This window comes from Desulfosalsimonas propionicica, from assembly GCF_013761005.1.
Lineage (GTDB): Bacteria > Desulfobacterota > Desulfobacteria > Desulfobacterales > Desulfosalsimonadaceae > Desulfosalsimonas > Desulfosalsimonas propionicica.
Map to the genome: position 1 here is coordinate 1 of NZ_JACDUS010000017.1, position 49,051 is coordinate 49,051.

The window sequence follows — 49,051 nt, forward strand, 5'->3', positions numbered from 1 at the left end:
CGTCAGGCATATGGATTCAGGGATAATTGGTACTTCAAGCTCCGATTATATTTTATTCACGAATCCATCCCGGCATTTCCCGGATGAATCTTTTTTCTCCCGTCAAAAGCCTCTATTTCCAGCAATTCGTCCGAAATGGTAGATCCGTTACAAACGGTGCGGGCCAGGGCCCAGGTGTCCGGCGTTATTTCTTCTCCGGAAGGATATCTCCGGGCCTTGAAAACCCCGTATTCAGATGGATCAACCAGGGGCTCGGTGCCCCATATGGCCACTCCTGCAGGATTGCCCCGCAGCAGTCTGCCATTTTTGTCCGCAAACCAGAGTCCGATCGGCAGAATATCAAAAATTCTCTGCAGCAGGCTCTCCCGCTTTCGCAGATCCTGCTCCGCCTGTTTCCGGTTTGTTATGTCCCTGACCCATTCCACAAAAAGCGCCGCAGCGCCGCTTTCATCCAACAGGGGAATGACACGCACATCAAACCACCGGCCCTTAAAAAGCTCTACTTCCTTTTGGAATGACTCCCGGGTCTCCAGGACCGTTTTGGCCTGACATTCAGGGCATATATCATCAAATCCCCTGTAAGTTTTGTAGCACTTGGTTTGCAAAATCCGCTTTTCATCGGAAACAGCCCCAAGACCGTTCCAGTTGCTGTACACAATATTCATATTCCGGTCATTGATGGAGATCATGTCCGGAATAAGAGAAAGCATTTTCTGGAAGCGCTGTTCACTGAAGCGCAGCGCATCTTCCGCCAGCTTGCGCCCGGTTACATTTCTTGAACTGAAAACAATTTTCTGGGGGTGGCCCTCTTTATCTTCCAGCATTTTGCCCACTGTTTCCAGCCACAAGTAAGTGCCATCTCTGCACCGGTTTCTATATTCAACTGTCCGGGGGTGACGCGATGAAACAAATTCACCGAATTCCTCCCGTATGTGCGGGAGGTCTTCGGGATGCACAAAATCCATCACATTTTTCCCGATCAGGCACCCGGGCTCGTATCCCAGGATCTCATGGGATTTTCCGGCAAAAGTAAAGTTGCCTTCCATATCCGTGAGCGCGACCATATCCAGCATATTTCCGGTGACAATACCAAATAGCGCATCGATCTCATCCCTTTCTTCAAGCCGGCTTTGCAACTGCTGGTTTTGCATTTCAACTTCAATCCGCTGTACATGCAACTCATAAAACCGCTGCTGGATTTCTTCACGGGTCATGGCGTCCGGATTGGGAAGATGGATGGCTTTGGCCTTTTGTTCGGTTTGCTCGCGGAGCTGTTTTGGGTCGAAAAATGGGGTCGTGCTGGATCCACAACCGGGCCTGTCTTTGTTATCATCTGTGTTTCTCATATTTTCTCCCACCTCAATACAGGAAAGCCAGAGACTCTTGGCGCTTGCTGGCCAGTCACCCCCTTTTTATAATGGCATAAATTTGATGGCACCGTAAAAAGTCTGATTTCAGATGGTGACGTAAACAGTTCAAGATCAAGGTTTGCGCAATTTCGAAGAATGCAGCGTAGTTAGCTGTACGTGAAATTCTAAGAAATTGCGTGTAACGCAGATATTGGACTTTTTACGGCGCCATCAAATTTCTTTTCGGACGTTTTTATAATTCAATAAGTGCATAATGCCACTATGAAAAATTCATTGCCACTCTGTTGCGTCCGAGGCGCTTGGACTCGTAAAGAGCATCATCGAGGCGTTTGAGCAGGGAATCCTTTGTATCCGCAGAAAGGATACCGGTTGCCCCCAGGCTGATTGTAACCTTGCCCACATGGAAAAAAGGTTCGGCCTCAATGTGCCGGCGCAGCCTTTCGGCCACCTCCCCTGCAGCCCCTGCATCTGTTTCCGGCAAAATGATGATGAATTCCTCTCCGCCCCAGCGCGCCAAAATGTCTGATTCCCTTAGACTGGCTTCACTGCGCCTGGACAGTTCCACCAGCACCTGGTCTCCGACATTATGGCCATGGTTATCGTTTATCGCTTTAAAATGGTCCAGATCAAACATAATCAAGGCCGTATGCCTGCCATAGCGCCGGGCATGGGCCAGCGCCTGCGTGAGTTCGGTTTCAAAGCGCTGACGGTTAAAAAGCCCGGTCAGACTATCTGTAGTGGCCATCCTTTGCAGGCGTTCTTCGGCAAGCTTCTTATCCGTTATATCTCTAAAGGTCCATAAAATCCCATTGAGCCTTCCCTCATTGATAATGGGGCATGATAACAGCTCAAATATCCTGCCGTCTTTTAACATTATTGTGTCCCAATCTTCCCGGGGCGAAGCATATAAGGCATTTACCTTGCTGTAAAAGGCTTCCGGATACTGAACCTGATCCAAAATGTATTGAATACGATGCTCTTCTTCTAAGGTGGCAAAAAAACCACCAGGGAGCTGCCACATCTCCTTAAAACGAGAATTGATATAAACGACTCTTCTGTTGTTATCCACGACCAGAATACCATCCCTTGAAGATTCTATAATGGTCTTGAGTTCGTTGGCTCTTCTCTGCAGTGCCCGCTCCGTCAGTTCTTCTATATTATTGGCAATGGCGGCGATTTCATAATTGGAGTTGTTATACCTTACCCCGGTTTTGGGTTTGCTTTCCACGATTTCCTTAACCCGTTTTCCCAATGTGATAAGCGGAGCTGCTATGCGTTTGCCAAAATACCAACTTTGCAGCATTGCCAATGACATGGCGAACAGAGCGATGCAAATCGCATAAACAGAAGTTCGCAGCAGAATCGGGTTTATCACTTCACTGCGCTTTACAGTAGTGACAATACTCCAGTTCACCTGGTCCACGATAGTGTAGAATGCCCACCTTTTTCCGTTTTCTCCCTGGTAAGAAAACCAGCCCTGCTTCCCGGCAAGTCTTTCATCTATATGGGTTATGGCATGGCCAATCATATCACTCTCGGGATGAATAATCGCTTTGCCTTCCTGGTCAAGAACGAAGCTTTGCTGGGACCGATATTCCTTTTCTTTTTCCAGCAAGGCATTGGTCCGATCCAGGAAAACATCAATGGCCAGAACACCATTGACCTTACCTTGTGCGTCAACCAGGGCCTTGGATTGGGAGATAAGCCATTCATGGGTTTTGGCATCCCGGTAGGGAAGGCCAAAGGACTGGCCGGGTTTTTCTTCCAGGGCACGGGTATACCACGGCCTTTCTGTGGCGTTATACCCGTCCGGAGGAATGTAGTCATAAATCAAGAGACTTCCATCCGGATGGCCGGAGTAAATATATCCAATATCCTCATTGGTTGCGGAGGCCTGTTTATAAATCCGTAAAGCGGTGTCCGCACCCGACCCGTCTGCGGCGGTCAACGCTGCAATCTCGGGAACGCCGGCCAGTATTTCAACGATGTTGGAAACTTCCTTGAATATTCCGGAGGTTATAAGGCTGGCCTTGGTATTTGTTTCCCGGATGGAGTCTTTGGCTCTTTCAATACTGGTTATGCCAAAACTGGCAAAAAAGAGCGCCCCGAAAACAATCAGGGCGATTCCTGCAAAAACAAGTCCTGAGTATAAGACTTCTTTTGTTATGCTCAGATGTTTTTTAAAAACCATACATGCTCCAGGTTTGATGCATTCTGTAACTGCTCAATAGAAAATAGCATTTTGCCATCACGGATGCTCAGGTATCGACAGCATGTAGCGGGAATGACTTATGGGACTGTTTGATTGCCCGGCCAAAGATTTGTTGGCCATTATTGTCTGGAAATCCAAGATAAGCAGGACGTTAACGACGGTCTTGGGCACCAAGTTCCCCGGAACGACTCAGAGCCAGTTTGGCCATGACCGGTCCGATCAGCTCATGGAGCACGGCGGCACCGATAACGATTCCGATGAAGCTATCTGCCAGTGGGGCAAACTCGGGTTTGCCGCGGATCATCAGTGCCAGTCCGATGACGATGCCCCCTTGCGGAAGCAGCCCAAAGGCCGTGTAACGCCGGACTTTTTGGGGCGCACCGGAAATGGCTGCCCCCACAATTGTACCGGCAAATTTCCCGGCTGCCCTGAAAATGACAAATAAAACCACAAAGCCGGCAACCCCTGCTGAAAAGGCGGCGAAATTCAGATGCATGGCGCTGATGGTAAAAAACAGCACAAAAATCAGTTCTTCAGTGTAGCGCTCAAGCATATGAAAAATCTGTTCCTGGTATCTGCAAAAATTGGCCACCACCACACCCATGGCCATTGTGGCCAGCAATTCGTCCAAACCCAGCATGCCGGCCACTCCAAAGCATGTCGCGAGCATGCCGAAAACCAGCACGATCATTGCGCTTTCGGTTTCGCGCCGAAACAGGACAACACCGCTTTTTAATAGCCAGCCAAAAATTGCCCCGAGCATGATTCCGCCTGCCACAGACAGGAAAGGCGCAATCACGGCCGATCTTACAGAAAGGCTGTCACCCATGAAAATACCTGCTGCCGCAATGGCAATGCTGTAGTTGATAATACCAAGGGCATCATCAAGAGCGGCAATCCCCATAATGCTTGCGCTCACATCACCTTTGGCCCTGTATTCATGAGCTACGGCCAAAGCAGCGGTGGGATCTGTGGGCGATGCTGTGGCTCCCAAAAGTATGCATAATGGCAGCAATATGGCGTATTCATGTCCGGAAAAGGTAAATCCCAGCAAATAGGCAACTGCAAAAACTCCGAATATCACGGCAAAAAATGCCAACTCCGCTTCGAACAGGGCAATGGAAATGATCTCCTTCCCCAGCCGCTTTAACCTGGAGATCACTAGGGTGCCGCCCACGGAAAAGGTGATAAATGCCAGAGCGATATCCGTGATACCGCCGGTATGATGCACAAAATCCACTGGAATCCAGCCGGTCAGGCGGGGATTTAACACAATGCCGGCCACAATATATCCCGTAATCTTTGGCAGTCTTGCCAACCGGGCTGTCTCGCCCATTGCCAAACCGACCATGATGATCAGGCCCACGACCAGCGCACTCTCCATTGGTTTCCTCCGGCTAAGAATGCTTTAAAACTGCAAAGTCCCTAAAAAACCCCCGATTGACGGGCGGGCCGGAAAACATCAGACGGATCGCGCGTTTCTGATTTCCCTGAAAAACACCCGCATATACCGGATACTTGAGAGCACCAGCGCCAGGCCGATTGCAATGTAGCAGACCGCCAGATAGGGCCTGGGAATGGCTGAATAGCGAAGCAGCAGACCCAGAATTACCATGAAGACAATGATCAGGTAACTTTTCCAGGGGACAAAGGAAAACAGGCACTTTTTCCCGCCTGCCGGAAGGATTCTTCTCAGGTTGCCATCCACGATGCGCAAAAATCCAAAGTGGTGAACCAGCAATGCCAGTGCAATGCCGACAGCGGCAAACGCATAGGGGGACGTCTCGGGCGAAGCGGCATAAAGCCACATCCCGGCTGAAGACAACAGCATGAGCCCCACGCATACCCAGGCCGTCCCGGCCATCAGAACCAGGACTTTTCCGGGCACGGCTGGTTTGTATTTTTCGATGTTTGTTTTCATCAATTACGCCGCATCATCGGGCCGGGTCAGCTCACGGCTCAGTTCCCGGAGCTTCTGCCGCGCCTGTGTGTCATAGGCCTGGGCCATGGGTTCGGCCCGCATTTTTCCGTTGAAATACGCACCGGTCACGCCTTCGAGTTCCGGGGATGCGGCCAGATACTGCACCGCCTCCGCCCCTTGGTCCACCGCGTCCATGGAGCCGCTGAAGTAATCGGTCTCCAATACCATATTGGTGGGCATCAGGGTTGCCGGATGCAGGCAGTTGACCGAAATTGCGCTGTCCTTTAACTGTTCGGCAAGATCAAAGGTAAAAAGGATCATGGCAAGCTTGCTTTGCCGGTACGCCCTTAAGCCGTCATATCCATTTTCGAGCATCACATCGTCAAAGTCAATGGCTTGCTGGCCGGCCGAGGCCACGTTCACGATGCGCGAAGGCACCGATTCCCGCAGCAGGGGCAGAAGCCGGTGGGTCAGCAGAAAGGTCGCCAGATAGTTGACGGCAAAGCGCAGCTCATGGCCGTCCCTGCTTTCCTGCCGGCGTGATTTGGCCTCACCCGGACCGATACCGGCGTTGTTGATCAGCACATCCAGACGTTTCTGATCGGCCCGGATCTGCCCGGCAAGTGTGCGGACTTCATCCAGGCTTGAAAAATCCGCGGTGTAGTAACTGATCTCCGGATTGCCCGAAGTGTCCCGGATCTCTTCGACCACGGTTTTGCCTTTCTCCCGGCTGCGGCCGTGAAGGATCACGCGGGCCTTTTGGCAAGCCAGATCCAGCGCGGCTTTCTTTCCCAGACCGTCTGTTGCCCCGGTAATGAGTATCGTCTTGCTCCCAACCCCCTGCGTCATAAAGCACCTCCTGTGGTAAAAATACGAGGAGGGCCTGAAAATGTCAACAAGGCAGGATGATCCGGGCCGCGGGCAGGGTGCCGCGGGGCAATTTACGAAATTTAATTTGCTATATTTATATTTTTTTAGCAAAAGCAATTAAAAAGTTATTTTTCATTTTTATCTAATTGTTTTTTCAATATTTTCAATAAAAATTAAAAAATCAGTCAAATTAAAATTAGGCCTTTACAAACAGATTAAATTGAGATATGTACATATCCTTTAAAAACAACTATCTAATATTATAATATTATTTATACCTACCAATTCAAAATACTGATGAAATAAACCCTTGAAAATGAAAAAGTTTTTTGGCTTTCAACAGTCGGATAAAGCATCAATTCCCGATTGCCAATGAATTTCATTCAATATATAAGAAATTTCTAATAAAAAAGGAGAGATAAAAATGAACAAAGATGCAGAAGAAAACAAAGATTTTCCTAAACCCAGTCTGTTTATGGCAATTCTGCCGGTTGCCCTGACATTGGGCTTGATGGCTGTACAACTGCTTGTCTTTGATGCATTTATTCCCCATGTGCCGCTGGCCATTGGTATTGCCATTGTTGCGCTTCTGGCCTGGTCACAGGGATATAAATGGAAAAATATGGAGGAAGGCCTTTTCCACGTTGTTTATCTGGGACTGCAATCCATTGCCATTCTCACGATCGTGGGCATGATTATCGGCACCTGGATGCTCAGCGGGACAGTGCCGGTCATGATTTACTACGGGCTGCAGGTGATCAACCCCACTTTTTTTCTGCTGGCGGCCATGATCATCTGTGCCATTGTTTCTGTTTCCCTGGGCACTTCCTGGGGTACAATGGGAACAGTGGGCATTGCCCTGGTGGGCATCGGCCAGGGGCTTGGCGTGCCCATGCCCCTTACCGGCGGCGCCATTGTTTCCGGTGCTTTTTTCGGCGACAAAATGTCTCCGCTTTCCGATACAACCAATCTGGCCCCGGCTGTTACCGGAACCAATCTTTTTAAACATATCAAAAACATGATGCCCACAGCAGTGCCGGCCATGCTGATTGCCGGCGTGATTTACATACTTCTGGGACTGCGGTTTGCCGGAGAGCCCATGGTCGCGGAAAATATCACTCAGATCACCGGCACCCTGGCTGATACCTTCACGCTGCACCCCCTGCTGCTGCTGCCGGCTGTTTTGGTCATCACCCTGGCGATCCTGCAATTCCCGGCCATTCCGGTTCTTTTTGTGGGTGTTGTGGCCGGCGGACTGGTGGCCGTCATTGGCCAGGGCGCAAGTGTCAAGGAAATCTTTGCCGTGATGCAAAGCGGCTTTCAAAGCAGTACAGGAGTGGAGACAGTGGATGCCCTGCTGAGCAAGGGCGGGATTCAATCCATGATGTGGGTGATTTCCCTGTTGATTATTGCCCTGGGTTTTGGGGGGATTCTGGAGCGCACCCGCTGCCTGGAAGTGATCCTGCACAGCATTGTCGGGTTTGTGAAGAGCCGTTTCGGCCTGGTGACGTCAAGCACATTAAGCGCATTTGGCACCAACATCATCACCGGCGATCCCTATTTGTCCATTGCCCTGCCCGGGCGCATGTTCGGCCCTGCTTACCGGGGCAAAAACCTGTCTGCACTAAACCTCTCCCGCTCCCTGGAAGAAGGCGGAACCCTGATGAACCCCCTGGTTCCCTGGAGCGCAGGCGGCGCCTTTGCCACAGGCGCCCTGGGCATAGAAACCCTGGCTTACGCACCGTTTGCTTTTGCCTGCTGGCTTTCCCCGATCATCGGCATCATCTACGCGGCGTTTAACAAGTTTATGCCCGCGGCCACCCAGGAAGAACAGGTGCAATGGGTTGAAGATGAAGAATACATTATGATCGGCGGCCAAATGATACCCGGCAGCGAGTTTGACGCCAAAAACTTTGAAAAAGAGCTGGACAAAAAACGAAAAAAGATCAAGGCGCGTAAAAAGCCCAGCTATGCCTACGCAGCCGCCTCCGGCAACTAGCCGGCAAGACCAGGCCAGCCTTTGTGTGGCTTAAAACAGACAGACCGCAATAGCGCCCCGTTGAGAGCCATGGCTTTCAATGGGGCGCTATTTTTCGGCAACCTCTCCGTTCAGCATCACTGTGGAAATTTTCAATATTTAATGGCAGCACGCCTGCGCCATGTTTATATTATCGATTGAAACGGCAAAATGCTGAATAAACGACAAAAAAATGGAGGGGTACTCATGGATCCAAAAGATTATTGCAATTCAATGGCAGCAGAACTGACCGCATGGAAGGCCAAGCTATTTGACGTAATCGCCAGGACAGACAAAATGAGCACTGAACAAAAGGGCAAGGTCTGGGAATATTTCGGAGAAATGAAGATTATCATCCAGGACCTTGAGGACAAAATCGAATCACTTCGCACAGAATGTCCGTCTGACTGGAGCCCGCAAAAAAAAGAAATTGAGAATGCCCATGTGGACGTGCGCTCCAAGTACGAAGAAACCCTTGATTATATCGGGAAAGCATCACCGATGTCGGTTCCCGGCTAACGGCTTGACCAGAAGTTCTATTCCCGGACCCACGCCCGGTTTCATGCTTCGGGTGTGGGTTTTTCATTGCAAGCGCCCCGCTGCCTGAGCCTTATGGAAAAGGCGCTTCCCCCATCCATTTACAACTGCGACTCAACCGATGCCATTTTTCCGGAAAGGCCATTGGAGCGGTCTTTGCGGTAGTCGGCCTTTATGGTCAGATAAATGCGGTCGCAGTCATTTTGCAAATCTTTAAAGCATTGATCCACAACCTTGACCACCTCCGGCCACTGGCCTTCGATGCAGGTGCCCATGGGGTTTGATTCATAAGGCAAACCGCTGCCCTGAATGATTTTGACGGCCCGGGCGACATAGGGGCTGACACTGACACCCTTGCCCATGGGAAAAATCGACAATTCCACAATAACACTCATAAAATCCTCCTGTTGATTGATTTTCCACCAAGGTAACTTTAACCGAATTTTCATGCAAGAAACATGATGGCACCGTAAAAATCCAATATCTGCGTTATGCGCGATTCCTCAGAATTTCACGTACGGATAAGTACGCTGCATTCTTCGGCAATCACGCATGCCTTGATCTTGAACTTTTACGGCGCCATCTGAAAACTTCCAAGGAAGTCCAAGGGCGGGGTCGCTTTGTAAGCGACATTGAGCGTTTACGGAAACCTCCGTAAACGCTCAGGAGCGAAAAAACTGACCCCGGCCGCAGGGCTTTCTTCCTGACAAACAGCGGACGCGGTAAAAAGCATTTTACTAAACCGTCAAACATGGTGGCAAAAATCACATCATCCTTGACAGAAAGCTTTTTTGCCATTAGAATGAATATTCGTTCTAATGACAGAAAAATCATTTATGAAGGAAGGTCATGATGGCTCAAGCATGTCCCATCTCTTTTGAGACGATCAATGAAAAAGTGGCAAGGGTCAATGCCGCACTCACAGTGCTGTGCATGCTGGTATTTGTGTTAACCCCTTTTAAGGCCGTTATCCTGATCCTTGGCGCGGATCTTTTCATCCGGGCATTTTTAAAGCCGGGCTATAGTTTTTTCAGCCTGCTAAGCCGGCGCATACTCCGGATGCTCAATGCAGAACCAACAATGACAAATGCCGGCCCCAAAATCTTTGCTGCAAAAACCGGGTTTGTCTTTACCTTTGTGATCGGCCTGCTGTATTGGCTTGGGATTCCGGCAGCAAGCTATATCTTTGCGACAATTCTGGCGCTTTTTGCGTTTCTGGAAGCTGCCGCGGGTTTTTGCGTGGCCTGCCGGCTTTATCCATTCATGCCCGACTTTGTCAAATAGACGGATTGCAGCCTTGTGAAGACCCTGACCACCAAAGACAGGCAGCGGCAGGTCCTGGACACTGCACTGGTGCTGTTTTACAACAGCGGCTATTTCAACACCTCTGTGCATGACATCCAGCGCGCCGCAGACGTGAGCATCGGATCAATTTATCACCATTTCGGAAACAAACAGGGCGTTGCCCGGGCTCTTTACCACGACCTGGCGGGCCGGATGACAGACGCGGTCTTCCGGATCATGGAGGAAAACGCAGGGCTTTACCAAAGGGGCCGGGCGTTTGTGGACCACCTTTTTGCCATGGCCGAAACCGCGCCTGCGGCCATGCATTATATTCTATACGCCAGGCACCGGGAGTTCATGCCAGGTGAAAAATCCATCTGCTCATCAAAACCCTTTGAAGGGGTACAGCAAATGGTCGGCCAGGCCATGGACCAGGGCGAGATCCGGAAACTGAATCCCGTCATCGCCTCAGCCGCCCTCTTTGGCGGGGCCATCCGCCTCATTCACCTTCGCCTGGATGGTGTCTTTGAAAGCCCCCTGCCCGGTTACGCGGCCGAAACCTGGCAGTGCGCCTGGCGCTGCGTTGCCCTGCCCTAAAACCTGTCTTAAAGCCTTTCATTCAAAAAGGCCTCCATTTTGGTTTTGTCCAGGGCCACTTTAAGGGGTACCCATTCATTTTCAAATAAAACATGAGTGGGACTTTTAAACGTATACTGCTTTGCCTCTTCAGAATCCAGGGTGTGAATCCTGGTTTCCAGTTTGTCGCCAAATTTCTCCTGCATTTCTTTGGCTATACCTACAGCCTTTTTACAGGAGAGTCACCTGGAGTTTCCGCTGTGAAACACGATCAGTTCAGCCATTGCAAAAGTCTCCTTTCATTTGCCCGTGTTGGCAGAAATATATTCATATTGTTTTATATTACTCATGTCAACGACCTGCTGCTGCCTTGGTTCGTTATTGTTCAATTTCGTCTAACAATCCGCGGGCAGATTTGCTTCTTGACTTTGCGGAATTGAGCCGGGAATATGGGTAAACACGGAAGGGGCCGATCCCGGCTTTCTCCTGCTGCCGGGATTTGAGACCAGAAAACACCAGGGAGTCAAACACAGTGAACAACGCATCTCTTCGCCCGCCGCCGCTTCGCCTGTCATGGCTCATATGGGCCATGGCTGCGCTGTTTTACCTGATGGCATTTTTCCACCGGGTCGCCCCGGCCGTGATGACAAATGAGCTCATGCGGGATTTTGACATCAGCGCGGCCGCCCTGGGCCAGCTTTCGGCATTTTATTTCTACAGTTACGTGGCCATGCAGATTCCCACGGGCATCCTGGCAGACACCCTGGGGCCCCGGCGGCTGCTTGCCGCGGGCGCTCTGATCGCAAGCCTGGGTACGGTCCTGTTTGCAGCCGCTCCGGGGTTTTTATGGGCCGGTCTGGGCCGACTGCTGATCGGCGGATCCGTGGCCGTGGCATTTGTGGGCCTGCTCAAGCTGGCAGCCAACTGGTTTGCTCCCCGGCTTTTTGCCGCTGTTACCGGAATGACGCTTTTTTTCGGCATCATCGGGGCGGTATCCGCCGGCCCGCCGCTGCGCATGTTAATCAACATCTACTCCTGGCAAAGCATTATGCTTGGCATTGCCGGGGGCACAGTCGCCATTGGCGCCATGATCTGGTTATTTGTCCGGGATGATCCCCGAAGCAAAGGCTACGCCAACCCGGCTGCCCCGCAGCAGGGTCCCGGCGGAAACACTGCGTCAAGAAACATCAGAAAAGACGTGGCCGAAGTGTTTGCCGCCCGCAACACCGTCCTGCTTTTTTTTATCCCCGCCGGCATCGTGGGCGCAACCCTTACATTTACCGGGCTTTGGGGCGTGCCCTACCTTGCCACCCATTACCGCATATCAACCGCTGATGCTTCAATGCTGACCTCAGCCCTGCTGGTGGCATGGGCTGTTGGCGGACCGGTGTTTGGCTGGATGTCAGACCGGCTTGGCCGGAGAAAACGGCTTTATCTCATCGGATGCAGCCTGTGCCTGGCCGGATGGGCGATTCTGTTTTTTTTGCCCGGCATGCCGGTTTATGCCCTGATTGCCATTCTGCTGGCAACCGGGTTCTGCTCGGGATGTATGGTGGTCAGTTTTGCCTTTGTCAAAGAATCGGTTCCCCTGCGGCTTGCCGGCACGGTATCGGGAGTGATCAACATGGGCGTGATGGCCGGCCCCATGCTGCTGCAGCCCGCTGTGGGCTGGGTGCTGGACAAATGCTGGCAGGGCGGCATGTCAGAAGGGGTGAAAATATATTCCCTGGCCGCCTATCAAAAAGGCTTCAGCCTGATGCTGGCATGGGTGGCGATTTCTCTTGTGCTTCTGTTTTTCACACAGGAGACCTGGTGCCGGCAGCAGGCCTGAAACCTTAGGGGAATCAATAAACTTGTATTTTCTGCAATGATTGCGTAATCCTGAAAAATATCTGGATATAATCTGAAAATCAAAAGAGCAATGAAATGGCAATACCATCAAAACAACTATACAGCCGTTCGAAGATATGGCTTGAGGATGCAGACGGAAAAGTGGTGTTTGCCTCCGGAAGGCTGCGCATTTTAAAAGCCATTGAAAAAACCGGCTCTATCCATGCCGCGGCCAAGGAGCTGAAAATGGGCTACAGGGCGGTATGGGCAAGGATCCATGCCACCGAAGAGCGCCTGGGCGCCCAGCTGCTGGAAAAACGAATCGGAGGGGCCGCCGGAGGGGGCTCCTGCCTGACCCCGCTGGCCGAAGAGCTCGTCCATGCCTTTACACGACTGCAGCAGGATATTGAACACGAGACCGACGACCAGTTTAAGCAGCTTGAAAACATATTGAATATCAAAATCGCAGGCGCGAGTCCTCCGGAATCAGAACCGGAATAAATGCAGTCTGCATCCAACGACAAACAAACCATCAGGCAGCAACCACTCCTTTTACTGCACAGCCGTGCAGAACGCAGGAATCAAAGCCGGCAAAAAATTTTTCATTCGCAGCTCTGTTTTACCCCCCCCCCTTGTCGTCCGCAGATTTGGGAATCCAAAAAAGGCTTCGCCAATCCCATGGATTTCTGGTTGACAGAAGTAAACACGTCGTTTATGAATCGTTATGCTAAATTTAGCATAACGATTCATTCGGCCTCCGCATTTACTGTCAACCGTTTTCAGGGAGAATGGCATGCACGAAAAAACCGGAGCACTTTTAACCGGATTTTTATGTATTCTGCTGGCCCCCGGCTGGATTCTGGCACAGCCCGGCAGTGAGCCTGTATTTGAACTGGGTGAAATTGTGGTGAAGGGTCAAAAAACCGGAGTCGAGGATATCGCCATCAACCATGAAATGGAGCAGGAAGAAATTGCGGCAACCGGGAGCAAAACCCTTGCCCAGGCCTTGGGTTTTGCCCCCGGCATCACAGTGACCCGCGGCAGTAAAAATGAGCCGGAAATCTCCATACACGGGTTTGGCACTGAGAAATCATTGTTTTTAATCGACGGCATTCCCTTTTATGAAACCTACTACGGCAAGCTGAACCTGGATCAGATTCCGGCGGAAATGATCTCCAAAATTGAAATTACCAAAAACGCCCCTTCAGTGCTCTACGGCGCCAACACCCAGATCGCCGTCATCAATGTGGTCACCATAAAAGGCACCGAGGACCCAACATTCAGCTTTACCCAGGAAATCGGTGAAAACGGCACCTACCGAACGGCATTGTCCCACGGAAACCAGGTCAGAAAAGTCAACTACTGGCTCAGCTACAGCCGGCGTGAAACCGATGGCTTCCGGATGTCAGACGATTTTGATCCTGAACCGGCCACACCGGCCCGCCCATTTATGGGAGATCCGGTGGTCACGGAGGACGGCGGTTTCAGAAACAACGCGGATTCAGAGCAGGACGCTTTCTGGGGCCGGGTTGGCATCACCCCTTCTCAACATTCTGAATATTTTGTCAGTATGCACATGATGCAGGCCGAAAGGGGCAATCCCTTTCAAACAGATGAGTACAAGGTATTTCCCTCCAAGGGAGATGATGCGGGGTTTTCAAACTTCCGCCGATTTAAAAACTATGACGACTGGGGCATTGATTTCAGCGGCAGGCAGAATATTGTTTCCTGGCTCACCCTGAGGGGCAAACTGTTTTACCATGAACACGAGGATGATTACGTCTTTTATGCGGGTCCCGGTTTAACCGAAAAAATTGCCACAAGTACATACGATGACAGGTACGTGGGCGGCTCCATGATTGCCGATATTGACCCGGCCGCCTGGTACACGGGCCATATTTCGGTTCACTATAAGCAAGACATTCACAAAGACCGGGCCGGTGCGAATCTGCCGTTTAATGAGCTCGAATCCTATATCGGTTCGGTGGGCACGGAGCATGAGTTTTTCTCTGACAACGGCCTGACGGCCGTGATCGGAGCCAGTTATGACTGGTTTGAAGTCAATGATGCCGAAGAAACCGTTTTTGACGAAAATGACCTGTTTGCCGGGCAAATGGATCTGGACGACACGGACACCAGCGCGGAATTCAATCCCATGGCCGGACTGAACTGGCAATTTACCGATACCACCCGGGTATATGGTTCGGTGGCGAAAAAAACCCGTTTTCCAACCCTGAACCAACTATACTCCGGAAACTCCGGCAACCCGAATCTGGATTCCGAGCAGAGCATCAATTATACACTGGGTGTCCAGCGAACCTTTGCCGGGGTTTTTCATCTGCGGGTTGAAGGATTTTATCATGATATTTCCGACTGGATCTCCAGGGATTATAAGGAGGATGATTTCAGAGACGATGTCTACATCAACGTTGAAGACGTTGAAATGAAAGGCGCCGAAATCGGGCTCAGCTACACCCCTATCCCGGATTTGAGCGCTAGTATTGATTATACCTACAATAATGCTGAAAATAAAAGCGCCATAGCCGTTACGGAAAAGGTCGCAGGTGTGCCGGAAAACAAGTTTGTCATTGGCGTTGATGGGCTGATTCCATGGATAAACGCCCGGCTGAACCTGCGCGGGATTTATGTGGACAAGATCTATGAAGATCTGCCCACCCCTGCAAAACCAGCCGAGGAAATGACAAACACAAAAGATTATTTTACTGTCAACGGCCGGATATCAAAACAAATTACCGAGAAGTTGACCGCCTGGCTTGAATGCGAAAACCTGTTTGACAAAGATTATGAATCGGAAATTGGTTTTCCCGCCCCGGGCAGAAATGCCATTGCCGGGCTCAAAGCCAGTTTTTGATGGCGCCGTAAAAGTCCAATATCTGCGTTACGCGCAATTTCTCAGAATTTCACGTACAGCTAAGTACGTTGCATTCTTCGAAATTGCGCAAGCCTTGATCTTGAACTTTACGGCGCCATCTGAAATCAGACTTTTTACGGTGCCATCAGTTTTTGGACATATGAAAAAATTATTTCTTATAATCGTCGCATGCTGTCTTTTGGTCATGACGGCATCCCGGGTCCGCGCTGAAAGAATCATAACCGATGCAGCAGGGCGGAAAGTCAAAATACCCGACAATGTCAGCCGCCTGGTGACCACGTTTAAACCCGCAACGCTGATGGTGCTGTGCCTGAAAGGGGCAGACGCCTTTGTCGGGCTTGACAACTCGTCGCGGCACGATCCCCTGGTTCTGGCCGTGGCACCGGAGATGGCGGATCTGCCGGGCGTTGGCTCCAAATCCAGCGGAATCAATCTTGAAACCGTGCTCAGCCTGGATCCGGATCTGGTGATTCTGTCTTATCAGAAAACAGACGTTCAGATGGCCGACAGGCTCCAAAATTCCGGCTGCCCGGCCGTGGTGATTGCACCGGAAACCTTTGCGTCCATAAAGCAGACACTGATTATGGTGGCTTCGGCCATTGGAAAACCCCGGCGGGCCGATGCGGTCATCCAGGCAATGGAGCGGGTGCTGGCACGGGTCGGAAAACGGGTGCAGAATCTGGATCCGGAGGAACGCAAAACAGTATATTATGCCGGTCCTTCCGGATTTTTGTCCACATCTCCTTCCGGCATGCTCCAGGACCGGATGATTCATCTGGCCGGCGGCATCAATGCAGCCCATGCACTTCACGGCCATTTTAAACAAATTTCCCCGGAACAGCTCATGATCTGGGCTCCGGAGAGCATTGTCATCAGCCCCATGAGCCGCCTTCAGGCAAAAACATTTATAAACCGGCGGCAGTTTTCTCTTCTGCCGGCAGTCCGGGAAAATGAAATCCATGTTTTTCCTTCCAGCCTGTCGCCCTGGGATTTTCCCTCACCCCTGTCGGTCCTGGGGGTGCTGTGGCTCGGGAACAGGCTTTATGCGGAGCAATTTGAAGACATATGCCTGATCCATGAGATCAATGATTTTCACGAAACCCTTTTTGATCAAAGCTTCACCAAAATGGGCGGTCATCTCAATGACAAAATGAAGCGCAAAGATCCGGCGCATCCCGTCCGGAATCAGGATGTGCCAGGCAGAAACCCGGGATCATGAATAATCAGAAAACAATATGGATATTGGGTTCGCTTTTGGTTCTGCTCTTTTTCCTTTCCCTGTTTAGCGGACAGATGCACATCTCTTTTGCAGATGCTGCCGGCTGGATCCGGGACTGGATTGCGCAGGGCAGCCTTGCACCAAGCCCAAAATCACTTGTTTTTTTTGATGTGCGCCTGCCCCGCAGTTTAACTGCCGTGCTGGGCGGAACCGGGCTTGCCGTTTCCGGGGCAGTCTATCAGGGGCTGTTTCGAAATCCGCTTGTTTCTCCGGATATCCTCGGGGTTTCAGCCGGGTGCGCATTTGGTGCGGCCCTGGGATTGATTCTACCCGGCAGTCCCTTCGGGATTGTCCGCACGCTGTCTTTTGCATTCGGCTTAAGCGCCGTGGGACTTGCCGCCGGCATTGCGAGGGCTGTGGCAGTGCGCCCGGTTCTGGTCCTGATCCTGGCAGGCCTTGTGGTCACATCCATGTTCAATGCCCTTCTGATGGTGTTGAAATACACGGCTGACCCCTACAGCCAGCTGCCGGCCATCGTATTTTGGGTCATGGGCAGCATGCACCGATGCTCATGGGCGGATGTGCGCCTGATGGCCCCGGTGATGCTGATGGGGCTGAGCCTGGTTCACCTGCTGCGTTTCAAACTCAATATTCTTTCCCTGGGAGAAGTCCAGGCCACCTCCCTGGGGCTGAACCCAAGGCGTTACAGGATTTTTTTCATCAGCATCAGTTCGCTGATGGTGGCCGTGATCGTCTCGGCCTGCGGCCAGATCGGATGGATCGGCCTTGTGATTCCGCACATGGCAAGAACCTTGTCCGGCCCTGATCACCGGGTGATGATACCGGTCACTGCGCTGATGGGCGGCGCTTTTCTGCTTGCCGCCGACCTTGCCGCAAGAAGCCTGACTGCAGCCGAACTCCCGGTTAGCATACTGACAGCAATGGCAGGGGGCCCGCTTTTTGCTTATTTACTGTATCAAAATCGGGCAAGGGGATGGATATGAGCCTTGTTTGCACAAATATCACTTTTGCCTACAATGGCACCCGTGTCCTGCATCAGGTAAGTCTTGATGTGCCCAAAGGAAGTTTCTGTGCCCTTCTGGGACGCAACGGATCCGGAAAAACGACCCTTCTGCACTGTTTATGCGGGATACTTCACCCGGAAAGCGAAGAAATCATGGTCGATAACAATCCGGTTCACCTTGTAAACGGCACTGCCCGGGCAAAATGCATCAGCCTGGTTCCGCAGGAATCAGATCAGATCTTTCCGTTCACCGTGCTCGACCTCGTGCTCATGGGGCGGAACCCCCACCTGAGCGGCTTTGCCATGCCGGGCGCCGAAGATGAAAAAACCGCCTGGCAGGCCCTTGAACTGCTTGGTGCAGCCCATCTGGCAAAGCGCCGGGTAAATCAAATCTCCGGAGGTGAGCGCCAGCTGGCCACCGTGGCCCGGGCCCTTGCCCAGCAAGCGCCGGTAATGCTTTTAGACGAACCCACAAATCATTTGGATTTCCACAATCAATACCATCTATTGTATCAAATCCGCAAATTGTGCCGGGATCAGAATCTGACCGTACTGGCCTCCATGCACAACCCCAATGCCGTTGCCGCGGTGGCCGATCGGGTCGTTCTTCTTGAAGCCGGGCATGCAGTCGCTCAGGGAGACGCGGAATCTGTTCTCACGCAAAAACAGCTCAGCCGGCTTTACGGCATGCCGCTTGTGGAATCAAGGCTGACCGGAGGACAAAAACATTTTATGCCGGTCATGGAATTTCGCCGATGATATTGCTGACAGGCGACAGGCATTCAGGCAAAACCGGTTTTATTCTGGAGCTGGCCAGGCAAACCCGGTGCCGCGGACGACAGGTTGCAGGCATTGCATGCCCCGGTCTCTGGAAAAACAACATGCGTAGCGGTTTTGAACTCCTTGAGCTGGATACAGGCCGCAGGCATCTTCTTTCCATGCGGGTGCCGGGATTGCGGCCCATCCCCTACATGTTTGATGCCCTGAGCATGGAAAAAGGGAAAAACGCCCTGTCAATCCGCAGGTGCTGCGGAGCGGACCTTATCATCGTGGACGAAGTCGGCCCCCTGGAACTCAAAGGCCAGGGGTGGGCGTCCTGCCTGCACAGTCTGCTGCAGCTTTCCGCACCGCTACAGGTATGGGTGGTCCGGCAGCCCCTTGCAAAACAGGTTCAGACCCATTTTTGTTTCAGGGCGGAAGTTGCAGATATCAGTCAGCAAAATTGCATATCCGGCCTGCTGGAAAAGATTTTGCAGCCGAACTGATTGCCTGGTTTGCAACCAGCAGCGTGTGCGAACCGGAAACATCCGAATGCTTGCACCCATGAGCCATGGAGGCATACACGTGATCCTGCGCGGATTTGAATACGGGCCGGAAGGAATCACAGCCCGGATCCGAATTGTAAAATCCTTTCTTCACACACCATTTACCATTGCCTATGCCATGCTGATCATCAGCATGCTCACATGGGTTCTGCTGAAAATCCGCCATGCACCGGGCGAGCTGCCTGCTTGAAAACACATTGGTTGAAAAAATCCGATCCGTATCCATGCAGCAAATGTGTCCCTGATAGATTGCAATGCCGGGGGTCTCGAATTGCCCGGCAAATTCCGAAATTGTCCGGCCGGTTGCGGCCCCGCAGGGCTTTCCGGCCCCGGGATCCAAAGGCCTCATAAAATTATTCGGATGCCAGCTGAAAAATTGTCTTGACTGTTGGGACCGCCATGGGACAAATTTCAAAAATGCGCAACCACTGTTGCTTTCACAACCCAAAAGGCAACGGTTTTTGCAAAAATTTCTGCATATGGAAATGTGCATCATTCAATGCACAATACAGGACGGAGCTTATGAGCAAAAAGCATGTTCAGGACAGCATCAATGAAAAACGGAGGTATCCCCGAATCAATACCTCAAGTTTTATAGAATATACTTTGTTTGATGAAAAGGAAAACAAGCTCGACCGCGGGGAGGGGCGAAAACTAAATCTGAGTCAGGGCGGGGCCCTTTTGGAGAGCCAAAAACCCCTTCTGGGTTCATATGTTGTCCTTATCATACCTGTCTTAAAAAAAAACAATCTGCAAATAAAAGGCCGGATCGTATATACCCGCAAGCCCGATAATTCCAGTTTTTACCTTACCGGGATAGAGTTTATCGAGGCCGAAGATGAGCAGATAAATGACCTTATTGCCTTTGTAAAAGCCTACAACTCCTGCACAAAAGTCATGGTCATCGACGATGACCCAACAACGCGCTTCTTTCTGGAAAATATTTTGCGAAAGCGTGAGTTTCAAACATGGCAGGCCGAAAACGGAAGGGTTGCGCTGAATGAAATCAGCATCGCACAGCCCGACCTCATCATCTCTGATGTCATAATGCCGGAAATGGGCGGGTTTGAGCTTTGTGCAAAACTGCGCGAATCACCGGACACCGCTGACATTCCATTTATCTTCCTTTCGGTAAAAGACGACCCTGTGGATCAGCTTAAAGGCTTGCGCATGGGGGCGGACGAATACATAGTGAAGCCGTTTAAACCTGCCGATATTTTGCAGGCCATTAACAAGGTAATGGAAAAGACCGCCAGGCTGCGGGGTTTGCAGGCGGATGTGGATATCGAGGGAAGTCTTGCCCGGATCGGCTTGATCGAGGTGATCCAGATGATTGAATTCAATGAAAAAACCGGAACACTTTTTTTGCTGTCTCCTTCCGGCGGGGTCAACGGAGCCGTCTATATCAAGGAGGGGCAGGTGATCAACGCGGTCTCCGGAGACCTTGACGGCAAAGAGGCCTTTTACGACCTTGCGGCCCAGTCCGATGGATTTTTCAAATTCAATATCCACGACACGATCCCGAGCCAAAAAATCCGGCAAAAAAATATGAATCTTCTGATGGAGGCTTCCCGCCTGCTCGATGAGGCGGCTGACCTTCGGCCCCTGGTCAGTTCAATGGAGGTCCGGCTTACCCTGCAGACATCCGCGGTTCCCGGCCATGTCGTGGAGCGGATTTCAGCTGAAACACTTCGCAGCATAATGAATCTGATCAGAAGCGGCCAAACCATTAATGAAATTCCAGGCAGTGCCGGCATCAGCCGGGTACGGGCAGCGGCCGCGATAGCCGACCTGATCAACTGCGGAATCGTCACCGAGCAAAAGGCCGGCCAAAAGGCGGAACTGGAAATTTTACCGGAAAGTCCCGGATCGCCGCGGGAAGATGATCGTGTAAAAGGAAAACTCATTGACCGGCTGAAACACATGGAAAAAAATTCATTTACCGGCACGATCAGCATTCGGGGGCGTTCAAAGCCAGCTTGGATCTATATTGAGGACGGAAGGATTGCAAACGCCGGTTTCGGACAAGCAACCGGCAAAAAGGCGCTTTTTCGGATTTTCTCCGAGCATGGCGGTTCATACAGTGAAACCCAGGGCCCGCTTGAAATCAACAGGCGCATTGATGCCCCCCTCCCGGATCTAATCCAGGAGGCCGAGGCCGAAATTGTATGGCGGCGAAACCTGAAAACCGATCTTTCCGCCATCAGTGTTCTTATTTCCGGCAACAGCCTGGATGCGCAAAAAGAGATTCACAAGGATCCCTCTAAATTCCGGCTGCTAAAGGCAATCCGCAGCAATTCCGTCCTGAAAGATATCATTGATTCCAGTTTCCTGCCGGATCTGGAAACCTGCCGCCTGATAGACGAGTGGCGCAAAAATGGCATTGTCGTGTTTAAACGCTTGTAAATCTGATAGCCAGGGGCAAGAAAGCCCATGACCCGATCAATTCGTCCCCAGCTTTTTTGCCAGCAATTTCTGGACGATTTTCGGGTTGGCCTTGCCGGCCGAGGCCTGCATGACCTGGCCGACAAGAAAACCCAGGGCCTTTTTCTGACCGCCCCGGACCTTGGCGACCGCATCGGGCTGCTCTTCCAGCACCTTGTCAATCAGGGAGTCAAGTTCATCGGAATCCGAGACCTGGGCAAAGCCCCGGGCGGAAACAATGGCTTCCGGGGATTCATCGCTGTCAAACATATGCGTTAAGACCTCGCGCGCTGCCTTGGCATTGATCTCATCTTTTGACAGCATCCTGAGCAGTCCGGCAAGCCGGGCCGGGGTCACCGGCGTTTGCCCCGGTTCCTGCCCCCGTTGCCTGGCCGCCGGCATCAGCTGGGTGGTGAGCCAGTGCATGGCCGTGCGCGCGGCAGCGCCTTGTTCAATCAGCGCCTCAAAATAAACAGCCACCTCCGGATCTGAAGTCAAAAACACCGCTTCCTCGCTGGTGAGCCCGTGTTGGGCGACAAAGCGTTCGGCCCGGGCCGCAGGCATTTCCGGAAGGCGCTGCCGCAACGCTTCGATATATTCGGGCGTCAGCTCGATGGCCGGCACCTTGGGGTCAGGCACGCAGGGACCCTCGAACTTGGCGCGCATCATCACCGTGGCCTTCTTTTCCGGATCCCAAAGCCGGGTATGAAGCACCACGGCCTCTCCCGCGTTCACGGCCGCACCCTGGCGGTCAACCTCGAATGCGATGGCATCGCCAACGTGGCGGATGGAGTTCATGTTCTTGACCTCCACTTTGGTGTTCATCTGTTCGGTCCCCCGGGGACGAACGGAGATGTTGGCATCCACTCGCATGGTGCCGTTTTCCATGCTGCATTCAGACGAACCGACATACCGCACCTGCGTACGCAGGGCCTTTAAAAATTCCATGGCATCGTGGGGGGATCGAAAATCCGGCTCGGTAACGATTTCCACCAGCGGCGCACCGGCCCGGTTGAAATCGACCAGGCTGATGGGCAGGCGCCCTTCCATTTCATGCACCAGCCGGGCCACATCTTCTTCCATGTGGATATGATGAATGCGCAGCCGTTTGGGCTTGCCGTTTTTATCCGTGATATCAATGCCTCCGCCGCGCGAGAGGGGAAGGTGGGCCTGGGAAAGCTGATAGCCCTTGGGCAGGTCCGGGTAATAGTAAACCTTCTGGTCAAAAGCGCTTACCGGCTGGAGTTCACCTCCCAGCCCAAGGCAGATCAGTGCTGCTTTTTCAAGGGCATCCCTGCTCAGCCTGGGAGGAACGGCGCCCGGAAACCACAGGCAGGTCGGACAGGTATTTGCGTTGGGTTCGTCGCCGGGACGGTTGGGGCAGTCGCAGAACAGTTTGGTGGCGCAATTGAGCTCGACATGAATTTCCAATCCAATGATGGCTTCAAATTCCATTACCCGTTTCCTCCCTGCCGCAGATTCACAAGATGTTCGCCCAGCGCAAGCACCCGCGCATCACTGAATCTCGGCCCTGTCAGCTGGAACCCCGAAGCACTCGTCCCGGATGCCGGCGGCAGGTAAAGCGCGGGTTGACCCGTGACATTGGCAAAAAGTGTAGCGGCGAACTGTTCATAGATATCGCCAAGAAAATCCCCTGGATCGGAATTGCCGGCAGCGGCGGCCGGAAATATGAAAAAATCCGCCTGCCCGGAAAGCTTTTGCATGTCCGCGATCAGGCGCGTCCGGATACGGCAGGCGTCTTCATAGGCCTCAAAGCGTTCAAACTGGAAATAGGCCCCCTGAAACAAATAGCTTTTGACCAGGGTGCCGAATGCCGCGCCCCGGGATCGTAAAAACATCTCATTCCAGTTTTTGGCCCCGGGTACGCGCCGGCCGTAACGCACCGAATCATAGCGCCCGGCACACGAAGACGCCTCCACGGAGCCGACGATATTGTGCACCAGGGGAAAAAGTCCCATATCCGGCAGGGAAAATTCCCGGACGGAAAAACCGGCCTGCTTGAATTCATCCACTGCCGCCTCAAACGCATTTTTGCAATCCCCCGGAAGCCCGCTGACCGCTTCTGGAATTATACCGATGCGTGTTTTTCCCGGCTCGATTGCCCGGGCGGAAAAATCCGGGGCCGGCTCATCGGAAAGCGAAAAATCCAGGGGATCAGGGCCTGCGATAGTGCCCAAAATCTCCCGAATCCGGCCGGGATCGCGACAAAGCAGTCCCCAGCATTCCATGGACGGGATCAGGCCGACCAGACCGATACTTGAAACCATGCCGTAACTCGGCTTGAAACCGCAGACACCTGCGCGCGCGGCAGCCAGTCGGCTTTCTCCCATCAGGTCCAGGACCATTTCCGCATCCGCGGCGTTTTCTTTCAAGGCTTCCCCCGCCCGGCTCCCGTCAAGGCTGAATCCGAATTCGCTCATCCGGGTCGAGCCGCAAAGCAGGGCCCCGGCTTCACGGAGCCGCCCGATAACGGCGGCGTCATCCAGTGCAGTAAAATTGGCCAGGGCGTTGGAACCGGCGTCCGTGGGCCAGCCTTTCACCAAAACATTGGGCTGAATGGCCATATTTAACCCCTGCAAAGGGCCGCTGCCGGTGCCGGCGGCATCCGGGTCGCGATAAAAAAATATCGATTCCATATGTTTCTTTCCTATTCCAGAATACTGGCGACTTTAAAGTAATTCCCCTTTACCGCCGGAGCGCTTTTTAAGAGCTGCCCGGATTCGCCAAGGGGCGAGCGCTTTGCCTCGATTCCCGGGCGCATGCGGGCGGCAGCCGGGGCAACGGTTCGGATCGGCGCCTCGCTGCCTGCATTATCGGCGGCAAGCCGGGCCATGGTTTCGGCCTGCGCCAGGATCTTTTCCATTACAGGGCGCTCATCTTCGGCAATGCCGATGCGCGACACCCAGGAAATACGGTCAATATCGTTTTCCTTTTCCGCCGTGCCGGGCAGCACATCCTTTCCGCCAAGGTTGAGCAGGCCCAGCTCGGCAAGCTGTTCGCGCTTTACCGAAGAAGGGGCGCCCGTGAGCGGGCAGGCCGCGCTGCGGTTTTTCGGAAATGCAATCACCTCGCGGATCGATGGGGTCTTGAGGATCATCGAAACCGTGCGGTCCATGCCAAGGGCCAGTCCCCCGTGCGGAGGTGCCCCGAAATCAAATGCCCGCAAAAAGAAGCCGAACTTCTGCTTTGTCTCCTCTTTGGTCAGCCCGAGGGCGGTGAAAATCTTGCGCTGCACCGCCCGATCGTTGATGCGAATGCTGCCGCCGCCCAGCTCCTCGCCGTTTATGACCAGATCGTAGGCGCGCGAGCGCAGGGCCAGCAGCTCCTCGATATTTTCCGGATCAAAATCGGTGCGGTCCGGCGCGGTAAAGGGATGGTGGCTGGAGGTGACCTCCCCGTCCTCTGTGGCCTCAAACAGTGGAAATTCAGTAATCCAGACCGGGCAATACGTGTCTTCGGGAATCAGCCCGAGCCGGTCGGCCATGTGCAGGCGCAATTGGCCGAGCGCCGAGGTGACCACGGCGTAGGAGGCGTCAGCCACCATGATCAAGACATCGCCGTCAGCCACGTCAAAGCGCTGTTTAAGACCCTCGAGTTCCTCGTTGCTGAAAAACTGGACGATGTTGGATTCGAGCCGTCCCCCCTCTGCGCGCATCCAGGTCATTCCCTTGGCGCCGAACAAAGGGGCGATTTCCGCGGCATACTCGTTTTGCAGCACGTTCTTGGAAAGCTTTCCGGACTGGCCCCTGACATTGATTCCCTTGATGCAGCCGCCGCGTGCAATGATCTGCCTGAAAATCGAATAATGGGTATCGCCAAACAGGTCGGTGACGTCCTCAAAGCACAGTCCAAAGCGCAGGTCCGGCCGGTCGGAACCGGTCGTTTCCATGGCCTCGGCCCAGGTCATGCGGGGAAACGGCCGGGACAGGGAAATCCCGCCGATGGCAAACATCTTCACGGTCAGATCTTCGATCAGGTCATAGATGAATTCCTCGTCAATGAACGAGGCCTCCAGGTCGAGCTGGGTGAATTCCGGCTGCCGGTTGGGGCGCAGGTCCTCGTCGCGGAAACACCGGGCCAGTTGAAAATAGCGCTCCATGCCGCCGACCATGAGCAGCTGCTTGAACAGCTGCGGGGATTGGGGCAGCGCATAAAAATTCTCCGGATGGACCCGGCTGGGGACCAGGTAATCGCGCGCCCCTTCGGGAGTGCTCGCCGTGAGCATCGGCGTCTCGATTTCGAGAAAACCATTTTCGTCAAGAAAATCCCGAACGCATTTGAAGATGCGGTGACGCAGCATCACATTGTCCCGCATGGACTGGCGGCGCATGTCCAGGTAACGATACTGGAGCCGCAAATCCTCAGACACCCGGCCTGTCCCGGCCGTGGATGCCGAACCCGCGACCATGGTCTTTTCCGAAACTGAAAACGGAAGTGCATCGGATTCGGACAACACGGTCAGCTCCGTGACCACCAGCTCGATGGTTCCGGTTTCAATATGGGGATTTTCCGTGCCCGCCAGCCGCTTTGTGACTTCGCCTTTCACCGCAATGCAGTATTCGGCGCGCAGAAGCGCCGCTTTTTGGCAGACATCCGGGACAACATCGGGACTGAACACGATCTGCATAATGCCGCTGCGGTCGCGCAGGTGGACAAAAAGCAGGCCGCCATGATCCCGGAGGGCATCGACCCAGCCGGCCAGCTGCACCTTGCGGCCGAGGTCATCTGCCGTCAATTGCCCGCAAAAAACACGTTGTGAAAACATCATGAGGAAAGTCCTTTCCATTCGAATGAACCAACACCCCCACCCTCTCGCTCCCCCTTCTGCAACAGGAAACCGGGGATTGATTGGGTGAATGGCTGTTATTTGCCTGTTGGACTACACGGCTTCTATGGTGGACGGGGGTTTGGCGGCAATATTGTAGGAAACGCTGACCACGCCGGGTACGGCGGCGACAATCTCCTGTGCCAGCTTTTCAAGGGTATCAAACGGAAGGCGGGTCGGCGTGGCCGTGCGCGCATCCACGCTGTCCCAGCAGCGGACCTCGATCTGCCGGCCGAAATCGCGTTTTCCGTCGCGCATTCCGGTCACCCGGTCTTCGTGAAGGATGGCCATGTACTGAAAGGCGCCGCATTCAAAGAGATGTTGCTCCACGATCGCGGTTGCCCTGCGGACCGTCTCAATGCGCTCCGGTGTGGCCTCGCCGATGACCCGGGCCGCAAGGGCCGGCCCCGGAAACGGAATGCGATTAAACAACTCGCCGGGCAGTCCCAGGGCCTTGCCCATCTTTCGAACCCCGGCCTTGCGCAGCTGGATCAAAGGTTCGATGATGCTGTAACCAAACGCCTTCTGCGGGTCAATGCCCAGTTGTTCAAACACGTTGTGCTGGCGCTTGATCCCGGCCACGGTCTCGTCGATGTCGGTCAGAATCGTCCCCTGAAGCAGGTGCTTTGCCCCGCTTTCCCGGACCAGACGGCCGAATACATCGCGGTAGAAGGTCTGGGTGATGGCTTCACGTTTGGCCTCCGGGTCGGTTACACCCTTGAGTGCTGCGAAAAACGCCTCGCGCGCGTCAACCACTTCAACAGGAACGCCGAGATCGCGGAAAAACCCGACAACCTGTTCGGCTTCGCCCGCCCGCATGAGCCCGTTTTCGATAAATACCGTCTTTAAACGATCGCCGAGTGCGCGGTGCCCGAGCAGCGTGACCGTGGACGAATCGACCCCGCCGGAAAGCGCGTTGATGGCCCATCCGTCCCCGACGGTCTCTTTGATTTCCTCTGCCTTTTCATTGATAAAGCGCTGCGTATCAAGCGCCTGTGCTGTGATTTCGGTAACCAAGCTGTTTTTCTCCCGGGTTTTGAAATGAATTGAATGAACAGATCCAACAACCCGGTAACTTAGCATTCAACAACCTGTATCACAACGGCTTTTTGCACTGGATGCATCTGCTCACACCAGGCGCTCCGGCTAACAAAGGGCGGCGCTGACCGTATCAAATCCCATTCGCTCGATCATTTTGCCCAGACGCTCTCCTTTTGAGGCGTTTTGTTTGTAATATTCAATGACCTGGCTGACTTTTTCAAGGGCTTGTTCATCGCTTAGCTCTGTTGCCAGTTCATGGGCGATGCGGGGATGGGTACCCACATTGCCGCCGATCACCAGGGTCCATCCGGCGGATTTCCCGAATAAACCCACGTCGCGAACCCAGGATTCCGCGCAGTTGATCTGGCATCCGGATACGGCCATTTTCAATTTCCCCGGAAGATCCACCCCATGGTACCGCTTGTCGAGTTCCATGCCCAGGCCCAGGGCGTCCTGCTGTCCAAGCTTGCAGAAAGTCGTTCCCGGACAGGCCCTTATACTGCGCACACACAATCCCACAGCCGCCCCGGGGCTCATGTCCAGATCCTTCCACACATTGTCAATATCTTCTTCCCTGAGCCCCACAATGGCAATTCTTGTGGCACTGGTAATCTTTAAGGCCTGCGCGTTGTATTTTTCCGCAACGTCAGCAATCTTTCGCAAAAGTTCGGGTGTGACAACACCGCATGGAATATGGGGGGCCACGGCATAGGTTTCCTTGTCCCGTTGTATAATAGCGCCTTTTTCACCAAGCTTGAGCATTTGATTCCTCCTTTGTTCGGGTTTACCAAAATTGATGGTACCGTAAAAAGCTTTTTACCGCGGCCGCTGTTTTTACAGGAAGGAAACCCTGCGGCCTGGGTCAGTTTTTTCGCTCCTGACCGTTTACAGAGGTTTCTGTAAACGCTCAATGTCGCTTACAAACCGACCCCGTCCTTGGACTTCCTTGAAAGTCAGATTTCAGATGGCGCCGTAAAAAGTTCAAGATCAAGGCTTGCGCAATTTCGAAGAATGCAGCGTACTTATCCGTACGTGAAATTCTGAGAAATTGCGCGTAACGCAGATATTGGACTTTTTACGGCGCCATCAAAATTATTCCGCAACCCCGTACTCAAGGGCCATTTCCCTGTCAAAGGCCGCTTTTCGGGAAGAGCAGTCCTTTCGCGGACACAGCTGACAATTAAAAAAGCTGACTTCTGTGGGGAAAAAAATCCCGGATTCGGATTTTGACGGATGCATGAGCATGCTCGATGACAGCCGCACGCCGATGGCCTCCTCCACATCGCCCAGAAGGGAAAACAGGGGCCGCTGCTGGGAAAGGGGCCAGTCTTCAAGCGAGCCCACGTTCATATAAGACAGCTTTTCCAGATGATATTGCTCCCGGAGCCGGGCGCACACGCTTTGGATCGCATCCTGGAGGGCCACATTGGCGATGGTGTCCAAATAATATTGTTCGAGATAATCGCTCTGCGCCGCGGCCGTTTCCTCGAGCTGAGCACCGATGGTGATGACAAAGGGAAAGACCCGCCGGGCGGCTTCCAGGTTTTTTCTCAGGACCCGGCTTTGAAAACGCACACCTTCCACGGTTACGCTCTTATCGTCTTTTTGGTCAACATGGCACTCTTTGTAAGCACACTTGGGCCGGATAAGGCCGGCAACCTCCTGAACCGTATTTTCCACGCTCTGCCATTCAGGGCTGTCAGCACTCAGGTGCAGCCTTTTTCTGATTTCCGCGGTATTGATCTGCGGCTGAAAATTGTCCAAAATCTGCATTTACCTGTTTCCTGTCTCCATGATTGATGCGCCTGTAAAAAATTTTTTTTACCGGTAATGTTAAGTGTTAAATGATGAAATGATTAAGTGTTAAGTAAAATCAATAAGTTATTTTTTATTGTTTGGCGATTATAGCAGTCTCAAAACGTTTTACGGTGCCATTCTGATTGGTTTTTTATATATTGAAACCGAGCATTTCAGCCGCCGGGAATTTCGCGTAGACCCTTTATATCAGGGCCCCGCCGTCTGCGATAATGGTTTGGCCGGTCACATAGCTTGATGCCCCGGATGCCAAAAAAATCATGACATTTGCGATTTCATCGGGCTCGCCGATTCTTTTAAGGGGGATGCTTTCGGATAAGGATGCCTTGACCTGCCTTGCCTCATCCTCGCTTTTGTCATGCCAGATGGCATTGAGCAGGCGGGTTTCCACCGCACCGGGAGCAACGGCATTGACCCGGATGTTAAAATCCGCCCACTCCTTGGCCAGCGCCTTTGTGGCCATAACCAGGGCGGCTTTGCTGATGGCATAGGTGCAGGTGGGAACCGCAGGGCTGAAACCGTTGATGGAAGAAACGTTTATGATCGTCCCCCCGCCCTTTTCCTTCATAATCCCGGCCACTGCCTGGCTCAGGAAAAAAGCGCCCTTGAGATTGATATTCATCAGCGCATCCCAGGCCTTTTCCTCCACATCAATGGCCATGGCGGCAATGCTGGTTCCGGCATTGTTGACCAGAATGTCGATTCGGCCGAACTCTGCCACAACTTTTTCAACCAGGTCCCGGATCTGATCCATCCGCCCCACATGTGCGGCCACGGCCAAAGATCGCCGGCCATGTTTTTCCACCTCCGCGGCCACCTCCTCCAGATCCGATATTTTCCGGCTGGTCACGATTACATCTGCACCGGCTTTGGCGAAAGCAACGGCTGTTGCTCTGCCGATTCCACGGCTGCCGCCGGTAATTAATGCCACCTTTCCATCCAGAGAAAATGCGGACTGCTCCATTGGCAAATTCCTTTCCTTTTATATTTCAGGCTGTTTTCGACTGTGCGGATTATATGCAAATCCCTGCCCGTCGAAAACCCGGACTCCGTATTCACAGGGATTTGGACAGGGTAGCGAGATTCAATTTTTTTGTACAGCAAAAATGGGGATGGAAAAGCGATGACAGGCCCCTTCGGGCGGCTGGCAAATTTTTTCTTGTCTCAAACCTATTTTGGGATTATGCTCATAATAAACAATCTTATTTCCAAAGGAGATACAGTCATGAAAATCGCAGTCAGTTCCAAAGGACAATCCCTGCAAGACGGGTTAGATCCCAGTTTTGGTCGATGCCCGGGTTTTGTTGTCTTTGACACAGACACACAGAACACGTCATTTCTGGACAATTCCCGGCAGCAGGACCTGGCCCAGGGCGCGGGCATTCAAGCCGCTCAAATGGTGAGCAATGCCGGTGTGGATGTGCTCATTTCCGGAAAAATCGGTCCCAAGGCCATGGAGGCCCTGAGCCAAAGCCGAATGCAGATTTTCAGCAGCTCGGCAGCCACGGTTCATGAGGCCATTGAAGCCTGGCACCGCAATGCGCTTTCTCCCGTATCCACGGCAACCAGCCAACCCGGAGGCGGCCAGGGCCTGGGCGGCGGCGGCGGCGGCCGCGGTCAGGGCCCCGCCCAGGGCGGACAGGGCAAAGGCGGCGGCGGCCGGGGCCGCGGGCCGGGACAAGGCGGACAGGGTATGGGCGGCGGCGCCAAAGGCAAGGGGCCGGGCCAGGGCGGCCGGGGAAAAGGCGGCGGCGGCAAGGGCGGAATGCGTTAAACATAACAAGTCCAAGCCTTGCCGATAATTCAAAATAAAGGTTTGCACCCGGGGTATGTTCAACATCCTACTCCGGGTGGCTTTTTATGGGCCGGCACTATCTTTGATGGCGCCGTAAAAGTCCAATATCTGCGTTACGCGCAATTTCCCGGAATTTTACGTACGGCTAAGCCCCCTGCATTCTTCGAAATTGCGCAAGCCGTGATCTTGAACTGTTTACTGCGCTATCTGAAATCAGACTTTTTACGGTGCCGTCATCTTTGTCGGCATTTACAAAACGATTCAGCCAAAAACAGAAAAAGTAATGGAGACTTGATGGAAACCGAACTCAGAAAAAAACATTTTAACAACCAGTGGAAATTGCCCCTGCTTCCGGACTATATCATGCGCTGGGCGGATCTGACGCCTGAAAGTGACTGCATCGTCTTTGCTGACACCGGACGGGTCATCAGTTATCAGGAGTTTGACCGCTTAAGCGACCTGTATGCCATGCGCCTGAAAAAAATGGGGATCAAAAAGGAAGACATTGTGGTCACCCAGTTTCTGGCTGTGCCTGAATTTTACCTGCTGGTATACGGGTGCCTGAAAGCCGGGGCCATTATTTCCCCGCTGGATGTAAAACAACAGGCCGGTGAAGTGATCCGGGATCTTGACAAAATTGAGCCAAAAGCGTTTTTCTGCCTGGGCAAAACCCACATCCGCGATTTTTCAGAAGTTGCCGCGGAAGTAAAGGGAAACTGCCCGTATGTGGACCATATTGTCCAATTGTCGTCCACGGCAGACGGCACTGACATCATTGAAGGGGCGCAGGATTTTAACAAACTCTTTGATGAAAACACTCTGGCTGAATTGGGCAGCGATGATGCACTGGTCAATGAATTGCGAAGCGACTATGATGCCCTCTCCCCCCGTGATCCCGCCCTGATTATCTTTACCACCGGCACCACCGGCGCGCCCAAGCCGGCACTCATGTCCCATTTGAGCATAATGACAAACAATGCCGTATTTTCCAGGGGCGTCGGGCTATACGGCACTGATTACCGTTTTCTAAACATCATGCCCACCAGCCATGTGGCCGGCACAGCCCAGGGTCCCATGACAGCCTGGTTCTGCGGCGGGGCCATTATAACCGTAAGCATGTTTGAACCCGCCAAGGCCCTGGCTGCGGTGGAAAAGTACAAGGCCACATTTTTCGGCGGGGTTCCCACCATGTTCAGAATGGTCTGGGCGCTTCCGGACTACAAGGATTACGACTTAAGCAGCCTCAGATATTCTCTTTACGGCGGAAGCGCCGTAGACACGGCCTTTTTAAAAGAAATGGCCAAAATGTCGCCCACGTTTGGAACAGCCCTGGGAATGACGGAATGTTCCGGTTATTTTACATGCACGCCAAAGGGGATTTCCGTGGAAGAAATGGCCGGCCAGGTGGGCCAGTTTTACCCGGAACTGGCCATGGTGACCATCAGGGAACCAATGAATGAAGACCGCACGGCCGGTCAGCAACTCCAGGACGGCCAGGCCGGAGAAATATGCGTCCAGGGCGACGTGGTGTTTTCAGGCTATTACAACAATCCTGAGGCGACCGCCAAAACCATATCCAGAGAGGGCATCCTTTATACCGGGGACATGGGTTATCTGCAAAACATGGGCAGTTATAAGGCCCTTGTTTTTTCAGGCCGGCGCAAGTTCGTCATCAAGCCCAAAGGCTATCTGGTCTTTCCCGATGAAGTGGCTGACTTTCTGGCCCGGCATCCGGATATCGCCGAGGCTCAGGTGGTGGGCGTGCCGCACAAAATGTATGAGGACGGGGTATTTGCCTTTGTCCGGCCCAGATCCGGCGAAACAATCAATACCCAGGCCGTGTTTGATTACTGCAAAGGCATGGCCTCATATAAACGACCCATTCACATCGAAGTCTGGCCGGCTGACGAGCAATTTCCCTTAAACAAGACAGGAAAAGTCGATGCCATGGCCCTTATTGAAAAGGCCCGGTCCATCACTGAACAACTGCGGCAAAAAGGCGGCTGGGACGCAGCATAACCACAGGCGGATTTCAAAATGGCGGAGTCCGGCAAAACCGCCTTGACTTTGGGGCAGCCATAAGCAACAAATATGCAGGGTTTCTTTTGAATGATGGCACCGTAAAAAGTCTGACTTTAGATGGTGCCGAAAAAAGTTCAAGATCAAGGCTTGCGCAATTTCGAAGAATGCAGCGTACTTATCTGCACGTGAAATTCTGAGAAATTGCGCGTAACGCAGATATTGGACTTTTACGGCGCCATCTTTGAATCATCAGTGAAAAAGGAGAAGAGCATATGTCGGAAAGTCAGGTGGCGCTCAACAAGAACCGCGCAAAAAACCTCGGCCGGTTTGCTGAAGTCATGCCGGAGACTGCAAAACAGATCAAGGCCCAGATGGACGAGGCCTACAAGGACGGGGCCCTTGACACCAAGACCAAGCGACTCATGGCCATGGCCGTGGCCCTCGGCGCCGGATGCAGAAACTGCGTGCTGGGCCACGCCATGGGTGCCCTGGATAAAGGGGCTACCAAGGAAGAAATCCTGGAGACCCTGGCGGTGGTCACCAGTATGAGAGGCACTACCGGGGTGGCCGAATCCCTGCGGGTTATCCAGTTGCTCGACGAACTCGAAATGCTGTAGACAAGCGGCATGGGGGCAAAACTTCAAAACAGCGGGATACGAAAAACAACTATAGAAATCGCCGAAATCCCGGTGGCGATTTTTCGCAAAAACGTCAAAAACCTCAATATCCGGGTCTATCCCCCGGACGGAACAGTACGGGTTTCTGCTCCGCTGCAGATGGCCGACCATGCCGTGCGCGCAGCCATTGCCGCCCGGCTTCCCTGGATCCGGCAAAAACGGCACAATTTTGCCAGACAAGTGCAGGCGCCTGTCCCGGAAGCGGTCACCGGGGAAGTTCATTCTTTTCAGGGGCGGGCCCTGCACCTCAAGCTGGTAGAACGGCCCGGCCGCAGCCGGGCGTGTCTGGCTGATGCGGCCACACTGGAGCTGCAGGTGCCGCCGCAAACCCATGCGGCCCGGCGGCTGCGGATTCTGGAAAACTGGTATCGCAAACAGTTGGGCCAACAAATCCCGGATCTTGTGCAAAAATGGGAGCCCATCATTGGCGTCCGGGTGGCCGAAGCCCGGATCCGGCGCATGAAGACCCGCTGGGGAAGCTGCAATATCGAAAAAAAGCGCATCTGGCTCAACCTGGAACTGATCAAAAAACCGGCATCCTGCCTGGAATATGTAGTGGTCCACGAAATGACGCACTTGCTGGAACAAAACCATACAAAGCGGTTCTACGCCCTGATGGATCGGTTTCTGCCGGATTGGCGGCCGAGTCGCGATGAACTGGACCAATGGCCCATGGCCCGGACGGGGCAAAGTGATTGAACCAGGCGGCAGGCCATGTCACTGCGTGTTTTCCATGTCCTGGATTTTTTTCTTCTGCTCCCGGGCCCGCTTTTGCCGGGCCGGATCGTCTCTGAGATACAAAATGGCCATCTCGTTGAACCGGGCGGCCCGGTTGAGGTCCTTTTTCCCCAGCCAGGCTTGTGCAAGATAGAAATACGCCCGACCGTCTCCGGGGTGGATGCCCACGGCCCGTTCAAAAACGCGAATGGCCCTGTCATATTTCTTTTTTTGAATCAGCTCTTGTCCCCGGCGGATCAGGTTGTGGGATGCCGCCATGCGGTAATCCTTACCCTCCCCCGAATCATCGGGCTTATCCTCGATTTCGGGAGCAGGCCCATCAATGGTTTCGTCAACAGGTATTTCGGGCGCGCTGCTGCGGGTTTGCCCCGGTCTGTCAGGCACCGGCTGGCGCCCGGCACAGGCAGATAACATCATCATCCCGGCCATAAGCAGGATACAGAAGGCGGGCCGGTCCAGCAGAGACTTATCGGAAAATATTGGAGAAGCCATCAAACGTCCTTTTCAGCACATTGTCGGGTTTGTGAATCTGACATGTTTTTTCCGGCTGGTTGGTCTCCAGAAAATATTCCTCATATTTCTCCGGGCATTGCATGGATTCTGCCAGCTGCCCGGTTTGCCGGCACACTTTTTTTTTTACCACACCCGGCGGCATGGTAAACGGCTGGCCTGAAACATAGCCGGGCATGGCTTTGACCAGGTCTGCAAAAATGGGCAGCGCGGCCCCTGATCCCGTTGTCATCACCGGATCCCCGTTGTCAAAGCCCACCCATACCAATGCCAGAAAATCCGGCGTGTAACCGATAAACCAGGCATCCCGGTACCCGTTGGTGGTCCCGGTTTTGCCGGCCAGGGGGAAATCCACCCCCATTTTTCCAAGGGCGCTTGCGGTTCCGCCGGTGACAACGGACTGGAGCATGGAAGTCACCAGAAAAGCTTTGGCCGGTGACATCACGGCATTGATGTCCATGTGCCGCTGAACCAGGATATTGTCCGCTTCATCGGCCACATCCCGGACCGAAAGGGCAAAGGGTTGAACCCCGTCTGCGGCAAACGCGCAATAGGCCCTTGCCAGTTCCAGGGGAGTGACCTCAAAGGATCCCAGGGCGATGGACGGATAGGGCTGCATGGGTCCCGAAAAATCAAATTTTTCCGCCTGCGCCACCACCTTTTCCGGCCCGCCCCGAATCACCATGTCCACGGCCGCCCGGTTGCATGAATATTTGATCATGTCGCGCACAGAAATCCGTTTTCCGGGAATATCACCGAAATTCTCCGGGGTCCACGGCTTGCCGTCAACCATGTAAGTGGTTCTTTGATTGGACAGCAGATCCGAGGGCTTAAACCGGTCAAGCAGTGCGGAGACGGCAATGGGCTTAAAACAGCTTCCGGGCTGCCGGCGTGCCCGGGTGACCCGGTTGAACTGGGTTTCGGCATAATTGCGCCCTCCGGCCATGGCCAGGATGTTGCCGGTCCGGGGCTGGATCACCACCACGGCACCCTGGAGCTTTTTTGCCGGGTCCTGGCGCACAAGGGCGGGAATGGATTTTTCCAGCCGGGCCAGGCCGTTTTCAAGGGCTTTTTCAGCCGCCGCCTGAACCCCGGTGTCCAGGGTGGTGTAGATGGAAAAGCCCATGCTGGAAAGGATGTCTTTGCTGTAGAGTTCGTTTAGCTGCCGGGACACATAGTCGAGAAAATACGGGGCCTGACGTCTGTATTTCTCAAACCCGGCGGTGCTGACAGGCGCGTCTATGGCTTTTTCCAGCTGCGCCTCGCTGATAAACCCCAGATCGTGCATGGCCTCAAGCACCTGGTTCCGCCGGCCCTTGCATTCCTCACGGTGGGTGTAGGGGGAAAGAAGATTGGGGCTTTTGATAATTCCGGCAATCAAAGCGGATTCAGCCAGGGTGAGGTTTTCCACTTTTTTGCCGAAATAAAAATAAGCCGCCTCCCCCACGCCGTTAATCGAGGCCGATCCTTTCTGGCCCAGATAAATCTCGTTTAAATAAATTTCAAGGATTTCGTCCTTGTTGTAGTTGGCCTCAATGGCCAGGGTGATGAAAAGTTCATGAAACTTGCGCCGAAAGGTTCGCTCGTGGGTGAGAAAATAATTCTTGGCCAACTGCTGGGTCAGGGTGGATCCGCCCTGGCGTATGGAGAAATGACGAATATTGGTATACATGGCCCGAAGGATGCTCACCGGGTCAATGCCGAAATGCGAGTAAAACCGGTTGTCTTCAGCCGCCACAACCGCGTCTGCAAGATGGCCGGGAATATTGTCAATGGATACCACCCGCCGCAGTTCCCGCTCTTTTCCGAAAAATTCCATCAGGACTTCCGGGCCCAGTTCCACCAGGGGCAGGTTTTCGTCCGTATCGGTGCGGCGGATTTGGCGAATCCGGCTTTTCCGGATTTCAAGGACAGCAGCAAACCCCCGGCGATTTTTCTCCGGCAGCTGCAGATCCTTGAAATAAATTTCCAGTCCGGAGCCGGCAAACCGGTACCCGCCCTTTTTTTCCGGACTTTTGGCTTTTGCCTGATATCCGAGTTTTCGCAATTTTTTCTCAAGCGCAGCAGGATCCACCTGCTTGCCCGGAAAAAGCATTGTGGTGTCGGAATAAATGGTTGAGGGAATGGCCCATCTCCGCCCGGAAAATCTTTCTTCAATCTGTCCGGACAGGTACCAGCAATAGCCAAAAGAAAACACCAAAACCAGGATCATCAGCAGGCAGAAACCGAAAAACAATTTTTTCAACATTGAAACCATAGAAAGATAGGGGTGAAATCGTTTTTTCCTGCCGGATTATTTACGAAAACCCGGAAAAAGGAAAGTAAAAATTGAAAATGCCGGGACCAAAACAATGTTTTGGATTCAAAGGTTCGGCACGGAAATATAGTTTGATCTCAGTGCTGCCTATGATAAAAGAGGGGGCCACAGTGTCAAGCCAAATAAAAAGGAGAATCCGCCCATGAAAATCCGGAATATGGACATAAAAACCATCCTTTACACCACGGACCTGTCAGATACCGCTCTGCATGCCTTTTCCTACGCAGCCAGCTTTGCAGATGCATATAATTCAAGGCTGATTATTCTTCACGTAATTGAGGATTACCCGGCCATAGAGCCTTCACTGAAAAATCTGTTGCATGAAGAGCAATGGAAAGCAATCAAGGAAAAGCATATCCGGGATACCCGGGAGACACTCAGCGGCAAAAGCCGCGACAACCGGATCGTTCAGGAAGTCCTGACCCGATTTTCGGAAAACGCCAAGGCCGGCCGGTACGGCAAGACTGCGGCAAGCGATGAGGTGATGGTTTTGTTCGGCAACCCTGTTGAAAAAATCATAGAAACATCAAAAGAAAAAAACTGCGACCTCATCGTAATGGGCACGCACGGCCACGGCCTGCTCCAGAACCTTCTCGGAACGACGACCCACAAGGTTCTGTCGGAATCAAAGATACCCGTGGTGGCCGTTCCCATAGACCAGTGATGCAGCAGGGTCGCTTCAGCCGCCCCCCTTACGGTTTGCGTTGAAAAAAAACAAAATTTGGCATCTTTTAAACAAGGGACGATCACAATGGACAGCTTCACCGGATCTGCAAACAATTTTTGGTCTTACCTGTGGCATCTGCACGTGCAAACCAAGAACATGTTTGCCTTTCGCTTTCCCTCAACATTTCTGAGCACAACGGCAGACAACGGGACGGAAAAACACGAGGCGGATTTTTCCGAGGATGTACTTCCGGCCGGAAGCGGAGACGATTCCGCAGGACACGGGGGAAACGGTGGCAAGGACCCTGGCGATTATACCCATTACAGCGCCCGGCAGAAAATCGGGCTGCTTGCCGGGCCTTTGCTTTTTTTGGCAATTTTTCTGATGTCCACTCCCGAGGGCATGACCCCTGAAGCCCATGCCGTACTGGCAAGCACTGCATGGATTGCCGTATGGTGGATATCCGAGGCCATCCCCATACCTGCCACGGCTTTGCTGCCCATTGTACTGTTTCCGTTGACCGGGGCCATGAATACCTCCAGTGTTACGCCCTCTTACGCCAATCACCTGGTGTTTCTCTTCATGGGCGGCTTTATGATCGCCCTGGCCATGGAGAAATGGAATCTTCACAGGCGCATCGCCCTAAACATCATCCTGATGATCGGCTGCGGGCCCAAACGGATCATACTCGGATTCATGACGGCCACGGCCTTTCTTTCCATGTGGATCTCCAACACCGCCACCACCATGATGATGGTGCCCATCGGACTTGCCGTTATACAACAGTTTGCCGTGCTGATAAAAAAAGAAAAGCTGGATGTAAACGTATCTCTTGGCAAATTCGCGTTCGGCACCGCCCTTATGCTGGGCATCGCCTATTCGGCCTCCATCGGAGGCGTTGCAACCCTGATTGGCACCCCTCCCAATGCGGTGTTTGCAGGCGTGGTCAAGGAAATGTACAACCAGGAAATCGGTTTCGGGCAATGGATGACCTACGGCGTGCCACTGGCCGTGGTATCGCTTCTTTTCTGCTGGTACTACCTGACCCATTTTGCCTTTAAAATCACATTCAAAGAACTTCCCGGCGGGCAGGATCTCATCCGCCGGGAACTCGGTGAGCTCGGACGGATCGGCAAAGAAGAGCTGCACGTGCTCATTGTGTTTGCCTCGGTTGCGTTTCTGTGGCTGGTCCGGGGTTTTCTGCTTTCGGATATATTTCCGGGCATGAGCGATGCCACCATTGCCATACTTGGGGCGCTGGTGCTTTTTGCATGGCCGGTTGACCTCAAAAAAGGGCGTTTCCTTCTGGACTGGAAGACAATGAACAGGCTGCCCTGGGGAATTCTCATTCTTTTCGGGGGCGGCTTTGCCATTGCCGGCGGATTTTCCGAAACCGGGCTCGCCGAATGGATCGCCATGCGGCTCAAAGTTTTGGAAGAGGCGCCGATGGTGCTCATTGTCTGCGCAGTGATTACCATGGCCATATTTTTAACGGAAATCACATCCAATACCGCCACATCGACCATGCTGATGCCGGTTATGGCGGCCATGGCCCTGGCCATGGGCATGCATCCCTACGCGCTGATGGCAACCGCGGCGCTGTCCTGCTCGTTTGCCTTCATGCTGCCGGTGGCAACACCGCCCAACGCCATTGTTTTTGCCAGCGGTTACATAACCATACCACAGATGGCCAGAGCAGGGGTGTACATGAACCTGTTCGGCATCATTATCGTTACGGTGCTGACCATTTACTACCTGGCATGGGTCTGGGGTATCGACTTGATGAGCGTGCCTATCTGGGCATAGGACCCGGAACTTTTCTGACCCACAGATCCCGTTGGGGAAACGGAATTTCAATGTTGTTTTCTGCCAGTGCATTGTAGATGGCCATGTAGAGTTCATGGGCCACAAGACCCCGCTGTTCAGGCCGCTCAATCCAGCAGAGCAGTTCAAAATCCAGGCTCGAGTCCCCGAATCCCCGCATGCGAACCCGTGCAGCAGGCTGCTGACAGACACGGGTGTGCCTTTTGGCCACATTTTCAAGCAGGTCCACCACCTGTTGCACATCTGAGCCGTAGGCCACGCCCACCTTAATCCGAATGCGATACTTGACCCACCGGCCGCCGGACTCGTTGACGATCTTGGCGTTGGCAATCACGGAGTTGGGGATTGTTACCTCCACGTCATCGCGGGTCAGCAGGCGTGTGGAGCGGATACCCACCTTGGTGATCTCGCCGCGCTCGCCGGAATCCAGCACAACATAATCTCCGAGCTTGTACGGGGCATCCGCAATGATAAAAAAACCGGCAAACAGGTTGGCCAGCGTGTCCTTGGCCGCAAAACCCACAGCAATACCAATGACTCCGGCCGAAGCCAGCCACGCGGTGGCATCGATGTGCCATACCTGCAAAAGCGCATATGAGCCAATGGCAATGATGACAACCGTCATCATCAGGTCAAACAGGGGAAGGGTCCGCTCTTCCACAATGGCAAAGCGGTCGCGGATTTTGCCAAACATTTCCAGGGCAATGCGGCTGGCCTGAAGGCTTGCACGCATCAACTGCAGCAAAAGCAAACTCAGCAGCACCCGGATGATGACGCTGGTGGCAAATTCGTTCAGCGCAAGGGTGTGCAAAGCGGTCACCAGACTGATATAGCCCACCAATAGCCCGGCCACCCGGGCGCCCACCCGAAGCAGCTTTCCCATCAGCTCTGCATTGGCCCGGTCCGCAATCCGAAGCCCCCAGTACAGGATGAAGCGCGGCACCAAAAAGGCCAGCGACAGGCCCACCACCACAATCACCAGGGCCAGGAGAAATGGATACGCCCCCAGCAGGCGCCAGGTGCTTTCAAGCCATGCGGGCAGCCAGGAGGGAACACTGGCGGCAGATCCGGTCAATCCGTTCATGCAGAATTCTTTCGTTGAAAATGTTGTTTGGACGCATCGTCTGTTTATATTATAGTTACCATATACAGCCGATCCGTCAAAAGGCTTTCACCTCCCAGGGCAAAAGAAAGAGCGCATGCGCGTATTGATGGTTTCCGCCAACACCGAGCAGGTCAGCATACCGGTTCTGCCGCTGGGACTGGGCTGCGTATCCGCAGCCGTCGAGTACAGCGGCCATGATATCCGTGTGGTCAACCTCATGGCACCCCGGCATGTGGACCGGCTCCTGGTGCCGGCCATTATAGAATTTGTGCCGGATGTCATCGGCATTTCTGTCAGAAACATCGATGACCAGGACAGGGACGCACCCAATTTCCTCCTGTCCCGGGTAAAACCGGTGATCAAAGAGTGCCGCAGGCGCTCAAATGCCCCCATTGTTCTGGGCGGAGCGGGCTACAGCATATTTCCCGAATCCGCCCTTGATTACCTGGGCGCGGATTTCGGCATCCAGGGCGAAGGGGAATGGGCCATGTGTGAATTGCTTGGGCGCATGGAAAAAGATACCTCATTGGACGGGTTAAACGGGCTCTGGAGGCCCAGCAAAGGCCTTGCGGCACCCCCTTTTCAAAACCCGCAGATGGATGCCTATCCCATGCCGGAGCCCGGTATTCATCTCAGCGCAGGCCCATCCGGAGATGGCCATGAACTCATGATGCCCTTTCAGACCCGCCGGGGCTGTTCCATGAACTGCAGCTACTGTTCCACCCCGGCCATCGAAGGCCGGCATATGCGCAGCCATGCGCCAGAAACCGCTGTAAACAATCTGCGGCGGTTTTCAGAAAGCGGATTTGATCGCTTTTTTTTCGTGGACAACACATTCAACCTCCCCGACTCGTATGCCGCTGCCCTGTGCGACCGAATCGCGGAAGCGGACCTTGATATCACCTGGCAGGGGATCATTTATCCCGCCGGCCTCCACGAGACCCTGGCTGAAAAAATGGCCCGGGCCGGATGCCGCTTTGTGAGCCTTGGTTTTGAAAGCGCAGACGAACAGGTGCTTTCGGCCATGAACAAAAAATACGGCAAAAAAGAAATCCGCCGGGCATCAGAAATTCTTTACCGGCACGGCATTGAACGAATGGGGTTTCTGCTGCTTGGCGGGCCAGGCGAAACCCGGCAGAGCGTCAGGCAAAGCATTGCATTTGCAGAATCCCTTGAACTCGAAGCCGTCAAGCTCACCGGCGGCATCCGCATCTACCCCGCCACCCCGCTGGCCGACATCGCCCGGCAAAAAGGATTCATTGCCCCGGATGCCAGCCTTCTCAAACCCGTGTTTTATCTTGAGCCCGGCCTGGACGGCTGGCTGCAGGATACAGTCAAAGAAGCCGTTTCCCGGAATAACGGGTGGATGCACTAATGGCCGCCCTGCTGGTTTTGCTGCCCAAGAGCCTGGCGCACCTTTATTGCAAGGTCCTTTTGTGTAAAGGGCTTTTCAATAAATTGCACACCCTTGTCCAGGACCCCGTGACAGGCGATGAGATCTGCGGTATAGCCCGACATGAAAAGGGTTTTCAGCGCCGGATTGTTCACTGACAGCCTGGCGGACAGGTCCCGGCCGTTCATCTCCGGCATGACCACATCCGTGATCAGCAGATCAATCCGGCCCTCATGACTTGCGGCCAGGTGCAATGCATCCTCGGGTTTCCGGGCCGTTATCACTGCATAGCCCAGCTTTTCGAGCATCCCCCGGGTCAGGTGGACAATGGCGGCTTCATCCTCGACAATCAGTATGGTTTCCGTACCTGTGGGCATTTGTTCATGGGATTTCGCTGATGACCCCTGCCCCGCCTCTTCGGGCTCATGGCGGGGCAGGTATATTTTAAAGGCACTGCCCTGTCCGGGCTCGCTGTAGACATTTATAAAACCGTTGTTCTGCTTAACAATCCCGTAAATCGTGGACAGGCCCAGGCCGGTGCCCTTGCCTGTCTCCTTGGTGGTATAAAACGGCTCAAACAGATTTTTTTGAACGTCTTTTTCCATACCGCAGCCGTTGTCACTGACGGCCAGCATGACATACTCACCGGGGACAAAATATGGATACACCCGGCAGTAATCCTGATCAATGACCACATTTCTCGTCTCTATGGTCATTTTGCCCACATCGGATATGGCATCCCGGGCATTGACCGCCAGATTGGCCATGATCTGGTCAACCTGGGACGGATCGATTTTCACCGGCCACAAACTGCCGCCCGGATGCCAGGAAAGATCAATATTTTCGCCTATCAACCGCTGCAACATTTTCAGCAGGCCCGAAACCGTGTCATTTAAATCCATCTGCACAGGACTGATGGTCTGTTTGCGCGCAAACGCCAGAAGCTGCCGCACAATGTCAGCCGAGCGTCTGCCGGCATTGTAAATTTCCCGGATGTTTTCATAAAGCGGCCCTCCGGACTCGAGCATATCAATGGAAAGCTCTGCATACCCGTTGATGATCGACAGCATGTTGTTGAAATCATGGGCCACCCCGCCTGCCAGCCGGCCCACGGATTCCATTTTCTGGGCTTGATGCAACTGGGCCTGGAGTTTTTCCTGTTCCTGCTCTGCCTGCTTGCGCTTGGTAATATCAATATGGGTGCCGAGCATGCGCCGGGCATTTCCCTTAACGTCTTTTTCCACGGTTTTGCCGCGATCCAGGATCCATTTAAAGCCGCCCTCCTTTGTCTTCATCCGGAATTCGAGCGCAAAAGGCGCAGTCGATGTCAGGTGCCGGAGAACGACGCTCTCGGCTTTTTCCAGATCATCCGGGTGCAGCAGCCGGCGCCATGTCGCATAGGTTTCCGGCAGCTCATAAGGCTCGTATCCAAGCATCGTGTACCAGCGCGGACTGAAATAAACCTCGTTGATATCCGTGCGCCAGTCCCATACGCCGTCACTGACCGCATCCAGTGCCAGGCTCAGGCGCTGCTCGCTTTGGCGCAGGGCATCTTCCATCTGTTTTTGCGCGGTTCTGTCATACAACATGGACAGCATGACCGGCCGGTCCCCCAGGTTGACAGCCTCGCCAGACCAGAGTGCATGGACAACTTTGCCGTGCTTTGTTTTGAACTCAACGGGCTCATCCTTGAAAAATCCGTGCTTGTTGAGTTTTTCCACAATACGGTCCCTTTCAGCGGGATCCGTCCAGATGCCCACCTCCTTTGAACTCCGGCCGATGCTCTGTTCCTTGGTGTAGCCCAGCATGTTTACCCAGCGGTCGTTGACATCAATGAATTCACCTGTTTCAATATCGGATATGACCTGGGGGGCGGGGCTGGATCGAAACGCCTTTGCAAACCGCTTTTCACTTTCTATTAATTGCTGCTGGGCCAGCTTGCTTTCGGTGATATCGGTAAGAAAAGACAGGTTTGCCGGTGCCCCCTCCCAATCTATAATCTGGCCATGGACGCGGAGCCATTTCACTGCACCGTCAGCCGTGATCACCCGGAAATCAGATTGTTTCTCCCGGAACTCCCCCTGCATTGCCCGGAGATGAAGATCGCGCATGGTATCCCGGTCATCGGGATGAATAAAGACCGTAAAGGGCGCTGCGGTAATCCGGGCTGCGCAATATCCCAGGATTCGTTCAACCGCGGGGTTGACAAACTCAAGGACCTCCCCCCGAACCACCAGGATGCCTTCTTCCGCCTTTTCAAACAGGTAGCGGAATTTCTCCTCGCTTTTTTCCAGGGCCTCCCGGGTCTGCCGTTGCCCGGTAACATCCCTTGAACTGAATATAACGCCCTGCGCACGGCCGTTTTGATCCTTTACATAAACGCCCCGCGTCTCAAGCCACAGATAAGATCCGTCCGCGCACCTGAAGCGATACTCGATTCTGGCCGGGTCGTCTGATCCCACAAGCGCCTTATATGCCTGCAACACCCGATGCAGATCATCCGGGTGCACAAAAGCAAACACATTTTTTCCGACCAAAAACTCCGGATCATAGCCGAACATTTCATGAGATTTTCCCACAAACCTGAGGTTTCCCTCCAGGTCTGCAAAAGAGACCAGATCCAGCATGTTTTCAATGATGGTGGTCAAAAACGCACTCCGGCTGCCGCATTCGTCAAGACGAATGCGCAGCTCCCGGTTCTGCAGCTCGGCTTCAAGCTGTCTGACCTTCATTTCATGAAATATCCGGCGGATGTCGTCGTGCGTCAATGTGCTGCGGCTTTCTCTATCATTGATGAATATGCCGACTTATCGGATGGTTTGACAAAAAATAAAGCGCACGTGAAATTACAGGCAGGGTTCAACCGTCTGGTCAATGGCCCCGCGCACTTTTGCCGCCAGTTCCTGAATGGAAAAGGGTTTTTGCATGAATTGCACCCCCTGGCCGGGCACACCGTGGACAGCGATAACATCGGCGGTATAGCCGGACATGAAAAGCACCCTGAGCCTGAAACTCCCGGCGGTCAGTTTTTCGGCCAGGTCCCGGCCGTTCATCTCCGGCATGATTACATCGGTTATCAACAGATCTATGGTGCCTTCATATTCACGGAAAAGCTGTAACGCCGCTTCCGGCGCTGCAGCCGTGAGCACCTTATAACCCAGGCTTTCGAGCATCTCCCGGCCCACCTGCAGAATGGCCGCCTCATCCTCGACCATAAGTATGGTTTCTGAACCTGCGGGCAGGGGCGCCCCGGATTGCACTGGAATTTTCGGGCAGGATTGCGGGTCTTTGCAGCGGGGCAGGTATATCGTAAAGGTCGTGCCCCTGCCGGGCTGACTTGCCACATTGATAAAGCCGTTGTGCTGCCGGACAATGCCGTAAATTGTGGACAGACCCAGGCCGGTACCCTCGCCGGTTTCCTTGGTGGTAAAAAAGGGTTCAAACAGGTTGTCCTGCACTTCGTTTTCCATTCCGCAGCCGTTGTCCGTGACCGCCAGCATGACGTATTGCCCGGAGGCAGGGCCTTCTTGCGCCTTGCAGCCACCCTCATCCAAAACAATATTTTTTGTCTCTATGGTCAATTGGCCCACATCGACAATGGCATCCCGGGCATTGACCGCCAGATTGGCCATGATCTGGTTGAGCTGGGAGGGATCGATTCTGACCGGCCACAGGTTGTCACCGGGGTGCCAGACAAGCTCAATGTTTTCACCGATCAGGCGCTGCAGCATTTTCAGCAGCCCTGAAACAGCGTCGTTGAGATCCATTTCCACCGGAGAGATTGTCTGCTTGCGCGCAAACGCCAGAAGCTGCCGGACAATGTCCTCTGAGCGCTTGCCGGCGTTGTAAATTTCCCGGATATTGGCATAGAACGGCGCTTCCGGATCCAGCATGTCAATGGTCATTTCCGCATACCCGTTGATAATGGCCAGCATATTGTTAAAATCATGGGCAACACCGCCTGCCAGCCGGCCCACGGACTCCATTTTCCGGGACTGGAGCAGCCGGGCCTGCAATTTCTCCCGCTCTTTTTCCTCCTGCTTGCGCCCGGTGATGTCAATGCAGGAAGCAATACTGCGGCTGGTTTCGGCAATCATGTCAATGGCGATCAGCAGGTTGTAGATCCGGCCGCTTCGGTCAATAAAACGGCATTCATACTGGCCGGGTGCCGCATCCGGATTTTTGCGCCGCAAATCATGTTTTTCCTTCATCCAGGCCACATCATCGCAATGAACAAACTCAGGCCAGGATTTTCTTCCTTCGAGCGCCTGCCGGCGATATCCGGAAAGTTTTTCAAAATTGGAATTGACCCGGGAAATGGTGGTGTCTTCTTCAATGATGAGCATGGCTGAACCGGATGTCTCGAATATGGCACGGTAGTAGTTCTCGGAACGACGCAGGGCTTGTTCAGCGGCCTGTTTTTCCCGGGACTCAGCGCGCCACATCTTCAGGGCAACGGTCCAGGAAAACACCAGCACGCCAAGACAAATCAATGCGATCAAAAGCGCGGCCCGGGTGAGGCCAAAGGCGGTTTTGCGCTCAAGGCGCGCATGGATCAACTCTACAAGATTCCGGGTCTTATCGGAAAACGCAAGCTGATTTTTCGTATACAGCCAACCGCCAAGCAGATTGAACGCTTCTTTTTTCCTCGCCCTGCTGACAAGGTCAAAAGCCTGCTCCTCAAGGTTGTGGGTAACCGCCAGGTGCTGCCGGATTTCATTGATAAGCCGGTCCACTTCCGAAGACCCGGTCAAATCCGGGATTTTTTCCAGCAGGGCCTTTAACTCCGGCCGGGTTTCCCGGTAGGTGGTTTCCCAATTGAGATCCCCGCTGCTGGCGCCGATAAGGGCGGCCATTTTCATGGTTTCGGCATGCAGCAGCAGCTGCCAGGAGCAGCGCTCCATGACAAACTCCCTTTCCTTCAGGGAGGTCAGCAGATGATAGGAATAAACCAGGTGCCAGACCAAAAGCCCCACCAGGACAAGGGTCATGGCAATGGAGGCAAAAATCCACGGCCGCGCCGAGCGCTCGCGGACGGTGGCGGATTCATGTTTTTTTCCGTTTCGAATCATGGGCCGGTTATCGTGAAAAGGCATTATTGATCCAGCCAGGTGCTGACAAGCGCGTCATTCTCCCGGATCCAGCGCAGGGCCGCCTGAAAATAACTGGTGTTTTCATCCTGTGCGTAAAGCATCACCTGCTCCATATCCTTCGGACGCCATTTGAAATTTTTTAAAAGTGCATACACATCCGGCATGTCTTCGGCCAGCCCTCTTCTGGCAAACGTGCCAATGTATTCTTTGCCGCCATAAACGCCCAGCGGGTCCTGGAGATACCTGAGATCCCATTTGGCAAATTTCCAATGGGGTGTCCAGCCGGTGACAACAATCCAGTCGCCGTCCTCCACGGCGTTTCCAAGGGCTGCGGTCATGGTGCGTCCGGATCCGGAAATCAGCTCAAATTCCCCCAGGCCGTATTTGGCCATGGCTTCTTCGGTTTTTGCCATGATTCCGGCCTGGGGATCGATACCGATGATCCGGCGATGAAATTTTTCCCGGTGCCTGCTGAGTTGCGCAATGGAATCGATTTCCACGTATGCCGGGACCACCAGCCCACTTCGGGTGCCCTCCAGATTGACACCGAGAAACTTCATTTGCGGCCCGTATGCCTGCAAAAAACCCGCCTGCAGCGAAGGCAGCCAGGCGGCCACCATGCCGTCCTGGTCCCCCTGGGCCACTGACTCCCACATGGCGCCCAGGCTGACCGGCAGCAGCTCGCACTCACGGTTGAGCTTCTTTTGGATAACAGCCTTGATCACATTGGAACTGGCCTTTTCCGAGGCCCAATCCACATAAACAATCTTTACGGGATTTTTGGTTTTTTCCGGCTCATCAACACCGGTTTCCTCGGATATACAGCCGGAAAAAAGGATAAAAATCCATAAAAGCAGGCACAGAACCCTTGGGGCACAGCCGGGGATGCGGGAAAAAGAAAAAGGTGACAGATTACAGCCCTCCGCTGATCGTTGTTTACACAAAATCATTTATAATAAATCAATACGATATTGCCGTAAACATTTTTATCAAAAAGGACTTCTGCCCTTGCAACAGGCCATCGAGGACACATGTAACTATTGAAATGTTCTTATGGAATGCGGATTATCTATTTGGGTTCTGTCGGTCTTTGGCAGTTGGGCAATCTTTTTCTGCAGTAATCCAATTTTAGAAATATTATAAATTTCTGATGTTTTAAACATTAAAAAAATTGTTGACATTTATTTCGCGTTGCCATAAAGTCCTTTTTCAGGATTATCAAATTGCTCACCACCCAAGCGGTTAAGATTTTTATGAACGCTGAAATAAACAACGTTTTTTCCAAAAATAATTGTCCAGAACTGCGACCCTTCCTATTATGTTCAAAACTTTACTATCTGATCAATACAGGTTTTGGAATTAAGTCGCCTGCAGGCGATAGAGCTTGCTTGCGAAAATTCATTTCAATAAATCCGGTAGATCTTGAAGTCTTCCCGGGATTTGCTCTCCGGTTTTCGTTTAGAGAAATCAGATAAGATGGACACACATGCTGTAATTCTGAATACTATATAATATCAAAAAGTAATATTTAATTTTGACTTAACCAAGATGCAAGTCTTATGTGGCAAACATTGGCAACCCGGAAGGAGGTGAAGAATAGCGAAACATACATAGGGCTTCCTGAAAAACTTGCTTCAAATTTCTGTGCATAACCCCGGCCGACCCTGGAGAGGGCTTCCAATTTGACTCAGGATAAGCAGATTATA

40 protein-coding genes are annotated in these 49,051 nt (G+C 53.2%); 20 read left to right on the forward strand and 20 right to left on the reverse strand.

Going from position 1 to position 49,051, the window contains the following annotated elements; genetic code table 11:
* Window positions 1–56 precede the first annotated feature (56 nt).
* The 5 genes from HNR65_RS16995 to HNR65_RS17015 all read right to left on the reverse strand — a co-directional run bounded on the left by HNR65_RS16995 (window position 57) and on the right by HNR65_RS17015 (window position 6,352).
* On the reverse strand, window positions 57–1,346 hold the full coding sequence (locus HNR65_RS16995) for a PAS domain S-box protein (RefSeq protein WP_181552732.1): 1,290 nt from the start codon (window positions 1,344–1,346) through the stop codon (window positions 57–59).
* Between the two features lie 283 nt (window positions 1,347–1,629).
* Window positions 1,630–3,561, reverse strand: coding sequence for a diguanylate cyclase (locus HNR65_RS17000; protein WP_181552733.1), 1,932 nt, complete (start codon window positions 3,559–3,561; stop codon window positions 1,630–1,632).
* Window positions 3,562–3,733: 172 nt separating this feature from the next.
* The gene (locus HNR65_RS17005) at window positions 3,734–4,966 is read right to left on the reverse strand and encodes a cation:proton antiporter (protein WP_181552734.1); all 1,233 of its coding nucleotides are present in this window, start codon (window positions 4,964–4,966) and stop codon (window positions 3,734–3,736) included.
* A gap of 78 nt (window positions 4,967–5,044) precedes the next feature.
* Entirely contained in the window at window positions 5,045–5,503 is a 459-nt protein-coding gene (locus tag HNR65_RS17010; RefSeq protein ID WP_181552735.1) for a hypothetical protein, read from the reverse strand.
* A 3-nt stretch (window positions 5,504–5,506) separates the two neighbouring features.
* Window positions 5,507–6,352, reverse strand: a complete 846-nt coding sequence (locus HNR65_RS17015; RefSeq protein WP_181552736.1) for an SDR family NAD(P)-dependent oxidoreductase — start codon at window positions 6,350–6,352, stop codon at window positions 5,507–5,509.
* Between the two features lie 445 nt (window positions 6,353–6,797).
* On the opposite strand from HNR65_RS17015, the gene nhaC reads away from it, so the two are divergent.
* Both nhaC and HNR65_RS17025 read left to right on the forward strand, forming a co-directional pair.
* A complete protein-coding gene (gene nhaC, locus HNR65_RS17020) occupies window positions 6,798–8,372 on the forward strand; it encodes a Na+/H+ antiporter NhaC (protein WP_181552737.1) in 1,575 nt (524 codons plus the stop codon).
* A 225-nt stretch (window positions 8,373–8,597) separates the two neighbouring features.
* A complete protein-coding gene (locus HNR65_RS17025) occupies window positions 8,598–8,909 on the forward strand; it encodes a hypothetical protein (protein WP_181552738.1) in 312 nt (103 codons plus the stop codon).
* Between the two features lie 119 nt (window positions 8,910–9,028).
* Here HNR65_RS17025 and HNR65_RS17030 read toward each other — a convergent pair whose 3' ends face one another.
* The gene (locus HNR65_RS17030; RefSeq protein ID WP_181552739.1) at window positions 9,029–9,322 is read right to left on the reverse strand and encodes an MTH1187 family thiamine-binding protein; all 294 of its coding nucleotides are present in this window, start codon (window positions 9,320–9,322) and stop codon (window positions 9,029–9,031) included.
* A 454-nt stretch (window positions 9,323–9,776) separates the two neighbouring features.
* On the opposite strand from HNR65_RS17030, the gene HNR65_RS17035 reads away from it, so the two are divergent.
* Together HNR65_RS17035 and HNR65_RS17040 are read left to right on the forward strand one after the other, a co-directional pair.
* Entirely contained in the window at window positions 9,777–10,211 is a 435-nt protein-coding gene (locus tag HNR65_RS17035; RefSeq protein WP_181552740.1) for a DUF4395 domain-containing protein, read from the forward strand.
* A gap of 15 nt (window positions 10,212–10,226) precedes the next feature.
* Window positions 10,227–10,808: a TetR/AcrR family transcriptional regulator gene (locus tag HNR65_RS17040; RefSeq protein ID WP_181552741.1), complete on the forward strand. Its 582-nt coding sequence runs from the start codon at window positions 10,227–10,229 to the stop codon at window positions 10,806–10,808.
* 8 nt (window positions 10,809–10,816) lie between these two features.
* On the opposite strand, the gene tsoX is transcribed toward HNR65_RS17040, so the two are convergent.
* The gene (tsoX, locus tag HNR65_RS17045) at window positions 10,817–11,071 is read right to left on the reverse strand and encodes an HSGNPxU motif (seleno)protein TsoX (RefSeq protein WP_337661153.1); all 255 of its coding nucleotides are present in this window, start codon (window positions 11,069–11,071) and stop codon (window positions 10,817–10,819) included.
* A 248-nt stretch (window positions 11,072–11,319) separates the two neighbouring features.
* Here tsoX and HNR65_RS17050 point away from each other — a divergent pair, with 248 nt between their 5' ends.
* The 9 genes from HNR65_RS17050 to HNR65_RS17090 all read left to right on the forward strand — a co-directional run bounded on the left by HNR65_RS17050 (window position 11,320) and on the right by HNR65_RS17090 (window position 21,484).
* On the forward strand, window positions 11,320–12,618 hold the full coding sequence (locus HNR65_RS17050; RefSeq protein ID WP_220128433.1) for an MFS transporter: 1,299 nt from the start codon (window positions 11,320–11,322) through the stop codon (window positions 12,616–12,618).
* 95 nt (window positions 12,619–12,713) lie between these two features.
* Complete coding sequence (locus HNR65_RS17055; RefSeq protein WP_181552743.1) at window positions 12,714–13,118, forward strand: winged helix-turn-helix domain-containing protein; 405 nt, start codon at window positions 12,714–12,716, stop codon at window positions 13,116–13,118.
* Window positions 13,119–13,410: 292 nt separating this feature from the next.
* Window positions 13,411–15,489: a TonB-dependent receptor gene (locus HNR65_RS17060; RefSeq protein WP_181552744.1), complete on the forward strand. Its 2,079-nt coding sequence runs from the start codon at window positions 13,411–13,413 to the stop codon at window positions 15,487–15,489.
* A 205-nt stretch (window positions 15,490–15,694) separates the two neighbouring features.
* Window positions 15,695–16,729, forward strand: coding sequence for an ABC transporter substrate-binding protein (locus tag HNR65_RS17065; protein WP_181552745.1), 1,035 nt, complete (start codon window positions 15,695–15,697; stop codon window positions 16,727–16,729).
* Window positions 16,726–17,733 carry a FecCD family ABC transporter permease gene (locus HNR65_RS17070; RefSeq protein WP_181552746.1) on the forward strand — a complete coding sequence of 336 codons (1,008 nt, stop codon included), beginning with the start codon at window positions 16,726–16,728 and terminating at the stop codon, window positions 17,731–17,733. The genes HNR65_RS17065 and HNR65_RS17070 overlap by 4 nt, the downstream gene beginning before the upstream one ends.
* Window positions 17,730–18,512 (forward strand): ABC transporter ATP-binding protein, encoded by a 783-nt coding sequence (locus HNR65_RS17075; RefSeq protein ID WP_181552747.1) that lies wholly within the window; start codon window positions 17,730–17,732, stop codon window positions 18,510–18,512. The genes HNR65_RS17070 and HNR65_RS17075 overlap by 4 nt, the downstream gene beginning before the upstream one ends.
* Window positions 18,509–19,018 carry a nucleoside-triphosphatase gene (locus HNR65_RS17080; protein ID WP_181552748.1) on the forward strand — a complete coding sequence of 170 codons (510 nt, stop codon included), beginning with the start codon at window positions 18,509–18,511 and terminating at the stop codon, window positions 19,016–19,018. The genes HNR65_RS17075 and HNR65_RS17080 overlap by 4 nt, the downstream gene beginning before the upstream one ends.
* A 46-nt stretch (window positions 19,019–19,064) precedes the next feature.
* Window positions 19,065–19,268 carry a hypothetical protein gene (locus HNR65_RS17085; RefSeq protein WP_181552749.1) on the forward strand — a complete coding sequence of 68 codons (204 nt, stop codon included), beginning with the start codon at window positions 19,065–19,067 and terminating at the stop codon, window positions 19,266–19,268.
* A gap of 332 nt (window positions 19,269–19,600) precedes the next feature.
* The gene (locus HNR65_RS17090) at window positions 19,601–21,484 is read left to right on the forward strand and encodes a DUF4388 domain-containing protein (protein ID WP_181552750.1); all 1,884 of its coding nucleotides are present in this window, start codon (window positions 19,601–19,603) and stop codon (window positions 21,482–21,484) included.
* 36 nt (window positions 21,485–21,520) lie between these two features.
* On the opposite strand, the gene gatB is transcribed toward HNR65_RS17090, so the two are convergent.
* From gatB to HNR65_RS17125, 7 genes are all read right to left on the reverse strand, one after another.
* The gene (gene gatB / locus HNR65_RS17095; protein ID WP_181552751.1) at window positions 21,521–22,957 is read right to left on the reverse strand and encodes an Asp-tRNA(Asn)/Glu-tRNA(Gln) amidotransferase subunit GatB; all 1,437 of its coding nucleotides are present in this window, start codon (window positions 22,955–22,957) and stop codon (window positions 21,521–21,523) included.
* The gene (locus tag HNR65_RS17100; protein WP_181552752.1) at window positions 22,957–24,159 is read right to left on the reverse strand and encodes an amidase; all 1,203 of its coding nucleotides are present in this window, start codon (window positions 24,157–24,159) and stop codon (window positions 22,957–22,959) included. The genes gatB and HNR65_RS17100 overlap by 1 nt, the downstream gene beginning before the upstream one ends.
* An 11-nt stretch (window positions 24,160–24,170) precedes the next feature.
* The gene (aspS, locus tag HNR65_RS17105; RefSeq protein WP_181552753.1) at window positions 24,171–26,291 is read right to left on the reverse strand and encodes an aspartate--tRNA ligase; all 2,121 of its coding nucleotides are present in this window, start codon (window positions 26,289–26,291) and stop codon (window positions 24,171–24,173) included.
* Window positions 26,292–26,402: 111 nt separating this feature from the next.
* Window positions 26,403–27,365, reverse strand: coding sequence for a GMP synthase (glutamine-hydrolyzing) (locus HNR65_RS17110; protein ID WP_181552754.1), 963 nt, complete (start codon window positions 27,363–27,365; stop codon window positions 26,403–26,405).
* A 129-nt stretch (window positions 27,366–27,494) separates the two neighbouring features.
* Complete coding sequence (locus tag HNR65_RS17115) at window positions 27,495–28,151, reverse strand: NAD(P)/FAD-dependent oxidoreductase (protein WP_181552755.1); 657 nt, start codon at window positions 28,149–28,151, stop codon at window positions 27,495–27,497.
* Window positions 28,152–28,481: 330 nt separating this feature from the next.
* A complete protein-coding gene (locus tag HNR65_RS17120; RefSeq protein WP_181552756.1) occupies window positions 28,482–29,162 on the reverse strand; it encodes a vitamin B12 dependent methionine synthase in 681 nt (226 codons plus the stop codon).
* Window positions 29,163–29,388: 226 nt separating this feature from the next.
* The gene (locus HNR65_RS17125) at window positions 29,389–30,168 is read right to left on the reverse strand and encodes an SDR family NAD(P)-dependent oxidoreductase (RefSeq protein WP_181552757.1); all 780 of its coding nucleotides are present in this window, start codon (window positions 30,166–30,168) and stop codon (window positions 29,389–29,391) included.
* 261 nt (window positions 30,169–30,429) lie between these two features.
* On the opposite strand from HNR65_RS17125, the gene HNR65_RS17130 reads away from it, so the two are divergent.
* The 4 genes from HNR65_RS17130 to HNR65_RS17145 all read left to right on the forward strand — a co-directional run bounded on the left by HNR65_RS17130 (window position 30,430) and on the right by HNR65_RS17145 (window position 34,397).
* A complete protein-coding gene (locus HNR65_RS17130) occupies window positions 30,430–30,978 on the forward strand; it encodes a NifB/NifX family molybdenum-iron cluster-binding protein (RefSeq protein WP_181552758.1) in 549 nt (182 codons plus the stop codon).
* A gap of 315 nt (window positions 30,979–31,293) precedes the next feature.
* On the forward strand, window positions 31,294–33,018 hold the full coding sequence (locus HNR65_RS17135) for a class I adenylate-forming enzyme family protein (RefSeq protein ID WP_181552759.1): 1,725 nt from the start codon (window positions 31,294–31,296) through the stop codon (window positions 33,016–33,018).
* A gap of 275 nt (window positions 33,019–33,293) precedes the next feature.
* A complete protein-coding gene (locus tag HNR65_RS17140; protein WP_181552760.1) occupies window positions 33,294–33,638 on the forward strand; it encodes a carboxymuconolactone decarboxylase family protein in 345 nt (114 codons plus the stop codon).
* A 9-nt stretch (window positions 33,639–33,647) separates the two neighbouring features.
* The gene (locus HNR65_RS17145) at window positions 33,648–34,397 is read left to right on the forward strand and encodes a M48 family metallopeptidase (RefSeq protein ID WP_181552761.1); all 750 of its coding nucleotides are present in this window, start codon (window positions 33,648–33,650) and stop codon (window positions 34,395–34,397) included.
* Between the two features lie 18 nt (window positions 34,398–34,415).
* Here HNR65_RS17145 and HNR65_RS17150 read toward each other — a convergent pair whose 3' ends face one another.
* Together HNR65_RS17150 and HNR65_RS17155 are read right to left on the reverse strand one after the other, a co-directional pair.
* Window positions 34,416–34,928 carry a tetratricopeptide repeat protein gene (locus HNR65_RS17150; protein WP_181552762.1) on the reverse strand — a complete coding sequence of 171 codons (513 nt, stop codon included), beginning with the start codon at window positions 34,926–34,928 and terminating at the stop codon, window positions 34,416–34,418.
* Window positions 34,903–37,194, reverse strand: a complete 2,292-nt coding sequence (locus tag HNR65_RS17155; protein WP_181552763.1) for a PBP1A family penicillin-binding protein — start codon at window positions 37,192–37,194, stop codon at window positions 34,903–34,905. The genes HNR65_RS17150 and HNR65_RS17155 overlap by 26 nt, the downstream gene beginning before the upstream one ends.
* Before the next feature lie 211 nt (window positions 37,195–37,405).
* Here HNR65_RS17155 and HNR65_RS17160 point away from each other — a divergent pair, with 211 nt between their 5' ends.
* Both HNR65_RS17160 and HNR65_RS17165 read left to right on the forward strand, forming a co-directional pair.
* On the forward strand, window positions 37,406–37,927 hold the full coding sequence (locus tag HNR65_RS17160; RefSeq protein ID WP_181552764.1) for a universal stress protein: 522 nt from the start codon (window positions 37,406–37,408) through the stop codon (window positions 37,925–37,927).
* Window positions 37,928–38,014: 87 nt separating this feature from the next.
* Window positions 38,015–39,736: an SLC13 family permease gene (locus tag HNR65_RS17165; RefSeq protein WP_181552765.1), complete on the forward strand. Its 1,722-nt coding sequence runs from the start codon at window positions 38,015–38,017 to the stop codon at window positions 39,734–39,736.
* On the opposite strand, the gene HNR65_RS17170 is transcribed toward HNR65_RS17165, so the two are convergent.
* Window positions 39,723–40,637, reverse strand: coding sequence for a mechanosensitive ion channel family protein (locus tag HNR65_RS17170; RefSeq protein ID WP_435051294.1), 915 nt, complete (start codon window positions 40,635–40,637; stop codon window positions 39,723–39,725). The two genes, HNR65_RS17165 and HNR65_RS17170, sit on opposite strands and share 14 nt — an antisense overlap.
* A gap of 316 nt (window positions 40,638–40,953) precedes the next feature.
* On the opposite strand from HNR65_RS17170, the gene HNR65_RS17175 reads away from it, so the two are divergent.
* Window positions 40,954–42,234 (forward strand): B12-binding domain-containing radical SAM protein, encoded by a 1,281-nt coding sequence (locus tag HNR65_RS17175; protein ID WP_181552767.1) that lies wholly within the window; start codon window positions 40,954–40,956, stop codon window positions 42,232–42,234.
* On the opposite strand, the gene HNR65_RS17180 is transcribed toward HNR65_RS17175, so the two are convergent.
* The 3 genes from HNR65_RS17180 to HNR65_RS17190 all read right to left on the reverse strand — a co-directional run bounded on the left by HNR65_RS17180 (window position 42,231) and on the right by HNR65_RS17190 (window position 48,295).
* Window positions 42,231–44,984 carry a hybrid sensor histidine kinase/response regulator gene (locus HNR65_RS17180; protein ID WP_181552768.1) on the reverse strand — a complete coding sequence of 918 codons (2,754 nt, stop codon included), beginning with the start codon at window positions 44,982–44,984 and terminating at the stop codon, window positions 42,231–42,233. The two genes, HNR65_RS17175 and HNR65_RS17180, sit on opposite strands and share 4 nt — an antisense overlap.
* Before the next feature lie 114 nt (window positions 44,985–45,098).
* On the reverse strand, window positions 45,099–47,348 hold the full coding sequence (locus HNR65_RS17185; protein ID WP_181552769.1) for an ATP-binding protein: 2,250 nt from the start codon (window positions 47,346–47,348) through the stop codon (window positions 45,099–45,101).
* Window positions 47,348–48,295, reverse strand: a complete 948-nt coding sequence (locus tag HNR65_RS17190; protein ID WP_232364822.1) for a glycine betaine ABC transporter substrate-binding protein — start codon at window positions 48,293–48,295, stop codon at window positions 47,348–47,350. Before HNR65_RS17190 ends, HNR65_RS17185 begins: the two co-directional genes overlap by 1 nt.
* Window positions 48,296–49,051: the final 756 nt, after the last annotated feature.

Excerpts from the sequence above, each read along its gene's own strand:
- HNR65_RS16995 (WP_181552732.1), bottom strand. The coding sequence starts at position 1,346 with ATGAGAAACACAGATGATAACAAAGACAGGCCCGGTTGTGGATCCAGC.
- HNR65_RS17175 (WP_181552767.1), top strand. The coding sequence starts at position 40,954 with ATGCGCGTATTGATGGTTTCCGCCAACACCGAGCAGGTCAGCATACCG.
- HNR65_RS17120 (WP_181552756.1), bottom strand. The coding sequence starts at position 29,162 with ATGCAGATTTTGGACAATTTTCAGCCGCAGATCAATACCGCGGAAATC.
- HNR65_RS17075 (WP_181552747.1), top strand. The coding sequence starts at position 17,730 with ATGAGCCTTGTTTGCACAAATATCACTTTTGCCTACAATGGCACCCGT.
- HNR65_RS17135 (WP_181552759.1), top strand. The coding sequence starts at position 31,294 with ATGGAAACCGAACTCAGAAAAAAACATTTTAACAACCAGTGGAAATTG.
- gatB (WP_181552751.1), bottom strand. The coding sequence starts at position 22,957 with ATGGAATTTGAAGCCATCATTGGATTGGAAATTCATGTCGAGCTCAAT.
- HNR65_RS17065 (WP_181552745.1), top strand. The coding sequence starts at position 15,695 with ATGACGGCATCCCGGGTCCGCGCTGAAAGAATCATAACCGATGCAGCA.
- HNR65_RS17130 (WP_181552758.1), top strand. The coding sequence starts at position 30,430 with ATGAAAATCGCAGTCAGTTCCAAAGGACAATCCCTGCAAGACGGGTTA.
- HNR65_RS17060 (WP_181552744.1), top strand. The coding sequence starts at position 13,411 with ATGCACGAAAAAACCGGAGCACTTTTAACCGGATTTTTATGTATTCTG.
- HNR65_RS17030 (WP_181552739.1), bottom strand. The coding sequence starts at position 9,322 with ATGAGTGTTATTGTGGAATTGTCGATTTTTCCCATGGGCAAGGGTGTC.
- nhaC (WP_181552737.1), top strand. The coding sequence starts at position 6,798 with ATGAACAAAGATGCAGAAGAAAACAAAGATTTTCCTAAACCCAGTCTG.
- HNR65_RS17140 (WP_181552760.1), top strand. The coding sequence starts at position 33,294 with ATGTCGGAAAGTCAGGTGGCGCTCAACAAGAACCGCGCAAAAAACCTC.
- HNR65_RS17185 (WP_181552769.1), bottom strand. The coding sequence starts at position 47,348 with ATGCCTTTTCACGATAACCGGCCCATGATTCGAAACGGAAAAAAACAT.
- HNR65_RS17180 (WP_181552768.1), bottom strand. The coding sequence starts at position 44,984 with ATGAAGGTCAGACAGCTTGAAGCCGAGCTGCAGAACCGGGAGCTGCGC.
- HNR65_RS17170 (WP_435051294.1), bottom strand. The coding sequence starts at position 40,637 with ATGGGAAAGCTGCTTCGGGTGGGCGCCCGGGTGGCCGGGCTATTGGTG.
- HNR65_RS17090 (WP_181552750.1), top strand. The coding sequence starts at position 19,601 with ATGAGCAAAAAGCATGTTCAGGACAGCATCAATGAAAAACGGAGGTAT.
- HNR65_RS17115 (WP_181552755.1), bottom strand. The coding sequence starts at position 28,151 with ATGCTCAAGCTTGGTGAAAAAGGCGCTATTATACAACGGGACAAGGAA.
- HNR65_RS17145 (WP_181552761.1), top strand. The coding sequence starts at position 33,648 with ATGGGGGCAAAACTTCAAAACAGCGGGATACGAAAAACAACTATAGAA.
- HNR65_RS17160 (WP_181552764.1), top strand. The coding sequence starts at position 37,406 with ATGAAAATCCGGAATATGGACATAAAAACCATCCTTTACACCACGGAC.
- aspS (WP_181552753.1), bottom strand. The coding sequence starts at position 26,291 with ATGATGTTTTCACAACGTGTTTTTTGCGGGCAATTGACGGCAGATGAC.
- HNR65_RS17025 (WP_181552738.1), top strand. The coding sequence starts at position 8,598 with ATGGATCCAAAAGATTATTGCAATTCAATGGCAGCAGAACTGACCGCA.
- HNR65_RS17070 (WP_181552746.1), top strand. The coding sequence starts at position 16,726 with ATGAATAATCAGAAAACAATATGGATATTGGGTTCGCTTTTGGTTCTG.
- HNR65_RS17190 (WP_232364822.1), bottom strand. The coding sequence starts at position 48,295 with ATGATTTTGTGTAAACAACGATCAGCGGAGGGCTGTAATCTGTCACCT.
- HNR65_RS17080 (WP_181552748.1), top strand. The coding sequence starts at position 18,509 with ATGATATTGCTGACAGGCGACAGGCATTCAGGCAAAACCGGTTTTATT.
- HNR65_RS17010 (WP_181552735.1), bottom strand. The coding sequence starts at position 5,503 with ATGAAAACAAACATCGAAAAATACAAACCAGCCGTGCCCGGAAAAGTC.
- HNR65_RS17085 (WP_181552749.1), top strand. The coding sequence starts at position 19,065 with ATGCTTGCACCCATGAGCCATGGAGGCATACACGTGATCCTGCGCGGA.
- HNR65_RS17155 (WP_181552763.1), bottom strand. The coding sequence starts at position 37,194 with ATGTTGAAAAAATTGTTTTTCGGTTTCTGCCTGCTGATGATCCTGGTT.
- HNR65_RS17150 (WP_181552762.1), bottom strand. The coding sequence starts at position 34,928 with ATGGCTTCTCCAATATTTTCCGATAAGTCTCTGCTGGACCGGCCCGCC.
- HNR65_RS17035 (WP_181552740.1), top strand. The coding sequence starts at position 9,777 with ATGATGGCTCAAGCATGTCCCATCTCTTTTGAGACGATCAATGAAAAA.
- HNR65_RS17015 (WP_181552736.1), bottom strand. The coding sequence starts at position 6,352 with ATGACGCAGGGGGTTGGGAGCAAGACGATACTCATTACCGGGGCAACA.
- HNR65_RS17000 (WP_181552733.1), bottom strand. The coding sequence starts at position 3,561 with ATGGTTTTTAAAAAACATCTGAGCATAACAAAAGAAGTCTTATACTCA.
- HNR65_RS17100 (WP_181552752.1), bottom strand. The coding sequence starts at position 24,159 with ATGGAATCGATATTTTTTTATCGCGACCCGGATGCCGCCGGCACCGGC.
- HNR65_RS17055 (WP_181552743.1), top strand. The coding sequence starts at position 12,714 with ATGGCAATACCATCAAAACAACTATACAGCCGTTCGAAGATATGGCTT.
- HNR65_RS17005 (WP_181552734.1), bottom strand. The coding sequence starts at position 4,966 with ATGGAGAGTGCGCTGGTCGTGGGCCTGATCATCATGGTCGGTTTGGCA.
- HNR65_RS17165 (WP_181552765.1), top strand. The coding sequence starts at position 38,015 with ATGGACAGCTTCACCGGATCTGCAAACAATTTTTGGTCTTACCTGTGG.
- HNR65_RS17125 (WP_181552757.1), bottom strand. The coding sequence starts at position 30,168 with ATGGAGCAGTCCGCATTTTCTCTGGATGGAAAGGTGGCATTAATTACC.